This is a genomic window from Flavobacterium pygoscelis (assembly GCF_023162025.1).
GTDB classification, from domain to species: domain Bacteria; phylum Bacteroidota; class Bacteroidia; order Flavobacteriales; family Flavobacteriaceae; genus Flavobacterium; species Flavobacterium pygoscelis.
The window spans coordinates 230,687-288,357 of the sequence record NZ_JALNUB010000001.1 but is presented as its reverse complement, the minus strand read 5'-3'; the positions used below and the strand labels follow the sequence as shown (position 1 = coordinate 288,357).

38 protein-coding genes and 1 tRNA gene (2 of these 39 running past the window's edge) are annotated in these 57,671 nt (G+C 32.3%); 22 read left to right on the top strand and 17 right to left on the bottom strand.

All coding sequences use genetic code 11. The annotated features are described in order from the left end of the window. Positions 1-202 carry the 5' end (the start) of a Tex family protein gene (locus MW871_RS01190; RefSeq protein WP_248427281.1) on the bottom strand. The gene continues 1,922 nt to the left of window position 1, outside the view, so only the first 202 of its 2,124 coding nucleotides appear in the window; its start codon is at positions 200-202; its stop codon lies beyond the left edge, outside the window. Positions 203-209: 7 nt separating this feature from the next. Further along, positions 210-1,334: a Fic family protein gene (locus tag MW871_RS01185; protein ID WP_188049280.1), complete on the bottom strand. Its 1,125-nt coding sequence runs from the start codon at positions 1,332-1,334 to the stop codon at positions 210-212. 209 nt (positions 1,335-1,543) lie between these two features. Between MW871_RS01185 and MW871_RS01180 the strand changes: the two genes are divergently transcribed. Next, positions 1,544-1,819 (top strand): DUF1294 domain-containing protein, encoded by a 276-nt coding sequence (locus MW871_RS01180; protein ID WP_248427280.1) that lies wholly within the window; start codon positions 1,544-1,546, stop codon positions 1,817-1,819. 119 nt (positions 1,820-1,938) lie between these two features. Here the strand turns inward: MW871_RS01180 and rpiB are convergent, their stop codons facing one another. Together rpiB and MW871_RS01170 are read right to left on the bottom strand one after the other, a co-directional pair. Then, a complete protein-coding gene (gene rpiB, locus MW871_RS01175) occupies positions 1,939-2,367 on the bottom strand; it encodes a ribose 5-phosphate isomerase B (protein WP_248427279.1) in 429 nt (142 codons plus the stop codon). Between the two features lie 744 nt (positions 2,368-3,111). After that, on the bottom strand, positions 3,112-3,345 hold the full coding sequence (locus MW871_RS01170) for a DUF2007 domain-containing protein (RefSeq protein WP_188049277.1): 234 nt from the start codon (positions 3,343-3,345) through the stop codon (positions 3,112-3,114). Between the two features lie 119 nt (positions 3,346-3,464). Here MW871_RS01170 and rnr point away from each other — a divergent pair, with 119 nt between their 5' ends. The 3 genes from rnr to MW871_RS01155 are packed head-to-tail and all read left to right on the top strand — an operon-like array spanning position 3,465 to position 7,049. Further along, positions 3,465-5,657 (top strand): ribonuclease R, encoded by a 2,193-nt coding sequence (gene rnr / locus MW871_RS01165; RefSeq protein ID WP_188049276.1) that lies wholly within the window; start codon positions 3,465-3,467, stop codon positions 5,655-5,657. A gap of 4 nt (positions 5,658-5,661) precedes the next feature. Continuing rightward, on the top strand, positions 5,662-6,330 hold the full coding sequence (locus tag MW871_RS01160) for a head GIN domain-containing protein (RefSeq protein ID WP_248427278.1): 669 nt from the start codon (positions 5,662-5,664) through the stop codon (positions 6,328-6,330). A 41-nt stretch (positions 6,331-6,371) separates the two neighbouring features. After that, positions 6,372-7,049: a LysE family translocator gene (locus MW871_RS01155; protein ID WP_188049274.1), complete on the top strand. Its 678-nt coding sequence runs from the start codon at positions 6,372-6,374 to the stop codon at positions 7,047-7,049. A 1,245-nt stretch (positions 7,050-8,294) separates the two neighbouring features. Here MW871_RS01155 and MW871_RS01150 read toward each other — a convergent pair. Then, positions 8,295-8,365 (bottom strand) — tRNA-Cys (locus tag MW871_RS01150). Between the two features lie 127 nt (positions 8,366-8,492). Next, positions 8,493-8,852 (bottom strand): dihydroneopterin aldolase, encoded by a 360-nt coding sequence (folB, locus tag MW871_RS01145; RefSeq protein ID WP_188049273.1) that lies wholly within the window; start codon positions 8,850-8,852, stop codon positions 8,493-8,495. 109 nt (positions 8,853-8,961) lie between these two features. Between folB and MW871_RS01140 the strand changes: the two genes are divergently transcribed. The 4 genes from MW871_RS01140 (at position 8,962) to MW871_RS01125 (ending at position 12,362) form a co-directional block, all read left to right on the top strand. After that, positions 8,962-11,064: a glutamine--tRNA ligase/YqeY domain fusion protein gene (locus tag MW871_RS01140; RefSeq protein ID WP_248427277.1), complete on the top strand. Its 2,103-nt coding sequence runs from the start codon at positions 8,962-8,964 to the stop codon at positions 11,062-11,064. A gap of 303 nt (positions 11,065-11,367) precedes the next feature. Further along, positions 11,368-11,697: a YtxH domain-containing protein gene (locus MW871_RS01135; protein ID WP_248427276.1), complete on the top strand. Its 330-nt coding sequence runs from the start codon at positions 11,368-11,370 to the stop codon at positions 11,695-11,697. 38 nt (positions 11,698-11,735) lie between these two features. After that, positions 11,736-12,086, top strand: coding sequence for a competence protein (locus MW871_RS01130; RefSeq protein WP_248427275.1), 351 nt, complete (start codon positions 11,736-11,738; stop codon positions 12,084-12,086). Between the two features lie 3 nt (positions 12,087-12,089). Continuing rightward, positions 12,090-12,362: a DUF6327 family protein gene (locus tag MW871_RS01125; protein ID WP_210645188.1), complete on the top strand. Its 273-nt coding sequence runs from the start codon at positions 12,090-12,092 to the stop codon at positions 12,360-12,362. A gap of 32 nt (positions 12,363-12,394) precedes the next feature. Here the strand turns inward: MW871_RS01125 and MW871_RS01120 are convergent, their stop codons facing one another. Both MW871_RS01120 and gltX read right to left on the bottom strand, forming a co-directional pair. Next, positions 12,395-13,381, bottom strand: coding sequence for an SPFH domain-containing protein (locus MW871_RS01120; protein ID WP_210645186.1), 987 nt, complete (start codon positions 13,379-13,381; stop codon positions 12,395-12,397). A gap of 143 nt (positions 13,382-13,524) precedes the next feature. Continuing rightward, a complete protein-coding gene (gltX, locus tag MW871_RS01115; protein ID WP_248427274.1) occupies positions 13,525-15,030 on the bottom strand; it encodes a glutamate--tRNA ligase in 1,506 nt (501 codons plus the stop codon). Between the two features lie 171 nt (positions 15,031-15,201). On the opposite strand from gltX, the gene MW871_RS01110 reads away from it, so the two are divergent. The 7 genes from MW871_RS01110 (at position 15,202) to MW871_RS01085 (ending at position 25,474) form a co-directional block, all read left to right on the top strand. Beyond that, complete coding sequence (locus tag MW871_RS01110) at positions 15,202-17,469, top strand: coiled-coil domain-containing protein (protein WP_345799441.1); 2,268 nt, start codon at positions 15,202-15,204, stop codon at positions 17,467-17,469. Positions 17,470-17,472: 3 nt separating this feature from the next. Continuing rightward, positions 17,473-18,480, top strand: a complete 1,008-nt coding sequence (locus MW871_RS16350; RefSeq protein ID WP_345799440.1) for a hypothetical protein — start codon at positions 17,473-17,475, stop codon at positions 18,478-18,480. After that, positions 18,477-18,896 (top strand): rRNA maturation RNase YbeY, encoded by a 420-nt coding sequence (ybeY, locus tag MW871_RS01105; protein ID WP_248427273.1) that lies wholly within the window; start codon positions 18,477-18,479, stop codon positions 18,894-18,896. Before MW871_RS16350 ends, ybeY begins: the two co-directional genes overlap by 4 nt. 185 nt (positions 18,897-19,081) lie before the next feature. Continuing rightward, entirely contained in the window at positions 19,082-20,953 is a 1,872-nt protein-coding gene (mnmG, locus tag MW871_RS01100; RefSeq protein WP_248427272.1) for a tRNA uridine-5-carboxymethylaminomethyl(34) synthesis enzyme MnmG, read from the top strand. Positions 20,954-21,211: 258 nt separating this feature from the next. Continuing rightward, the gene (locus tag MW871_RS01095; protein ID WP_210645176.1) at positions 21,212-22,066 is read left to right on the top strand and encodes a class I SAM-dependent methyltransferase; all 855 of its coding nucleotides are present in this window, start codon (positions 21,212-21,214) and stop codon (positions 22,064-22,066) included. A gap of 241 nt (positions 22,067-22,307) precedes the next feature. Beyond that, positions 22,308-22,913, top strand: coding sequence for an OmpH/Skp family outer membrane protein (locus MW871_RS01090; protein WP_236023883.1), 606 nt, complete (start codon positions 22,308-22,310; stop codon positions 22,911-22,913). 293 nt (positions 22,914-23,206) lie between these two features. Then, positions 23,207-25,474: a helix-turn-helix domain-containing protein gene (locus MW871_RS01085; RefSeq protein ID WP_248427271.1), complete on the top strand. Its 2,268-nt coding sequence runs from the start codon at positions 23,207-23,209 to the stop codon at positions 25,472-25,474. 418 nt (positions 25,475-25,892) lie between these two features. On the opposite strand, the gene MW871_RS01080 is transcribed toward MW871_RS01085, so the two are convergent. Then, on the bottom strand, positions 25,893-26,840 hold the full coding sequence (locus tag MW871_RS01080; RefSeq protein ID WP_248427270.1) for an HU domain-containing protein: 948 nt from the start codon (positions 26,838-26,840) through the stop codon (positions 25,893-25,895). Between the two features lie 102 nt (positions 26,841-26,942). Between MW871_RS01080 and dprA the strand changes: the two genes are divergently transcribed. After that, positions 26,943-28,043 (top strand): DNA-processing protein DprA, encoded by a 1,101-nt coding sequence (gene dprA / locus MW871_RS01075; protein ID WP_248427269.1) that lies wholly within the window; start codon positions 26,943-26,945, stop codon positions 28,041-28,043. Between the two features lie 73 nt (positions 28,044-28,116). Here the strand turns inward: dprA and trpS are convergent, their stop codons facing one another. After that, positions 28,117-29,094, bottom strand: coding sequence for a tryptophan--tRNA ligase (gene trpS, locus MW871_RS01070; RefSeq protein ID WP_248427268.1), 978 nt, complete (start codon positions 29,092-29,094; stop codon positions 28,117-28,119). 227 nt (positions 29,095-29,321) lie between these two features. Between trpS and MW871_RS01065 the strand changes: the two genes are divergently transcribed. Beyond that, positions 29,322-30,080, top strand: coding sequence for a lysophospholipid acyltransferase family protein (locus tag MW871_RS01065; RefSeq protein WP_210645129.1), 759 nt, complete (start codon positions 29,322-29,324; stop codon positions 30,078-30,080). Here MW871_RS01065 and MW871_RS01060 read toward each other — a convergent pair. From MW871_RS01060 to MW871_RS01030, 7 genes are all read right to left on the bottom strand, one after another. Next, positions 30,064-31,485 (bottom strand): PorT family protein, encoded by a 1,422-nt coding sequence (locus tag MW871_RS01060; protein ID WP_248427267.1) that lies wholly within the window; start codon positions 31,483-31,485, stop codon positions 30,064-30,066. The genes MW871_RS01065 and MW871_RS01060 overlap by 17 nt on opposite strands. Further along, the gene (locus tag MW871_RS01055; RefSeq protein WP_248427266.1) at positions 31,482-32,024 is read right to left on the bottom strand and encodes an RNA polymerase sigma factor; all 543 of its coding nucleotides are present in this window, start codon (positions 32,022-32,024) and stop codon (positions 31,482-31,484) included. Before MW871_RS01055 ends, MW871_RS01060 begins: the two co-directional genes overlap by 4 nt. Before the next feature lie 10 nt (positions 32,025-32,034). After that, positions 32,035-32,448 (bottom strand): hypothetical protein, encoded by a 414-nt coding sequence (locus MW871_RS01050; protein WP_248427265.1) that lies wholly within the window; start codon positions 32,446-32,448, stop codon positions 32,035-32,037. 340 nt (positions 32,449-32,788) lie between these two features. Further along, entirely contained in the window at positions 32,789-33,796 is a 1,008-nt protein-coding gene (gene recA / locus MW871_RS01045) for a recombinase RecA (protein ID WP_188049510.1), read from the bottom strand. Positions 33,797-33,992: 196 nt separating this feature from the next. Further along, complete coding sequence (locus tag MW871_RS01040; protein WP_188049254.1) at positions 33,993-34,502, bottom strand: acyl-CoA thioesterase; 510 nt, start codon at positions 34,500-34,502, stop codon at positions 33,993-33,995. A 34-nt stretch (positions 34,503-34,536) separates the two neighbouring features. Further along, on the bottom strand, positions 34,537-34,920 hold the full coding sequence (locus tag MW871_RS01035) for a DoxX family membrane protein (protein WP_188049253.1): 384 nt from the start codon (positions 34,918-34,920) through the stop codon (positions 34,537-34,539). Positions 34,921-34,924: 4 nt separating this feature from the next. Beyond that, complete coding sequence (locus tag MW871_RS01030) at positions 34,925-36,073, bottom strand: DNA polymerase III subunit (protein WP_248427264.1); 1,149 nt, start codon at positions 36,071-36,073, stop codon at positions 34,925-34,927. Positions 36,074-36,919: 846 nt separating this feature from the next. Here MW871_RS01030 and MW871_RS01025 point away from each other — a divergent pair. The 5 genes from MW871_RS01025 to MW871_RS01005 all read left to right on the top strand — a co-directional run. Further along, positions 36,920-37,360, top strand: a complete 441-nt coding sequence (locus MW871_RS01025; RefSeq protein ID WP_188049251.1) for a hypothetical protein — start codon at positions 36,920-36,922, stop codon at positions 37,358-37,360. A gap of 73 nt (positions 37,361-37,433) precedes the next feature. Beyond that, entirely contained in the window at positions 37,434-38,726 is a 1,293-nt protein-coding gene (locus tag MW871_RS01020) for a hypothetical protein (RefSeq protein WP_188049250.1), read from the top strand. Between the two features lie 109 nt (positions 38,727-38,835). After that, complete coding sequence (locus MW871_RS01015) at positions 38,836-40,284, top strand: T9SS type B sorting domain-containing protein (RefSeq protein WP_248427263.1); 1,449 nt, start codon at positions 38,836-38,838, stop codon at positions 40,282-40,284. A gap of 1 nt (position 40,285) precedes the next feature. Further along, a complete protein-coding gene (locus MW871_RS01010) occupies positions 40,286-43,846 on the top strand; it encodes a PorP/SprF family type IX secretion system membrane protein (RefSeq protein WP_248427262.1) in 3,561 nt (1,186 codons plus the stop codon). 226 nt (positions 43,847-44,072) lie between these two features. Further along, positions 44,073-57,671: the 5' portion of a T9SS type B sorting domain-containing protein gene (locus MW871_RS01005; protein ID WP_248427261.1), read on the top strand. The gene runs 3,900 nt beyond the window's last position; only the first 13,599 of its 17,499 coding nucleotides appear in the window; its start codon is at positions 44,073-44,075; its stop codon lies off the right edge, out of view.

Genomic DNA, 57,671 nt, shown 5'->3' with positions numbered 1-57,671 from the left:
CTTTACGTTTTACAATAACTTCATATTCCTTTTGAAACTTAGCTATATTTTCAATTTGAACTTCATCTAGATTTCCTGTTGTATCTTTTCGATAGCGAGAAATAAAGGGAATTGTACAATCTTCTTGTAATAATTGAACCGTATTTTGGATGTTAATAGCTGTGGTAGCTACAAACTTTGCTATAAATTGTATGTTAGTCATTAGAATTTTAATTGAATAATTTTATATAATTTTTAAATACATATACTTTGCCTCTTTTCCCACCAGTTATTTCTTTTAGAATATCCATACTTACTAATTCTTCTAAAATTTTATAAGCTGTAGCTTGTGAAACACCAGTAATATCTACAATTTTAAATACATTAACTGTTGGTTTTTGATAGAGAACTTCCATAATACTCAGTAAGTGATGGCTTCTATTCCCAGTTTTTTTAATTTTATCTTCTATTTCTTTTTTCAATTTTAAAACAGCATCAAAGGTTTCAATTCCACTTTTAGCCGTTTCAATAACACCAACCAAGAAAAATTTAAACCATTGTTTTAAATCATTTTTGGTCCTTACATTCATCAAATTATCATAATAAAACTGTCGGTTTCTTTCAAAAAAATCAGATAAATATAAAATTGGCTTTTTTAGAATAGTTTTATCAACCAAATAAAGTGTTATCAACAATCGTCCAACTCTTCCGTTACCATCTAAAAAAGGATGAATAGTTTCAAATTGATAGTGAATTAAAGCAATTTTAAGTAAATCAGGAAAATAAAAATCTTCATTGTGTGCAAATTTTTCTAAATCACTCATTAGTTCTGACACCGAATTATGAACTGGCGGAATAAAAGTAGCATCATTTATAGAAGCACCACCAATCCAATTTTGACTTGTTCGAAATTCACCAGGTTGTTTATTATGACCTCTAACTCCTTGAAGCAATGTTTTATGAGTTTCCTTAATCAAGCGAGTAGAAAACGGTAAAGTCTCCAGCTGTTTGATCGCAGTATTCATAGCTTCAATATAATTTTGAACTTCTTCCCAGTCGTCTCTTTTATCTAAAACTATATCTTCTATATCTAATAACGCTTCTTCAATATTAGTCTGTGTTCCTTCAATTTTACTACTTTGTGTAGCTTCTTTAAGGACGTGCATACTAATAAACATATCAATGTTTGGAATATATTCTGAATACATATCCAATCTTCCTAATTGTCTATCAGCTTTTGAGAGTAATTGTTGAATTTCCATATCTTCAAGCAACCAAATTTTATCAATAAAGGAGGGTTGAAAACTTTTATAATAGCCTTGATTTTCAAAATTGCCTGATTTGTAATTCTTCATTTCTAAAACTTTTTTAAAACAAATATAGTTCTTAATTTAATTTTTACACTGTTTTTAAATTAAGAGCGTTCCTTAATTTAAAAAATACTTATTATTTAAATTAAGATTCCTGTGTCAATAAATTTTATGGGATATTTAAAATAAATCATTTACTATTCTTAAATAATAGCTATTTTTAAAATATTCTAAACTTTATAAAAAAAACAAAAATGTTTGTATTTATTGTATATCTATTAGTAATTAATACTTTATCATTTATACAAATTGGCTACGATAAAAATTTAGCTAAAAAAAACAAAAGCCGCATTTCTGAAAAAGCACTACTCTCATTTGTTTTTCTTGGAGGAACAATTGGTTCAGGATTAGCAATGCTTATTTTTAGACATAAAACCTCTAAAAAAAGTTACTTACTAAAGTTTTGGTTTATTGTTGTAATGCAGTTGCTTTTAACATATTTTGTTTATAATTATCTATTATCCAAATAATTGTAAACAAAAGGGTTTATTGGTTTTAATTACATTTTTAATTCATTTAAAGAGCATAAAAAAAGCCCAGTTTTATCAACTGAGCTCCTATTTATTTGGTGCGAAGCACCGCAATTTTTTTAGCAAGAAATTTTATCCACTCTATTTTGATGTCTTCCGCCTTCAAAATCAGTATTTAAGAAAGTTTCAACCATTTCTACTGCTTGTGCAACAGAAGTATAACGTGCAGGAATACTAATAATATTGGCATCGTTATGCTGACGCGCTAAAGCTGCAATTTCTTTCATCCAACACAAAGCAGCACGAACTTTTTGATGTTTGTTAGCCGTCATCGCAATTCCGTTACCGCTTCCGCAAATAATAATTCCAAAATCAGCTTTTCCTTCGGCAACATCTGTTGCAACGGGATGACCAAAATCAGGATAATCAACACTTGCTGTAGTATCGGTTCCGTAATTAGTTACCTCATATCCTTTTGCTTGAAGCATATCTACAATTGCTTTTTTGTAATCTGGTCCTGCGTGATCATTTCCTATTGAGATTTTCATACTCTATTTTTTAAGTTGTGTGCTGCAAATTTAAATAAAGTAAGTCTATACTATTCAATAAAAATGAGGGTTATTTTAAGCAAGACTTTAATTATATGTACAATAATATTATTTAGTTATAATAAACAACTTAAGCAGCAGTAAACCATTAGATTATGAGTTATCAACAATTATATCGGTTCTATAAATAGTTGATAATCAATGTTAATTATAAAATAAATATGTTAAAATTTTGCATTGTTAATAGTGAAAGCTAACTACTTGATATTCAGTTAACCTTAAATTAACATTTATTGTTCATAACTTAGGATAGAATATTAGAAGTTTTTTTTGGATATCAATAAAAAATACCTAATCCAAAACCGACATTAGAAATCCTAATTTAGTTAGCTTATTTTTTAGAATAGTTATCAATATTAAAAAGTAGGTTATCAACAAAAAATGATAGTTGAAGTTATTTACAAATTCAATATAAAAAGGGTTATCAACGATTGTTAATTACTATTGAAAAAAGCTTAGAAACGAATACTTTATAAAAATATAAGTATGTTGATAACTCAATATAACCTCTTGAAACTTGATTTCAATGCTTTTTAAAATAAATTTATTGCAACTATTAACAAGCTATAATAACAACCAAGAAAGATTTTAAATTTAAATTTTCTTTTTGTTTATATTAATATATGTTGACAACTTTCAAAAAAAATAAACTTTCAAAAAAATTATTTGAGAATGAGCACTACTTTAAACGATGGTCAAATTGTTATTTAGGTTATCCAATAACTCTTGCACTTTTTCAAAATCGTTTGGATGAATTTTAAGTTTAATTCCGCCCAAAGCATTTGAATACATTGGTGCAAAAGAGGACATAATTTCATTTTCAAAAAAATAATGAATTTCTTCTTGATCTAATAAATGTTTCAGGACAACGATTTCATGTGAATAATTGAAAATTGCCACTGTTTTGAATTCTTCCATATTTATACTTTTTATAAAGATACAACTATTCTGTAAAGTTATATTTTCTTTAAATATGGCTTATCTTTATCGATAACAGTTTACTATTTTGTAATTTTAGACTTTTAAGAAAAGAATTTATGAGTAAAAGATTAAGAAAGCCGATAAAAAAAGGGAAAGATTTCTCCGATAAAATAATAAAAATATTATCGCAAAGTGCTAATAAAGCATTCAATTATAAACAAATAGGAGCAAAGCTAGAGCTTGATGATACCGAAAGTAGAAATCAAATTATAAAAGATTTAAAGATTTTAGCTTCACAAAATAAAATTATTGAATCAGAACCAGGAAAATATTTAATTAAAGCAGTTAGTAAAGATTATTACGAAGGTAAAATTGATATGACTGGTCGTAAAACAGCTTATTTTGTTTGTGCTGATCTTGACGAAGATGTATTTATCCCGACCAATAATCTGAATCACGCTTTAGATAAAGATATTGTCAAAGTTTATGTGTACAATAAAAGACAAGGTAAAAAACCAGAAGGTGAAGTTATTGAGGTTATAGAAAGACACAAAACTGATTTCGTTGGTGTAATTGATATACAAGCCAATTTTGCTTTTGTTTCTACTGCAAATCCAAAAATGTATACTGATATTTTTATTCCAAAAGATAAAATAGGAGAGGCAGAGCAAGGAGATGTAGTTTTAGTTCATATTGAAGATTGGCCAGCCAAAGCAGACAGTCCTTTTGGATCTGTTATAAAAGTGTTAGGAAAACCAGGAGAACATGATACTGAGATTCATGCTATTCTTGCCGAATATGGTTTGCCATCAGAATTTCCTATTGAAGTAGAGACCTTTGCACAAAAAATAGATACCTCTATAACCGAAAGTGAAATTGCCAAACGTCGTGACATGCGCGATACGTTGACTTTTACTATCGATCCAAAAGATGCGAAAGATTTTGATGATGCCTTATCTTTCAAAAAATTAGAAAATGGTAATTATGAAATTGGTATTCACATTGCCGATGTTTCGTATTATCTTCAAGAAGGAACAATCCTAGATGATGAAGCGTATCAAAGAGCAACTTCTGTATATTTAGTAGATAGAGTAGTGCCCATGTTACCCGAAGTATTATCAAACTTTGCTTGTTCATTGCGTCCAAATGAAGAGAAATATACCTTTTCTGCAGTGTTTGAAATCAATGAAGATTCGCAAGTAATGAATCAATGGTTTGGAAGAACAGTTATTTTTTCTGATCAACGTTTTGCTTATGAGGAAGCACAATACATCATAGAGACTAAAGACGATACAATTCCCGAAGAAATTTCTATTACAGGTAGTTCTTATAAAGTTTCTGAAGATATTGTAGCAGCGACGCTAAAATTAGATTCGCTCGCTAAAATTCTTAGAAAAAAGAGAATGGCCGAAGGAGCGATCACTTTTGATAAAGTAGAAGTGAAGTTCAATTTAGATGAAAACGGAGAACCTCAAGGTGTTTATTTTAAAGTTTCTAAAGATGCCAATCATCTAATTGAAGAGTTTATGTTATTGGCCAACAGAAAAGTAGCTGAATATATTGGTAAGCAAAAGAAAACTTTTATTTATAGAATTCACGATGAGCCAAACGAAGATAAGTTAATTGCCATGCAAACTGTAATTGCAAAGTTTGGTTATAAAATAGATTTCCGTAATAAAGGCGATATTTCTAAATCATTGAATAGCTTAATGGAGCAAGTAAATGGTAAAAAAGAGCAAAATCTTATTGATACATTGGCTATTAGAAGTATGAGTAAAGCCAAATATTCTACAGATAATATTGGTCATTATGGTTTAGCATTTGATTTTTATTCTCATTTTACGTCGCCTATTCGTCGTTATCCAGATATTATGGTGCATAGATTGTTACAGCATTATCTTGATGGAGGAAAATCTGTAGATGAAGAAACCTATGAAACCAAATGTTTGCATTCTTCAACCATGGAAGGTTTGGCAACCAATGCAGAACGCGATTCTATCAAATACATGCAGGTTAAATACATGCAAGATCATAAAGATGAAGAATTCCTGGGTGTTATTTCTGGTGTTACCGAATGGGGTATTTATGTCGAAATTATCGAAAATAAATGCGAAGGAATGTGTAGAATTAGAGATATTAAAGATGATTATTACACATTTGATGAAAAACAATATGCGCTAAAAGGAGAAACTTCTGGTAAATTATTACAATTAGGAGACGAAATTTACGTTAAAGTAAAAAATGCCGATTTAGTAAAAAAACAATTGGACTTTAATTTTTTAAGAAGAGTGGAAGAACCATTAAAATAAAAAAATGAAAAAAGTAGTAATTATTGCATTGGTGCTTTTAGCACAATTTACACATGCACAAGTAAGTAGAAACCTAGGTGATTTTGATCAAGTAAAAGTTTTTGATAAAATTTCAGTTCAGTTGATAGCTGCAAACGAAAACAAATTAGAAATTACTGGATCACGTGCTGCAGAAGTTGAAACGGTCAATAAAAATGGAGATTTAAAAATAAGAATGCCTTTTCCAAAGCTATTATCTGGGAATGATATTGTGGTGAAGTTATATTACAAAAATCTAGAAAGTATTGCAGTAAGTGAGGGAAGTTCTATAACTAGTGCGAATGATTTTAAACAAACTAGTTTAGAGTTAAATGCAAAATCGGGTGGTGAATTAAGCTTAAATGTTGATGTTGAAAAGGTAAGTGTAAAAGTAAATTCAGGCGGAATTATTTCTCTTTCTGGTAAATCTACCAATCAAAATGTAGCTATTACTTCTGGAGGTATTCTAAATGCTAAAGATTTAAATACTTCTCAAACTACTATTACAGTTTCTGCAGGAGGACAAGCTGAAATTAATGCTAGTACTTTGGTTGAGGCTAAAGTAAAAGCTGGAGGCTCTATTTTTATCTATGGAAAACCAAAACAAATTAACCAAGAAATTTTTATTGGTGGAATAATTTTGGAAAAAAATTAGTAAATTACATTAGATTTGTTGGTAATAAATGTACATTTTTGATGGTAAACGATATTTTAGCAGGTATTCCTTGGGGAATTTTCTTAAGTTTTATGATAGGTCCTGTATTCTTTATTTTGCTAGAAACTAGTATTTTAAAAGGATTTAGAGCCGCTTTAGTTTTTGATTTAGGTGTAATTTTAGGAGATATTGTTTTTATCGGAATTGCTTATTTAGGTAGTTTCAGATTAATTCAAAACTTAAAAGACAAGCCTGCTCTTTTTATTTTTGGAGGAATATTAATGTTAGTTTATGGTTTGATATCTTTTATTAAATTAAAAAATGAACAGAAAATCAATACCGATTTGATTGATAAAGAGATTATAAAAAAGAACTATGGAAGTTTATTTGTAAAAGGTTTCTTTTTGAATATTATAAACATAGGAGTTCTTGGTTTTTGGTTGGCAGTAATTATCTCGGTAGGACCAAAACTAGAAATGCAAAACTCAAGAATGATAACTTTTTTTGTAACCGTAATTTTGTCTTATTTAATTGTTGATTGTATCAAAATAATCTTGGCAAAACAGTTAAAGAATAAATTGACACCAGTAAATATTTTAAAAATTAAAAAAGGAATCAGTATTGTTTTAATGGTTTTTGGAACAGTTTTAATCACACAAGGTTGGTTTCCAAAAGAAAAAGAAATGGTAAAACATGCCTTAGAAAAAATTGATAAATAAGCTTTTAAAAGTTTTATTAATAACACTATATCCTAATTCTGAATAATTATTCAGAATTAGGATTTTTTTATACCCACTATTTAATAGTTGAATATTAGATACTTAATTAATTATAATCGAAATATTGGAACTTACTAATAATTTATATTCTCTTTTTAATAAGCTTGTAAGGTGACAAATAGTTTAAAAAGTTTTAATTAAAATTATCTAAAAAACAGTCATAGAACCTCCAAGTTTCCTTGAAGGTTTCAGAGGCATCGTCAGGATTCGAACACTATCTTTAATTAATTTTTGTTAAAAATTAGACCTAAAAAAACCTCCAAGTTCCTTGAAGGTTTTAGAGGCATCGTCCGGATTCGAACACTATCTTTAATTAATTTTTCTTAAAAATTAGACCTAAAAAAAACCTCCAAGTTTACTAGAAGATTTCAGAGGCTTTGTCCGGATTCGAACACTATCTTTCATTAATTTTTCTTAAAAATTAGACCTAAAAAAACCTCCAAGTTTCGTTGAAGGTTTCAGAGGCATCGTCAGGATTCGAACACTATCTTTCATTAATTTTTCTTAAAAATTAGACATAAAAAAAACCTCCAAGTTTCGTTGAAGGTTTCAGAGGCATCGTCAGGATTCGAACACTATCTTTCATTAATTTTTATTAAAAATTAGACATAAAAAAAACCTCCAAGTTTCCTTGAAGGTTTTAGAGGCATCGTCCTAATTCGAACATTATCTTTAATTAATTTTTCTTAAAAATTAGACATAAAAAAACTCTAAGTTTTCTTGAACGTTTCAGAGGTATCGTCGGGATTAGAAAACTATCTTTAATTAATTTTTCTTAAAAATTAGACATAAAAAACCTCCAAGTTACCTTGAAGGTTTCAGAGACATCGTCCGGATTCGAACACTATATTTAATTAATTTTCTTAAAAATTAGACATAAAAAAAACCTCCAAGTTTCCTTGAAGGTTTCAGAGGGATCGTTCGGATTCGAACACTATTTTTAATTAATTTTTCTTAAAAATTAGACATAAAAAAAACCTCCAAGTTTCCTTGAAGGTTTTAGAGGGATCGTTCGGATTCGAACACTATTTTTAATTAATTTTTCTTAAAAATTAGACCTAAAAAAAACCTCCAAGTTTCCTTGAAGGTTTTAGAGGCATCGTCCGGATTCGAACACTTTCTTTAATTAATTTTTGTTAAAAATTAGACATAAAAAAAACCTCCAAGTTTCCTTGAAGGTTTCAGAGGCATCGTCCGGATTCGAACCGGAGTAGGAGCTTTTGCAGAGCCCAGCCTAGCCACTCGGCCACGACGCCAATTATTTATTGGTTTGCAAATGTACTATAAAAAAATCAAATTCCAAATTTCAAATTCTAAATAAAACAGATAATTATTTTCCTTTAAAATATGAAATCTTAAATCGCTACTCAACAATAATTAATATTAACTTCTGTATTCTTCCATTTCAATCGTAACCGCTTCAACATCACCACCAATAGGAGGATTCAATTTAGAAACTCCAACAATTATTCTAGAAACTTCTGGAATTTCATTAAAAACACGGTTGATAATTCGATGCGCTACATGTTCTAATAAATCAGAACGAATTGCCATTTCTTCTACCACAATGCTGTTTAAAAGCACATAATCTACGGTATCTTTCAAATCATCTGATATGCTTGATTTTCTTAGATCCGTTTTGACCTCTAGATTGACTATATAATCAGATCCAATTTTTCCTTCTTCGATTAGACAACCGTGGTAGGAGTAGGTTCTAATATTTTTTAGTTTAATAATTCCCATTTTTTATTTAATATATTGTTTGTTGAAAAATTCAGTTCTGAAAGAAAACTGCAAAGTGTAAAGTGATAACTGTAAACTTTTTTATCTTTGCTAAAATTAAGAAAAAAATATGTCAACCGAAGAAAAATCACTCCATTTTATAGAACAAATCATTGAGGATAGTTTGTCCAATGGTTTTCCAAAAGATAAATTACGTTTCCGTTTTCCACCAGAACCTAATGGATATTTACATATTGGTCATGCCAAATCCATTTGTTTGAACTTTGGTTTAGGTTTAAAGTACAATGCTCCAGTTAATTTACGTTTTGATGACACCAATCCAGCCAAAGAGGAGCAGGAGTATGTTGACGCTATTAAGGAAGATTTGAAATGGTTGGGATTTGATTGGACAGAAGAATTATATTCTTCCGATTATTTTCAGCAGTTGTATGAATGGGCTGTTGCTATGATCAAAAATGGTAAAGCGTATGTAGACAGTCAATCTTCTGAAGATATGGCGATTCAAAAAGGAACGCCTACACAACCTGGTGTTGATGGTCCTTATAGAAATCGTACTATAGCAGAAAATCTAGCTTTATTTGAAGCCATGAAAAATGGTGATTATCCAGAAGGAAGTCACGTTTTACGTGCTAAAATTGACATGAAATCAACAAATATGTTGATGCGAGATCCTTTGATGTACAGAATATTACATCGTCATCATCATAGAACTGGTAATGATTGGAATATTTATCCTATGTACGATTATGCGCATGGCGAAAGTGATTATATAGAGCAAATTTCACATTCTATTTGTACATTAGAATTTGTAATGCACAGGGAACTATACAATTGGTTTTTAGACCAAATTTATGATGCAAATAAAGTGCGTCCCCATCAATACGAATTTGCCCGTTTGAACTTGAATTACACGGTAATGAGCAAACGTAAACTTTTGCAGTTAGTTCAAGAAAATATAGTAAATGGTTGGGATGATCCAAGAATGCCAACTATTTCTGGATTAAGAAGAAGAGGGTACACTGCAGCTTCTATTCGTAAATTTTGTGAAATTATAGGCGTGGCCAAAAGAGAAAATGTAATCGATTTTTCCCTATTAGAATTTTGTTTGCGTGAAGATTTAAACAAAACGGCTCCAAGAGTAATGGCTGTTTTAGATCCAATTAAACTTGTAATTACTAATTATCCTGAAGATAAAGAAGAATGGCTTGAAGCAGAAAATAATCAAGAAGATGAAAGTGCTGGTTTTAGAAAAGTTCCTTTTTCAAGAGAATTATATATTGAGAGAGAAGACTTTTTAGAAGAAGCTCCAGCTAAATTTTTCCGTTTGAGTTTGGGTAAAGAAGTCCGTCTTAAAAATGCTTATATTATTAAAGGTGAACATGTTGTAAAAGACGCATCAGGTACTATTACAGAAATTCATGTTACTTACGATGAAGATAGTAGAAGTGGAAGTGGGAGCGAAGCAAGCCAAAGAAAAGTTGCAGGAACCTTGCATTGGGTGACTATAAAACATGCTATTGAAGCTGAAGTTCGTTTGTACGATCGTTTGTTTATTGATGAAGCACCAGACAGTCATAAAGAGAAAAATTTCTTAGAATTTATGAATCCAAATTCTCTGGAAGTTATAAAAGGTTTTGTAGAGCCAAGTTTAGCTACTGTTCAAGCAGGAGAAAAATTCCAGTTTCAACGTTTAGGATATTTTAATGTGGATAAAGATTCGACCGAAGATAAAATTATCTTTAATAAAACGGTTGGCTTAAAGGATGCTTGGGAGGAAAAAGGTAAGAAAGAAGAAAATTTATTGATGAATACCCAAAAAGAAATCAATAAATACGTTAAAGAAAAAGAGGAGAATAATGCACTTTTGATTTTAAATTCTATTATTGCTAACATCAAAAGTATCGATAATTACAGTTTAATTATTCAAACTGTTGTCAAAAATATTAAGAATGATAACAACGCTTTATTATTTTCTAATTTGATTTTACAACATTCTGATAAAGTAAAAGTAAAAGATATTGATGCGGAAACTTTGACTAAGTTATATACAATGTCTTTAAAAAGTCAATTGGCTGCTGTTCGAATTTTAGCGATTGAAAATTTACAAGTTGATCTTACTAATTTTAATCTTTTTGAAAACCAACTTTCTGAATTAAAAAAGATTGAAAAAAATGAAAAAGTGTTACAATTATTAACACATCTTAAAATATAATATTTATTTATTAAATAGATTTTATTTATAAAAAGCTTTCTTTAAGAAAGCTTTTTTTTATTATTGTAATTTTTTATTACTATTTTATTTTTAATAAGTAGTTTTGATTGAAAATGACCTTCATAGATTGAATTTAAAGCATTATTTTAAAATAATTAGCAAAGAATATCGTGTTGTAAATTGCGTTTATTAAACGGTTTGTATTGGCTTTATAGTTTGTATATATATACTTTAACGACTTGTTAACGGGAACTTGTTAATAATTTTGTAACTTTATAGAACAAACTTTCAAAATATATAATTATGTCTAAAAATTCAGGAAATACATTAGCAGCAATTTTAGTAGGAGTAGCCGTTGGAGCAGGCTTAGGAATTTTATATGCTCCAGATAAAGGATCTAAAACTAGAAAAAAAGTTAAAGATGGTTTTGATGATGCTAAAAGTGATTTGCATCACAAATTAGATTCGGTAACGTCAGAGTTTAGTAAAAAATTAAATGCTGCCAAATTTGATCTTGAAGATACATATCAAGATTTAGTTTCAAACATGAGTCATAAAACAGAAGATGTAATTTCTTTTCTTGAAAATAAATTATCGGATTTGAAAAAGCTAAATGCAAAACTTCAAAAATAATTTAATTTAACTATTTTAACATACCCAATACAAACTATATGGCTTTTGAAGAATTAAAAGAAAATACAGAGGAAATTCAGGAAGAAATTCATGCTTATATTAAAACTAATGTTTCCTACTATAAGTTATGGGGTTTTAAAGTAGCGATGAAATCGACTACAATGATTCTTAAATTCTCCTTGATTTTATTGTGTTTGAGTATGGTATTATTATTTTGTTCGATAGCAGGAGCATTGGCAATTGGAAAATCTTTAGAAAATTATCCTCTAGGTTTTTTAATTATTGGTGGTATATATCTTTTAATCACTAGTTTGTTATTTTTAATAAAAGACAAAATTGTTGAAGGACCTATTTTAGAGAAATTTTCAGAAATATTTTTTAACGACTAAATTATGGGAATCAAAAAATATACGTCTTATTCTCAAATAGATAGAGAACTCGAAATTTTAAAGATTGAAAAGGAAATTAGTTATGAAAAATTGGTTTTTGGTGTAAAGAAAACAAAGGAAAACTTAACACCTCAAAATATTGTAAGTGATTTAATTAGTACTTACAGTTCAGCTATTCCTTATGGAGCTCTTGTTTCTGCAAGTGTTCCGTTTGTACTTAATAAAGCAATTCCGTTTATAAAGAATTGGTTTACCAAAAGAAAAAGAGGCTTATAAGCCTCTTTTTTCTTTTTAAATACTATTTTAATTTATTCTTCTGTTTCAGGGTTACTAGGAGCTTCTGGTAACTTGTAATCAGTTCTATTTTGTTTTTTAGGATTAGATTTGTCATTTCTAATTTTCATCATTTCGCCCACTTGATTAGAAGCGCTAAATGACGCGATCATATTATTTAGCATGTCACTACCAGCTTGTGGGGAATTAGGTAGTAAAATCAAGTTAGAATTAGCATCAGCACCAATAGCTTGTAGTGTATCATAATGCTGAGTAACAACAATTAAAGCAGAAGCTTCCTGAGAATTAATTCCTACTCGGTTTAATACATCAACACTTTCTACTAATCCTTTTGCAATCTCTCTTCTCTGATTTGCAATACCTTGACCTTGCAAACGTTTACTTTCTGCTTCTGCTTCCGCTTTAGCCACAATTCTAATTCTCGAAGCTTCTGCTTCAAACTCAGCAACTGTTTTCTCTCTATCGGCTGCATTTATTCTGTTCATCGCATTTTTTACTTGAATATCGGGATCAATATCAGTTACCAAAGTATTGATGATTGTATAACCATAAGTAGTCATTGCTTCATTTAATTCTCTTTTTACTGCTACTGCAATATCATCTTTTCTTTCAAAAACATCATCTAAGATTAATTTTGGAACTTCTGCACGAACAACATCAAATACGTAAGAGGTAATTTGGTCGTGTGGATATTCTAATTTATAAAATGCATCATAAACCGTTTCCTTTACAACCATAAATTGAACGGAAACTTTAAGTTTCACAAAAACGTTGTCTTTAGTTTTAGTTTCGATGATCACATCTAATTGTTGAATTTTAAGATTCACACGTCCTGCAATTCTATCTATTACGGGAATTTTTAATTGTAAACCAGATTGTCGGATACTTAAAAACTTACCAAAACGTTCTATAACAACAGCTGTTTGTTGTCTTACTGTGAAAAAAGAAGATAACAGAATAAACAACCCAAACACAAATAGGATAATTAATGCGACATTCATATTGTTTTTATTTTAGTTAAAAATTAACTGACAATTTACAAAATTAAAACTAGGTTTCTGATGTTAATAATTATTTAAAAAATTAGCTCGATTTTATCCATTTTAAATCCAAAAAAAAGCCCTGAATTTCAGGGCTAATATTGTTATAATGTAGTAATTGCTTTTTCTATTCTTTTAATGGTTTCTTGTCTTCCTATGATTTCTACAATATCAAATAGGTGAGGACCTTTGAGAGCACCTACCAAACTCAATCGGAAAGGTTGCATTATTTTACCCATTCCAATTTCATTTTTTGTCATCCAGTCTTTTACTATCGTTTCAATATTAGTAGATGTAAAATCTGTGATTTCTCCAAGAACTGAAATTAACTCTTGCATTAAAGCTGGAGTTTCTGACTTCCAATTTTTAGTTGCTTTCTCATCATAGTTTGTTGGAGCTTCAAAAAAGAAATCACTCATTTCCCAAAATTCCGATACGAAATGTGCACGTTCTTTTATCAAAGAAACTATTCTAATCAAATTATCATCTGTAACCTGGATATTTTTTTCAGCTAAAATAGGAGCGAAGGCTTTTGCTAGATCAGAATCTTTTTGCTTCATTAAATATTGATGATTGAACCATTTGTTTTTTTCTGGATCAAATTTTGCACCCGCTTTATGAACTCTATTCAAATCAAAACAAGTTACCAATTCTTCTAGACTGTACAATTCTTTTTCGGTTCCGTCGTTCCAACCTAATAATGCTAAAAAGTTAAGTACCGCTTCAGGAAAAAATCCTTTTTCTCTGTAACCAGAAGAAATTCCTTCTTCGGTTTTCCAATCTAATGGAAATACAGGAAAACCTAATTTATCACCATCTCGTTTCGATAATTTTCCGTTACCAATTGGTTTCATTATTAATGGTAAATGAGCGAATATGGGAGCATCCCATCCAAAAGCTCTGTACAATAAAACATGTAAAGGCATTGACGGTAACCATTCTTCTCCACGAATTACATGTGAAGTTTCCATTAAATGATCATCTACAATATTAGCCAAATGGTATGTTGGCATTCCGTCACTTTTAAACAATACTTTATCATCTAAAAGATTCGTTTCAAATTTTATATCTCCACGAATAATGTCATGTAAATGCAATGTTTCATTTACTGGAGTTTTAAAACGAATTACATAATGTTCTCCATTAGCAATTCTTTGAGCTGTTTCCTCTTTAGAAATTATTAATGAAGTATCTAGTTTTTCACGATTATGATGATTGTATATAAAAGTTTTTCCTTGTTCTTCTTCTTCTTTTCTAATAGCATCAAGCGCTTCAGCTGTATCAAAAGCATAATACGCATTACCAGAATTAATTAAATCCTTAGCATATTGTTGGTATAAATCTTTTCTTTCGCTTTGACGGTAGGGACCAAATTTTTCATTTACACCCATGGTTTCGTCTGGAGAAATTCCAAGCCATTTTAAGGCTTCCAATATATATTCTTCTGCTCCTGGAACATAACGGTTTTGATCTGTATCTTCTATTCGCAAGAAGAAAACACCATTGTTTTTTTTGGCAAATAAATAGTTGAATAATGCGGTACGAACTCCGCCAATATGTAAAGGTCCAGTTGGACTAGGTGCAAAACGCACACGAACTTGTTGAGACATCTTTGATAATTTTGGTGTAAAGATACGATTCTAAGTATAAAATTGTAAAATGAATTCATTTCTAATAGAATACTAATTTGTTGTATTTTTTAAATTTTACAGTTTTTCTTATTTGTTCAATATCTAATTAAAATTATTACTTTTATTGGTTATATATAATTATCAACTATTTTGGAACAACAGCATATTATTTATCAAAAATTAGAAGCTTTCATTAGGAAGTTTTATACCAACGAATTAATTCGAGGAACTATTTTGTTTGTTGGTTTAGGATTGTTGTATTTCCTTTTCACTCTTTTTATTGAGTATTTTCTTTGGTTACAACCAGTAGGAAGGACTGTTTTATTTTGGACTTTTGTGTTAGTTGAACTTTATCTTCTTTTTCGTTTTATATTGTTCCCAGTTTTTAAATTATTTAAACTTCAAAAGGGTATAGACTATAAACAAGCTTCTTCTATAATTGGAAATCATTTCTCAGAAGTGAATGATAAGTTGACTAATTTTTTGCAACTTTCAAATGCATCTCCAAAGCAAGAGCAATCTGAATTGTTATTAGCTTCTATAGAACAAAAAGCAAATCTGCTACAACCAATCCCTTTTGGTAACGCTATTAATTTTAATAACAACAAGAAATTTTTTCCTTTAGCTATTCTTCCAATTCTTCTTTTATCCTTTTTCTATTTTTCTGGAAACACGACTATAATTTCTCAAAGTTTAAATAGGGTGGTTCATTTTAATTCTGTGTTTTTGCCACCAGCTCCTTTCCAATTTGTTCTACTTAATTCTAGTTTGGCAACGCAAGAAGGAAAAGACTTTACTATTTGTGTAGAAACCCAAGGAAAGATTGTCCCAGAAAATGTCATGATTTTTATCGATGATGAAAGTTATTTTATGGAATCTAATAAGTCAGGTATTTTTGAATTTAAAATTAACAAACCAATTAAAAACACTTCTTTTCATTTAAAAGCGAATACAGTCGAAAGCCCTGATTATCTTTTGAAAGTAATCACTGTTCCGGCTATTGCTAATTTTGAAATGGTTCTTACTTTTCCCGCTTATTTAAATAAGAAATCGGAAATTATTAAAGGAACTGGTAATGCTATTATTCCCGAGGGAACTCGTGTTACATGGAAAATTAATACTGTTGCTACCCAAAATGCCGATTGGATTAGTAACAATACTAAGATTTCTTTTTCTAATCTAGAGAATCAGTTTGTTTTATCCAAAAACATCATTCAAAATACAGATTATCAAATTATTACATCGAATAGTAATGTAAAAAACTACGAAAAGCTAAATTATCAGCTTTCTATAGTAAAAGATCAATTTCCTATGATCAATGTTAGCAATGCTCCAGACAGTTTAAAGGTTTCTAAGAATTATGTATTGGGAAAAATTTCAGATGATTATGGTTTTTCTAAACTTCAGGTAGTGTATTATCAAAGTGATAAACCGCAAACTATAAAACGAGGAACTTTGCCAACTAAGAATACAAATTTTGATCAATTTGTTTTTTCTTTCCCCAGTAATCTACCAGTGGAACAAGGAGTATCTTATGATTACTATTTTGAAGTTTTTGACAATGATGTTTTACACAATTTCAAAAGTTCTAAATCAATAGTATTTTCGAACCGAATTGCTACAGAAGAAGAAAAAGAAGATCAAGTTTTGCAAAAGCAAAATGATAATATAAACAGTTTAGAAAAGTCTTTAAAAAATCAAGATAAGCAGATTTTAGAAATGGACAAATTGCAAAAATCTGGTAAAGAAAAAGTAAATCTTGATTTTAATGAACAACAAAAAATTAATGATTTCATCAAACGTCAAATGAAACAAGATGAAATGATGAAAGACTTTGCCAAAAAATTAAATGAGAATTTAGATAATTTCAAAACAAATCCTAAAGATGAATTTAAGGAAGAATTGAAATCAAGAATGGATCAAACAGAAAAGGAATTAGAGAAAAATAAAAAACTTCTGGATGAATTAAAAGACTTAAATGATAAAATCCAAAACGAAGATTTTTTATCGAAATTAGATAAGTTCAAACAAAACACCAAAAATCAAAACAAGAATTTAGAGCAATTGGTTGAGTTAACCAAGAAGTTTTATGTCGAAAAGAAAGCCGAACAATTAGCAAAGAAGTTTGATACACTTGCTAAGAAACAGGAGCAAATTATTAATAATGATAAAGAAAACAATCTGGATCAACAAAGAAGAATTAATAGTGATTTTGATAAAATCCTTGAAAATCTTAAAGACTTAACTAAAGACAACAAGGATTTAAAATCGCCAATTGAACTGCCTAATGATACAAATAAAGAAAAGAGTATAGAACAAGAGTTGTCAAAAGCACTTGATCAATTAAAGAATGAGAGGAAAGACAAAGCCAAATCAAACCAAAAAAATGCTGCTCAAAATATGAAAGAAATGGCGTAAAAAATGGCTGAGGGTTTAGCCGATTCTAAACAAGAACAATTACAGGAAGATATTGTAATGTTGCGTCAAGTGTTAGATAATTTATTAGCTTATTCTTTATCGCAGGAAAGTTTAATGAACCAATTTAAAAAATATAAATCGGGATCACCTTCTTTTAACAAAAACATTAAGATTCAACAAGATTTAAAAATGCAGTTTAAACATGTTGATGATAGTTTATTTGCCATGTCTTTGCGTAACCCTAAAATAGCGGATGATATTACCAAGGAAATAGGTAATGTGATTTATAATGTTGACAAGGCGCTAACGAGTTTTACGGATGCGCAACTTCCAAAAGGATTATCACACCAACATTATAGTATTGCTGCAGCCAATAAACTTGCTGATTTTTTAAGTGATTTATTAAGTTCTATGCAAATGCAAATGCCTGGTTCAGGATCTCCAAAACCGGGGCAAGGACAAGGAATGCAATTATCAGATATTATTAAAAAGCAAGAAGGGTTAGGTGATAAAATAAAAGATGGATTAAATAAATCAAATAATCCGTCAGATTCTAATAAAGGTAATAATGGCAATAAAGGAAAAGAGGGAGAAAATGGTGAAGGAGATGCAGAAGCAATCATGCAAATCTATAAAGAGCAAAAGCAATTGCGTGAAGCTTTAGAAAAGGAATTAAACAAACAAGGTTTAAATGGTCCTGGACAAAATAGCATTGACAAGATGAAGCAAATTGAAAAAGAACTTTTAAACAAAGGTTTTAAAAACGAAACCCTTCAAAAAATAATTAATCTAAAGCAAGATTTATTAAAATTAAATACGGCTGTACAACAACAAGGAGAAGAAAACAAAAGGCAATCGGAAACCAATAAAAAAGAGTTTTATAATCAATCTAATGCTTTGCCACCTGCGCTTTTAGAATATTTAAACAGTATAGAGATATTAAACAGACAATCATTACCTTTGCGCTCGAATTTTAATCAAAAGGTTCAAGAATATTTTAATAAAAAATGATCAATTTTAATTACGAAACAGAATTTAGTTTAGACAATGAAGAAGCTATTGCTTTGTGGTTGTCACGTGTTATTGCATCTGAAAGCAAAAAAGAAGGAGAGATAAATTATATTTTTTGTGATGATGAATACCTTCACAAAATCAATGTTGAATATCTAAACCACGATACACTTACAGATGTTATAAGTTTTGACTATTCAGTAGGAAATGAAATAAACGGTGATTGTTTTATTTCTGTAGAAAGAGTTAAAGACAATGCTCTAGATTTTAACGTTACTTTCGACGAAGAAATCAAGAGAGTTTTAGCCCACGGTATTTTACATTATTGCGGATATAAAGACAAAACAGAATCTGACGAAGCAATAATGCGACAAAAGGAAGATGATAAAATCGCGCTGTTCCACGTGGAACAGTAAATAGAAATCAAATCTTTTTTTAATAATGTTTCACGTGGAACATAATTTCATAGATAGTTATTCTTTGTTTCACGTGGAACATTTAATGAATTTCTACCTTTTTAAATGCTTTGTGTTTCACGTGGAACAATGATAATAATTTCAAAATTACAACCTTGGTTTAATAAGGTTAAAATCCATAACAGATGTTTTTAGAGGAATATGACGTGATAGTTGTTGGCGCTGGTCACGCTGGCTCAGAGGCTGCGGCGGCAGCCGCAAATTTAGGTTCAAAGACTTTGTTGGTTACGATGAGTTTGCAAAACATTGCACAGATGTCTTGTAATCCTGCAATGGGTGGTATTGCAAAAGGTCAAATAGTAAGAGAGATCGATGCTTTAGGCGGATATTCTGGAATTGTCTCAGACAGAACGGCTATTCAGTTTAAGATGTTAAACAAGTCAAAAGGTCCAGCAATGTGGTCTCCAAGAGTTCAAAGTGATCGCATGCGTTTTGCTGAAGAATGGAGAATGATGTTAGAAGGAACGCCTAATTTGGATTTTTACCAAGAGATGGTCAAAGGTTTGATTATCGAAAATGGTAAAGTAAAAGGTATAAAAACTTCATTAGGATTGGAAATCCGATCTAAGTCAGTTGTGTTAACTAATGGAACTTTTTTGAACGGATTGATTCATATTGGTGAAAAACAATTTGGTGGTGGTAGAGCAGGGGAAAGTGCTGCTTACGGAATTACTGAAGATTTGGTTGCCGTAGGTTTTGAATCTGGAAGAATGAAAACAGGAACGCCACCACGAGTTGATGGACGATCTTTAGATTATTCTAAAATGAATGAAGAAAAGGGAGATGCTAAGCCAGATAAATTTTCTTATTCGGATGTAACATCACCGTTGATTCATCAAAGATCGTGTCATATGACCTATACGTCACAAGCCGTTCATGATGTTTTAAGAGAAGGTTTTGATCGTTCGCCAATGTTTAATGGTAGAATAAAAAGTCTTGGTCCGAGATATTGCCCTTCTATTGAAGATAAAATTAATCGTTTTGCAGATAAAGAAAGACATCAATTGTTTGTAGAACCAGAAGGATGGAAAACTTGTGAGGTGTATGTAAATGGATTTTCGACTTCACTTCCTGAAGACATTCAATTTAAAGCGCTTCGTACAGTTGTAGGTTTTGAGAATGTAAAATTCTTTCGTCCAGGTTATGCGATCGAATACGATTATTTTCCTCCAACACAATTGAAACATACTTTAGAAACTAAATTGGTTGAGGGTTTGTATTTTGCTGGACAAATTAATGGTACTACGGGATATGAAGAAGCTGCATCTCAAGGTTTGATGGCAGGTATAAATGCGCATTTAAAAGTACATGAAAAAGCACCTTTGATTTTAAAAAGAGATGAAGCTTATATTGGAGTTTTGATTGATGATTTAATTACCAAAGGAACAGAAGAGCCTTATAGAATGTTTACGTCACGTGCAGAATATAGAACGTTACTTCGACAAGATAATGCTGATTTTAGATTAACACCAATGTCTTATGAAATTGGTTTAGCTTCAGAAAAGCGTTTGCGTCGTATGGAGCATAAATTAAAGGAGTCCGAAAAAATGGTTGCCTTTTTTAAAGATACCAGTGTAACGGTTGCCGAAGCCAATCCAATTTTAGAAGCCAAAGAAACCGCATTGATCTCGCAAGGTGATAAGATGTTTAAAGTTTTCTCGCGTCCACAAATTGACATAGACGATATGTTGAAGTTTGATAAAGTAAGAAGTTATATTGCCGAAAATGATTTGGATCAAGAGATAATTGAACAAGCAGAAATTCAAGTGAAATATTCGGGCTATATAGAGAAAGAAAGAAATAATGCCGATAAGCTTCTCCGATTGGAAGATGTAAAAATTCCTGAGAATTTTGATTATGATAAAATCAAATCGATGTCTATAGAGGCCAAACAAAAATTAAGTAAAATTAGACCGGTTACTATTTCACAAGCTTCACGAATAAGTGGAGTGTCGCCTAGTGATGTTTCGGTGCTGTTGATTTATATGGGAAGGTAGGAATTGTAGATTGCAGATTCTTGATTTTGGATTCTTGATTTAGGATTTAATAGCAGATTTAAAATAATCGAATTATTAATTATTTTTTTTTCATTCCGATTTTAATTTTTTTATATCTCTAATCATTTTGTTCCACGTGAAACTATCTTCAAAAACTTTAAAAATAAAAGCATAATAAATAAATAAATTTTTCCCGAAAGCGCTAATATGCTTTCGGGATTTACTTTAAAAAACAAATTTTAAAATCCGTAGCAATTAATGGACATTTCAGGTAAAAAGCATTTCTTATCGGTCAAAGATTATTCAGTATCTCAAGAAGATTTTGATTTATATTACGATGAGAAGTTGGATATGTTAATTACACATCCGCAACCTAGTTTAGAAAATTTAGGTAAGTATTATGAAAGTGTCGACTATATTTCGCACACCGATAGCAAAAGATCTTTATTTGAAAAATGTTATCATTTCATTAAGAGTATTGCTTTAAAAAATAAATTAAATTTGATCAATTCAGTACAACCTGCCAAAGGAAGTATTTTGGATATTGGTGCAGGAACTGGAGATTTTTTATCATTCGTTCAACAAGAGGGTTGGCAAGCAATAGGAGTAGAGCCAAGTGAAAAAGCAAAAGCAATTGCAAAAAAGAAAGGGGTTTCATTTGTTGGTAATACTAGCGAATTAGAAAATAATTCTTTTGATGTAATTTCGATGTGGCATGTTTTAGAACATGTACCAGATTTAGATTCTCAAATCAAAGAATTAAAACGATTATTAAAACCCAATGGGACTTTAATAATTGCTGTACCTAATTTTAAATCTTTCGACGCAAAACATTACGGAAAGTTTTGGGCCGCTTTTGATGTACCAATTCACTTTTGGCATTTCTCTAAAACAGCAATAAAATTATTGTTCGAACAGGAGGAAATGAAATTAGTAAAAACACTTCCAATGAAATTCGATTCCTATTATGTTAGTCTACTTTCGGAAAAGTATAAAAATGGTAAAATGAATTTTATAAAAGCATTTATCATCGGATTACAGTCTAATTGGAAAGCAAAGAAGAATTTTGAATATTCATCGCATATTTATGTCTTAAAAAACGACTTAAAATGATTTTAAGACCATTTAAAGGCTTTTCGGCTGGCTTGTCAGTATTAGATATGTTTTTTTTAAATAAATCGTTTAATTAAGCGCTAAAAAAGCCGTTTTTAATAATAAAAAATTATGTTTTTCTGATTTGCAATAATAAAATCTTATAGTATAAATAAGCACCATTTTAGAAAGTTTTTGTTAATACTATCTATTTTTTTATATTTTTGTCAACGATACATAAAAAACCGGAAATTCATCAAAAATGAAATTGATTAATCACAAATACCAAAATACAAATAATAAAGACATGAATAAAAAAGCATTAATCCTTATCGCATTAGCAATTTCAGTTGTTGCTTGTAACAAACCTGCAGAAGCAGCTAAAGAAGTAAAAACGGCTTACGTAGATACTTCTGAATTAATGAAAGAATATACAGAGGCAAAAGACCTTGAAGCAAAATATAAAACCAAAGCAGAAGAAAAAGGAAGACAGTTAGACGCTGAAATAAAAAGATTCAAACAAGAAGCAGCCAATTTTCAATCACAAGCACAAGCTAACGGTCAAGAATGGGCACAAAAGAAAGGTGCTGAATTACAAAAAAGAGAGCAACAATTAGGATATGCACAACAAGCATTATCTCAAGAGTTGCAACAAGAAAGTGGTAAAGAAATGGATTCTCTAGTAAGTGGCGTGAAGAAATTCATCAAAGCATACGGAAAAGAAAAAGGATATGCTTACATCTATGGTACGGGCGATGCGGCTTCAATTTTATACGCAGAGGATAAATTTAACATTACCAAAGAAGTGATTAAGTCCTTGAATGACAAATACAAGTCAGAAGAAAAAAAGGAAGAAGTTAAAAAATAAGTTTTTATATTAATTCGTAAAAAAGCCTTCATCTATAGTTAGATTGAAGGTTTTTTTTTTAAGCTATTTCCCGCTATTCACTTCAATCTCTCTTTTAGAAACCTTTTTTTCTTAGCCATAAAAGGAGCTTCTATAAGTCGCTCTTTTCTGTCTAGAAAAAATAAATTTCTAAATTTCGAGGATTTACGTTACTATCGGGGCTAAAAAACTCGAATAGAAAACACAAATATTTTACATAGAATGCTAATTTAATTCCTTATTTTCAATACTTTAGCTAATTATATATACGCCTAATGCAAACCATTTCAGAAGCCGCAGCTTACACCTTACAATTTATCAATCAAACCCATCGCTCTGTTTTTCTAACTGGAAAAGCAGGAACTGGTAAAACAACACTTTTACGCGAAATTATCCAGACGACACACAAGAATACTGTTGTGGTAGCGCCAACTGGGATAGCCGCATTAAATGCTGGTGGAGTAACCATTCACTCGATGTTTCAGTTGCCTTTCGGTGGATTTATTCCAGATAATTCGGCACCGCAATTTTCGGATAGCACCAAATTTGAAACCAAAGCCACTTTGCGCAGGCATTTTAAAATGAGTGGCTTAAAGAAATCGGTAATTCGAAACATGGAATTATTGATTATTGATGAAGTAAGTATGTTGCGTTCCGATTTGCTGGATGCCATGGATTTTATGATGCAAACCGTTCGCAAAAAATCGACGCCCTTTGGTGGTGTTCAGGTTTTGTTTATTGGTGATTTGTTACAATTACCGCCTGTAATTCGAGACGAGGAATGGCGCACTCTGAAAACTTATTACCGCGGAAAATTCTTTTTCCATTCCCACGTAATTCAACAAAATCCACCGTTGTATATCGAATTGTCTAAAATTTTCCGTCAGACAGACGATACTTTTATTTCGGTTTTAAACAATTTGCGAAACAATCAAATTTCGCAACAAGATATTCTAACATTAAATAAATATGTAAAACCCGATTTTGATTTAAAAGCTAATAAAGGTTATATTACTTTGACAACCCATAATAATAAAGCTGACACGATGAATGCACAGGCTCTAGCTGATTTAGAGGGAAAGTTAGTCGTTTATAATCCTGATATTGTTGGTGATTTTCCTGAGAAAATTTTCCCCGTGGAACAACAATTACAATTAAAAGTGGGAGCACAAGTAATGTTTGTCAAAAATGATCTTTCAGCAGAAAAAGACTATTTCAACGGAAAGATGGGTGTTATCAAGTCACTTTCTAATGAAGAAATATTAGTTCATTTTCCAGAAGAAAATAAAACAATTGAGGTTGGAAAATACGAGTGGAAAAATATTCGCTACAAAGTAGATGAAGCCACAAAGGAAATCGAAGAAGAAGTTTTGGGTACTTTTGTACATTATCCCATAAAATTAGCTTGGGCCATTACAGTGCATAAAAGTCAAGGCCTAACATTTGACAAAGCTGCACTCGATGTTTCGCAGGTTTTTCTTCCAGGACAGGCATACGTGGCATTATCGCGTTTGCGTTCCTTAGAAGGGCTTATTTTGCTCTCTCCTTTGCAAATGAATGGTATTTCAAACGATCAAGATGTAATGGACTATTCGCTAAACAAAGCTTCTGATGATTTTTTAAAGAATGCACTGCACTTTGAAACCAAAAATTTTATTCATAATTACTTGATTAATAGTTTTAATTGGATCGATTTAGCCCAGGAATGGCGCAATCACAAATTTAGTTATAACGAAAACGGTGAAAGTTCCGTTAAATCTAAACAAGCGTCTTGGGCAGCCAAGCAGTTAGAAGTTATAGAACAACTTTTGGATCCTTCTAGAAAATTTGTTTCTCAATTAAATAAACTTTTTAGTCAAGAAACAGTCGATATGAATCATATTTCAGAACGCATTCAAGCAGCGTTAAGCTATTTTATGAAACCTATGGATGATTTGGTTTTTGAAATTTTATGGAAAATTGAAGAAGTAAAGCGAACTAAAAAAGCAAAAACGTATTACGAGGAACTTATCATTTTGGAAGAATGGCAAACCAAAGCCGTTTTGCAGTTAATGAAAGCTAAATTATTGATAGAAACTGTAGTTGCAGGCGAAACGATTTCTAAAGAGAAATTGACCTCACAAGAAATTAAAAAATACATAAGCCATAAAACAACTGCTATTCAGGAGCAATTCAAAAAATTGAATATTACTTTGATTGATGATGACAAAGATTTAGAGCGTTATACTTCGAAAAAATCTAAAACAAAAGCGCCTAAAAAGTCAACGGTTCAAGAAACCTATGAATTATGGGTAGAGAAGAAATCTATAGATGATATTGCGACAATTAGAGTGCTGACTAAACAAACCATCTATTCTCACTTTGTACAATTGATACAAACTAAAGCGGTATCGATTTCTGAGGTTTTGACTGCAGATAAAATTCAAACTTTAGCCGCCGCTTTCAAAGGTTATAAAGAAGAATCGCTAAATACTTTAATGGAAAATAATAGTGAAAAATTTACCTGGAACGAAGCCAGAATGTACAAAGCGAGTTTGAATTAAATTTTAAAAGGAGATTCAAAAAACAATTAGTTGGTTTTTTTTCAAATAATTTTTTATTGCAACTAATGAATACTAATAAAGTTAATTTACTTTCTTTTTCAATTGAAATAAGAGAGGCTCTTAGCTAAAATTACAAAGTAAATTTCGGTAGTTTTTTTTTAAAATAACTACTGTGTTTAAAAAAGCAGTCCTTTAGGTATGCGATAAGCTTCAAAACAGCTGTTTTAAGGGTAAAATTTATTAAAAGCCACTAAGTAATAAAGATGTTGGTTTTTTGCCTCCTGTGGAATTAAAAAAGCTTTATTTTGAATTTTAAATCATGTTTCTAATTTCATATACGTTTTAAAATAGTTTGAGCAAAAAAAAACACCTTCAAAAGTAAAATATTTTTGAAGGTGTTTTTTTTTAACTTAAATTTTTATAGCGATTCTATCAAAATCCAAGCATCAGGATTATGCTTTTCGTTGATTTCTTTTTTCGCTTTTTCTGCTTCTGCAAATGTTGCGTAACTTCCGTACAAAACAGGATAATAACCATTTTTATTTGCAGCAATACGTTTGGCGTTGTATCCCAAACGAGTTAGATTTCGCAAAGTTTTGTCGGCATTTTTTTCCTCACGGTACACACCAGCCATGATATGATAAGGCATTTTTACTTCTTTATCTGATTTTACAGAAAGAGTAACGGCCGGAACTGGAGTTTCTATAAAGAAAGTAGCTTCTTGAATTTTATTTTGAACCTGTTTTTGTACAGCTGTTTTAACCACTATCGTTTCTAATGCGATTTGGTTTTGATACATAGGATAAGCTACGCTAGCAGCAATGCCTAAACCTAAAACAAAAATAGCAGCATATTTTAAATAAGAAGGCGCTGTTTTAGAATCTACTGTTCTCAAAGAGATTGTTGTAGAGTTGTCTGTTTTTTGTATTTCTTTTTCAAAATTTTCTCTCTTAACAAGTGGAGAAATAAAAGGAGCTAAACCAAAAGAACTCGTTAGATAATTCGCTTGATCGTAGGGAGTGAAAATCATGTTTCTATCGGCATTCAAACGAATTGAGCCTACATTTTTAATTGCAAGGATTTCATTTTTCTCTAATGTCATCTTCCAATTAAAAACTTCGCGCTGAATAGCACTCAACACATAATCATAAGAGGTTTTCTCTGCTAGTGCGATATGACTCGCTAACAAACCATCATTATTTTTTAAATTAGCATTAAAAGCAATTCTCTTTTTAGGCGGAGAAAAAGAATTCGAGTTCTGATTTAATTGAGCCGATTGTATTTCGGTCAAAAAAGCTCCAAAACCAGGAACAGTTACACATTGATAACGGTATAGAAGTTGTGCGATGTATAGTTCAATTTTCATAGATACAAAGTTAGTCAAGCAAAATAGTTATCAAAATTTTATTCACAATTTTTATTAACAATTCGCATAAAAATTTATACATTTCACACTCAAATAATTAGCATGAACGAACAAGATTTATTTTATTTACTGGCTTTGCAAAAAATAGAGGGAGTTGGTGATATAATGGCCAAAAAACTCGTGACTTATCTAGGAAGTGCCGAAGCTATTTTTAAAGCAAAGTCATCACAACTTGCTGGAATTGATGGAGTAGGAGCAGTGCTGTTAAGAAATTTAAAAGACAAATCGGTATTTGAAAAAGCAAATCAAGAAATTGAATTCATCAAAGCAAATAATATTAGTGTTGCCCATTTTCAAGACGAGAATTATCCAGAACGGTTGAAACATTGTATCGATGGACCTCTTTTATTATTTACATCTGGAAATATTGATCTAAAAAACAGAAAAATAATTAGCATTGTAGGAACGCGTCAGATTACTTCATACGGAACCGATTTTTGTAGAAAATTAATTGAAGATTTAGCTCCATTAGATCCTATAATCGTCAGCGGATTTGCTTACGGTGTTGATATTGTTGCGCATCAACTAGCAATGGAGTATAATTTACAAACTATAGGAGTAGTGGCACATGGACTGAACCAAATATATCCCAAAACGCATAAAAAATACGTGGCAAAGATCGAGGAAAATGGTGGTTTTATGACGGAGTTTTGGAGTTCCTCAAATCCTGAGAAAGAGAATTTTGTGAAAAGAAACCGGATTGTAGCGGGAATGAGCGAAGCAACTATTGTAATCGAATCAGCGGATAGAGGAGGTTCCTTGATTACTGCAACTATGGCAAATGATTACAACCGTGACGTATTTGCCGTTCCAGGTCGAGTTACCGATAAGTACAGTCAAGGTTGTAATAATTTAATTAAAACCCAAAAAGCAAATGTGCTCACTAGTGCGGCTGATTTGGTTTATATTTTAAATTGGGATATTGAACAGAAAACAAAACCAGTACAAAAACAATTGTTTGTTACTTTAGAAGACGATGAGCAAAAAGTATATGATTATTTGTTGAAAACAGGGAAAGAACTAATGGATATTATTGCTTTGCGCTGCGATTTTCCAATTTATAAAATCTCGGGAATGCTGTTGAATATGGAATTGAAAGGAGTGATTAGACCATTGCCTGGGAAATTGTTTGAGGCGATATGATTTTTAAAACCCCAGATTCGCAGATTATTTTGTTTGTAAAAATCTGTGAATTTGGGGTTTACTTTTTCTAAAACTAGATAACTTCGTAGCCTAACTTTTCTCTAACTTTTGCTAAAACTCCATTAGCAATACTTGTTGCTTTTTGAGCACCAATTTTTAATAGGGCATCTAATTCAGAGCGGTTATTGATGTAGTAATTGTATTTTTCTCTTTCGGTTTTAAATTTTTCGCAAATTAACTCAAACAAAGCTTGTTTGGCGTGACCATAACCGTAATTTCCACCAAGATAATTAGAAGTCATAATGGCCAATTGTTCCTCAGTGGCTAATAATTTATAAATTCCAAAAGCATTACAAGTTTCAGGATTTTTAGGATCTTCTAGCGGGGTGCTATCCGTTTCTATACTCATCACTTGCTTGCGTAATGCTTTGTCATCCAGAAATATATTGATAATATTATTAGCTGATTTACTCATTTTTCCGCCATTGGTTCCTGGAATTAGTAAACCGTCTTGTTGTACAATAGCTTCAGGAATTACAAATGTTTCACCCATTTGATGATTGAAACGAGAAGCCACATCACGCGTGATTTCAAGGTGTTGCAATTGGTCTTTTCCAACCGGAACAAACTCTGCATCGTAAAGCAAAATATCGGCAGCCATCAACATCGGATAACTAAATAAACCTGCATTTACATCATCCAATCGGTCTGCTTTGTCTTTAAACGAATGTGCTAATGTTAAACGTTGAAACGGAAAAAAACAACTTAAATACCATGACAATTCTGCCGTTTGTGGTACATCAGACTGTCTATAAAAAACTACTTTGTTTACATCAAGACCACAAGCAAGCCAAGCTGCTGCTGTACTGTAGGTGTTTGTGCGCAACGTTTCGCCATTTTTTATTTGAGTAATCGAATGCAAATCAGCGATAAAAAGGAAGGATTCATTTTCCGGTTTATTTGATAATGCTATTGCTGGAATGATTGCGCCAAGTAGGTTTCCTAAATGAGGAGTTCCTGTACTTTGTACGCCTGTAAGTATTTTTGCCATTGTAATTTTTTTCTAATTCGCAAAGTTCGTGAAGTTTTTTATTTTTTACCGCAAATTCGCAAATTTTAAAAATAGTAGTTCCTCATTCTTAATTAAATTGTTTTTAATAATTCCCGCATAAGTGAAAGATTAATTTGTATGAAAAATTTAAATATTCACAGTAATTGTAAAAAAATGTAGTAAATTTTTTTAACAATGATAACTTCTGATTTGTTACTTTTGGCGTTATGAGAGGAGTAAAGATTATTTTTTGGACACTTTGGCGCATTTGGTTTTATGTTTTAATGGCCATTCCTATACTGATTATGTTTCCCTTTTTGGTTTTGTCTATTTTAACAGAAAGTGGTTATCCTTACTTTTTTAAAATGGCTCGAATTTGGGCTAAATTTATTTTATTCGGAATGGGATTCCGTTATAAAGTTGATAAGGAACAAGAGATGGAATATCGAAAAAGCTACATGATTGTTGCTAATCATACCTCAATGGCAGACATTATGCTAATGCTTGCATTAACTAAAAATCCATTTGTTTTTGTTGGAAAAAAAGAGCTTTCTAAAATTCCTTTGTTTGGTTTTTTCTATAAAAGATCCTGTATTCTTGTAGATAGAAATTCTTCTAAAAGTAAAATGGAAGTTTTTGACCTTGCTCAAAAAAGGATCAATCAAGGGTTGAGTATTTGTATTTTCCCTGAAGGTGGAGTTCCTGACGATGAATCTATTTTATTAGACACTTTTAAAGATGGAGCTTTTCGTTTGGCTGTAGATCATGGTATTCCAATTGCACCAATCACTTTTGCTGATAATAAAAAAAGATTTTCTTATACTTTTTTTAGCGGAAGCCCCGGTTTAATGCGTGTCAAAATGCATCATCATGTCGCGACTTCTGGCACAAATGTAGATCGAAAAGTAATTCGTGAGGAAGTACGTGAAATAATTTATTCTCAATTACTACAATTTGAGTCTGATACTATCAAAAATGGTAACTAATTCCGCTATATAATCCAAAAATCAAAGGTTTAGTTCCAGAATTTGTATTAAAAGTATTGAGTTGATATTTAAACATGGGTTCTAGATTCAACTGAAAAGATTTTATAAATTTATATTGAAATCCCAAACCAATATTAGTGCTAAAATTTACTGAATTTAAGTTGTTCGCTTCTCCCAATTGTATGGTATTATCTGATGAGATTAATGAAATTTTATTCTCGTCTAAAAATAACGTACTAACTCCAGCTATTACGCTAATGCCCATTTTTCGATCAAAAATTGCATAAGAAACTTCTAATGGAATTTCATAATATCCCATTTTTTGATTTACAGTTCCGCTGTTTGTTTTCTGTAAATCTTTTTCGAATGACATTAGAGGATTTCCGTCTTTATTATTTCTTATCTCAATCATGGCATTTTCAGTATAACTTATATTTGCTAAGGCAGTAGTATTTAATCCAGAAGAATAAGTGACATTATTGGTGTTAAAACCTAAATCAAATTTATTAATTCCTGTTCTCAAAACCATTTTTTTGCTAACCGCATATTTAATACCAATACCAAAACCAACGCTTTTATCACTACTTTTTGAATTTTGATTAAATTCAGGATCAATGTTTGCCACTTTAGAATTGGGATACATTGCAGATACATTTGGTGCGATTTCCCATCTTTTTACATTATTTGATACGACTTTATCCTTAAGATCTTTTTTTTGCGCTAAAATGACTTCTAATTCGTTCGGAACTATAATTTCATTACTCCTTTTAGATTCAGATTGATCTTGATTAATAGCTAAATTATCGTTTTTATTTATTGCTTCAGTTATTTTTCCTGGGAACTGCAATTCACTTGAATTGGTTTCTTTTTTAAGTAAGTATTGATTTGCAGTCAGTGACTCTGTTCTTGAATTTTTAAGATTTTTTACTATCGATTTTGAATTATTTTGTTGGCTATTCACTATAGCATTTTTTTGTTTACTTGTTGTATTATTCGTTGTTTTGGCAGATGATTCGTGTTGTATTGTGTTTGTTGAGGAATCACCAACAGCGATTGATAAACTTTTTATTTCCTCCATCGTTTTTTTAATTCCTCTTGAAGTACTGTCTATAATAACCGTAGTATTATTGTTTGAATCTAAAGATTCTTTGGGTATAACTATATTATTTTCAAGCCTATATTTAGTACTGTTTTGGGATTTATAAAGCGTGTTAAGACTAAAAAACCCAACAAAAAATGCAACAGCTATTCCTGAATATTTAAACCATAACGGAATAATTTTTCGTTCTTTTTTTTCTTCTTTTAAACCAGTTTGTATTTTTGACCAGGTTTGATCATTAGGAGCACTCTCAAAATCCTTAAAGCGTTCTTGAAACAATCGGTCTATATTTTTTTTATTTTTCATTTTGCCGATGATTCGAATTTAAAAGTGGTTATTTTTTCAATTTTTTCTTTCAAAATTAGTCGTGCTCTATAAAGATTAGATTTTGTTGTTCCAGTCGATATCTTTAGCATTTCACTAATCTCTTTATGAGAATAACCATCAAGAACATATAAACTAAATACAATTCGGTATTGATCCGGTAATTCTTGTATGATTTGCAAAAGATACTCTAGTGAGATATTTTCGTCTTCTATTTCTAGGGCTACTTCAGCTATACTATCGTCAATTATTTCCAGAAACCGAATATCCTTAAAGCGGAGTAAGGCATTATTTATTAGTATTCTTTTGGCCCAGCCTTCAAAAGACCCTTTGCCACTATATTGGTGTATTTTTTTAAAGATAATTATAAAGCCATCTTGTAAATTGTCTTGAGCATCATCATAATTACGCGAATATTTAAGACACACCCCAAAAAACTTTTTAGCAAACAATTGATACAATTGTTCTTGAGCTTTGGGGTGGTTCTTTTTACATTCTGCTATAATTTCTTCTAATGACACAGAATTTATATTATGGAGTTACTTGTACAACTACTTCTTCATACAAGTCTTTATTTTCAGCGTCTTTTCCTTTGTAAAATTTAAAAATATAAGATCCTGTAGACGTTACTTGAAAATTGAAGGATGCCTCTGATAATGGCGGTAATTCAGTGGTGCAGGCTTGATTGTCTTTAACTGCAGCTTGTATCGCAATTGTTCTAGTATTTAAATTTTTATTATAGTAAATACCTTCAAAAAGATAACAAGCTGTAGGTCTTTGGTATTTTAATTTTATAGCATAGGTTTCTCCTAATTTAAAAGTAGGAGGAAGGGTATAACTATCAATTGGTAATATAGAATACGAGTATGTATCTTTATTTTCATTGTCAAGTGTGCATCCTACTAAGGTGCTAATGAGTACTAAAAGCAGTGCAATTTTTTTCATTTTTTTCATTTTTTAGTTAATAATTTATGCATTACTATCTTAAGAGTGTAGATTATAAAAAAGGTTGCTTGAAACATTATTTTTTTATCAAAATTAATGAACCTTATTAAAAATGGAAAGGATAGAATTGTACTTAAAATTTACTAAATTAAATAAAAAAAATAGTGTAAAAATCTGTTATATATTGAATTAGACATACTTTATATTTTTTATTTGGTTAAAATAAAAACAGATTTAATAGCCTTTTATTTCAAAGCATTTTAAAAAATTTTATGGAGTTTTAAAAAAAAAAAAATGCTCGGAAGTTTTCCGAGCATTTTTATGAGTACAATGAATTTAATTATGCTTCTGCAATTTCTTTAATTCTTGCTTTTATTTTAATTTCTAATTCGTCTGCTAATTCTGGATTATCTTTAATTAAAGATTTTACAGCATCACGACCTTGTCCTAATTTAGTTTCTCCATAACTGAACCAAGAACCAGATTTTTTGATAATTTCAAATTCAACCGCTAGATCTAAAATTTCACCAGTTTTAGAAACCCCTTCACCATACATGATGTCAAATTCGGCTACTTTAAATGGTGGAGCCACTTTATTTTTCACAATTTTAACTTTGGTTCTGTTTCCAATTACGTTGTCACCATCTTTTATTTGTGTTGAACGACGAATATCTAAACGTACCGAAGCGTAAAACTTCAATGCATTTCCTCCAGTTGTTGTTTCTGGATTTCCAAACATTACTCCAATTTTCTCTCTCAATTGGTTGATAAAGAAAACTGTACAGTTTGTTTTGCTGATTGTTCCAGTTAACTTTCTTAAAGCTTGAGACATCAAACGAGCGTGAAGACCCATTTTAGAATCTCCCATTTCTCCTTCAATTTCACTTTTCGGAGTCAAAGCAGCAACCGAGTCAATAACTACAATATCAATTGCTCCCGAACGAATTAGGTTTTCAGCAATTTCTAATGCTTGTTCCCCATTGTCTGGTTGCGAAATGATTAAGTTTTCAATATCTACTCCTAATTTTTCAGCATAATTTCTATCAAATGCATGCTCAGCATCAATAAAAGCAGCAATTCCTCCCGCTTTTTGCGCCTCTGCAATCGCATGAAGTGTTAGCGTTGTTTTTCCAGATGATTCTGGACCGTAAATTTCTATAATTCTTCCTCTTGGATAACCACCAACTCCTAATGCTAAATCGATTCCCAAAGATCCTGATGAAATAGTTTCTACTTCCTCAATGGCTTTGTCCCCCATTTTCATTACAGTTCCTTTTCCGTAAGTCTTATCTAGTTTGTCCAGCGTAAGTTGTAACGCTTTTAATTTGTTTTCTTTTTCTGTGCTCATCTTCTCTTTTACCTTTTCTTTCATCTATTTGTATTATTTTATAACTGTAAGAAACTGACAGGATGTGTAATTATCCTGAAAATTCTAATTTTGCAAGAATATATATTTTCGTAAAAATACTTCTTTTTTTAATGTGAATATTCTCTTTATCAAATATTTTAAAACCTTAAGTTTTAATTAAAAATAAGGCTAATATTTAAACAAATAATGCTTTTAACTCTGTAGCATCTTGTGGATTCATTTTTCCTGCCAAAACTAAACTCAGTTGTTTGCGTCGCAGCGCTGCATCAAAACGTTCTTTTTCGAGTTCAGTTTCGGGTATTATCTGGGGAACTTCAACCGGTCTTCCTGTATCATCTACGGCCACAAAAGTGTATATTGCTTCATTAGCTTTTGCACGATTTCCTGATTGTCTGTCTTCTACCCAAACATCAATATAAATTTCCATTGAACTCTTGAAAGATCGGGAAACTTTTGCTTCCACATTTACTACACTTCCCAAAGGAATTGCTCTGTTAAAAGCTACGTGATTTACGGAGGCTGTAACGGTAATTCTGCGAGAATGTCTTCCTGCTGCAATACTTGCTGCACGATCCATACGCGCTAATAATTCACCGCCAAAAAGATTGTTTAAAGGATTTGTTTCACTTGGTAAAACTAAATCTGTTAGTATAGTCAAAGACTCTGAAGGATGTTTTGGTGTCATTTGTATTGTCAATGTAATTTTTTGTAATTTATTTTTAGTTTAACCAATAAACAGCTAATATAGCGGGTATAAAATAGATAACTATTGTTCTTGCTCCATCGTAATCTTTAGCCAAGCGCTGACCAAAAAGCAGCATTAATAAGGTAATACATGAAAAAACGGCTCCATAAAAACCAAAAAGCCTTCCGTTATTCACCACTAGTTGAACGCATCCTACAACGCATAAAATTCCGGCGATGAGTTCTAATACTAAAATGTTCGCTAATGCTAAAGGAACATTATTTTTTAAGGGTGTTTTTGCAAAATGACCTTTTAGCCAATCTACGTTGTCTTTCCAGTTAAAAAGTTTATCGTAGCCTGACTGTAGAAATGTTATAGCTAAAAAGATTAAAATTAAAATAGAAGTAATGTTGTTCATTTTTTTATTTTTTGTGAATTAAACGGGTTAGTTTGATTGATAAATCGGTTAAAATAATTTTTGCGTTTCCATTACGCTCGATATGATACATAGCATCAGAAAGTTCTTTAAAAATGTCATTAATGTTGTTGCCATTTACAAAAGGTGCAAAATTTTCTAATTTGAACTTTTCGACTTGAGGTTCTATATATACTAATTTAGGTGTTTGATAATTTAGTAACAAAGCTTGGCGAAACATATCAATACAAAAATGAAGAAATTTTTTCTGTGTTTCTCTTCCTAAAGCAGCGATTTGTTCACTCCATTGAATAAGATCTTGTATTGCAGCAGCATTTCCTTTGGCTCTAAAAGCTGCACGGACCCAATCTACAAACCATTTTTCAAAAAAAGTGGTCTCGCTATCGGGTTGTAATAACTGAATCGCTTTGTTATAGTTTCCTTGTGCTTGATGAGCTATTTTTAAAGCAGTTTTGGAATCAGCATTTTCATTAGAAATTAAAGCTTCTGAAATTATGTTTTCGGGTAAGCCATTAAAATGTAATACTTGACATCGGGAGCGAATGGTTTGTATAATATCTTCTTCATTTTCGGATATCAATATAAAAACAGTCTTATCTGTTGGCTCTTCAAGTAGTTTTAATAATTTATTAGATGCAGCAATGTTTAGCTTATCGGCCATCCAAATAATAACGATTTTGTGTCCACCTTCAAAAGATTTTAGCGCCAATAATTTAAGAATTTCTTGCGCATCATCGACTCTAATTTCTCCTTGCTTATTTTTTACCCCTAAAACTTGGTACCAATCAAAAAGACTTCCATATATGTTTTGTTCTAAAAACAGTCTCCATTCCGCTATAAAGTCAATACTTTTTGGCTTAGTTTTTACATCTTCTGTGCTGACTGTTGGATAGATAAAATGTAAATCAGGATGTGAAATTTTTTGGAATTTTAGATTACAAGCCAAGTTTTCTCCCTCATTTTGGCTATTGATATTGTTGCAGATAATGTACTGAGCATAAGCAATTGCCATAGCTAATGTTCCACTTCCTTCTGGACCAACAAATAATTGTGCGTGCGGAATTCGGCCTAAATCGGCACTTTTTGTTAAATGGTTTTTAATATGATCTTGCCCTAAAATTTCTGAAAATTGCATAAAGCAAAGATAATAGAAAATGGTATAGGCTAAAATTATATAAGGCAAAGTTTACAGCTTCAAAATTCTTGCTGTAAATCTTTTTTTGACTGCTTTAAAGTATTTTCTCTTTTGTTATCAAAAAAGTATTGAATTTTTATTACTACGCTAGTTTTTATAGTTTTAATTGTGATGTTTTTAAAAACTTCAATCTATTAAGAGTTAATATTTTAATTTGATTGTTTTTTTAGCAAATTGGATTATTTGTCCTGCTTTTATTCAAATTAATTTTGTTTCATCCAACAATTAATAGATGTTTTGTCGTCAAAATTTTAATGCATTTACCTATCATAAATTAAAATACTAATGATGTTTTTGGAATGTCGTATTTAATTTATTTACCTTTTTTTGCTTAAATTTAATTAATTAACAATAAAAAAAATTGCATCATTCTATATAAAACCTTAGTATTGCAATATTAAGTAATGAAATTGAATGTGTAGAGTTAGCGTTCTTAATTTGGTTGTTAAAAATCAGTTAGTTTTTAAGCATGTAAATGCTTGTTTAAGTTTAAACTATCTTTTTTTTGCAATTAAATAATACTCTTTTTATAACCAGAAATCAATTTGGTTTTGAGATTATTATAAGGTAACTAATCCTCTTTTCTGTTTTTTTGTGTTTATTATTCTTACATTTTTTAATTGTTAAAAATTTTAACATACTGTAAGTTTCGTTTGTTTAATACGTATGGCTTGTGATACGAGCGTTTTGATAATACTTTTTTAACCAACGATTGTTAATAAATGTTGTAAATTAATTTTAATTTGTTACTTTTGTTTTGATAATATTAACTATTTTATATTAAGTATGAAGACTAAAATTATTTTTTTAAGTGTTTTTTTATTCACTGCCAGTTTGGGTTTTTCACAAAATAAAAATGCTCCAAGAAGTATTATTAGTTCAAGCGCATCCATTAAAAAATATCACGGTTTGGATGAATTGAGAGGTATGCAAAAAGGAGAGCTTTTGGAATTATATGTAGAACGAATACAAGTTCTTGTTAAAATATTACCTTATATTGCATTAGCTACTAAACCAGGAGTTACTATTACAGACATTGGTATACCTAATAATGCAGAAAACAAAAAATCGATGGAAGCGCAAGTAGAAGGTACTACTGCATTTCTAGCATTGACTGTAGATTTTCAAAGACGAATGTTGCCTTATTCGGATAAGGATAATTTAATTGCGGCTATTTTGTTCTATGAAAATACAATGAAATCGCTTCATGAATTTAACGAGTTGTAGTTCATATAATCCGTGTTAGATTAAGATTAAAATTAAAATCAGTAAAAAAAAATAACCCTTTATTAATAATATTATGAAAAACATTACTAAACTTATTGGCGTGTTTCTTTTGATAGCTGGAAGTGTTACTGCACAACAGGAAAAAGGAATAATAGGATCTAATAATTGGTTAAACAATTGGACAGATTTTAAGCCTAATAAACAAGAATACGGAGAAGCCAACAGAATTTTAGCTGGTAATATTTCTGTAAATACAAAATTAGAAAAGAAAAATATTTACTTATTACAAGGGAATGTATACGTAACAAATAATGCTACGCTTACAATTGATCCGGGAACAGTAATTATTTGTGATTCTGAATCAAAAGCATCTTTAGTAATTACTAAAGGAGCTACTTTAATAGCAGATGGTTTAGATACAGATCCTATTGTTTTTACTTCTAACAAAAGCTTAAAAAAAGCTGGAGATTGGGGAGGAATAATTTTATTAGGAGATGCACCTATAAATAGATTTGGTGGTGTTTCAGCAGCCAATTTTGAACTTAATCCTGCGTTAACTGCTTTCGGTGGAACTAACGCTGCAAGTAATTCAGGAATTTTAAGATTTGTAAGAATAGAATTTGCAGGTGCAAAATTAAAAGGTACAGAGAATTTTAATTCTTTATTGTTATGTGGAGTAGGAAATAAAACTGTAGTTGAAAATGTTATGGTTAGTTTTTCAGGAGGTGATTCTTTTGAAGTTTTAGGAGGAGAAGTGAAATTGAATAAACTAGTTTCTTTTAAATCTAGCAGTAATGACTACAAATTTAATTATGGTACGCAATGCCAAATTGATAATTCATTAGCGATTCGTTCTTCGTTTTTATCTAATCAAAATGGTTCAAGATGTTTAGATGTTGCTTCTTACACTACTAAAGATGAAGTCGATTTTGCCAAAAAACAAACATTAGTTGTAGCTACAAACCTTACTTTAGTAAATGGTAGCGAAAACATTGCTGTTGATATCGCTTCAGGTTTGATTAAAGAGGCTATTTATGTTTCGGAAAATTCATCTTTAGAATGTAGAAAAACAGTAATATCAGGTTTTAATCCAGCTGTTTTGTTAGATAGTAAAATTGAAATCAATGACAAAAATCTAAAAAGAATTAAATTTGAACACATGTATTTTAATTTCTGTAACGGAAATATATTTACAGAGTTTAATACTAATAACGAAGATTTAGAAGGTTGGTATGGTAATAGTTCATTCGCTAATTTTTATTCTAAAAGCGATAACAACGAAACCTTTATTGACTTCTTAAATAACAAAAGACCAGACTTCAGATTGAAAATTGGAAAAATTGTTGCTTCTAATGTAGATAAATAGTTTTCAATTGAAAATAGTGTGAATTTTAACTTATGTAGGGATTCCTTTTTTTTCACTAAGTTATATTTGTTAGTTATACTATATTAAGAAGAGTTCAGCTATTGCTCCCATGGTAAAAAAATATTTTTCGTGTTTATTACTTTTAGTGCTGTTTTTATCAATTAGCACTACATATTCTCAAATATCTATAGGCTCACCTGTACTTAACTTTACACAAGTTTGTGCAGATGAGTCTTATAATTCAACTGCTCCATTTAAAGTTGAATTTAGCTTTTCGCCACAATCGGCATTAAATCTCAGTAATCAATTTATTGTAGAATTGTCGGATGCTAATGGCTCATTCTCTAGTGCTGTTATACTTGTTAGCAGTAATCCAGGTGCAATAACTACTTCTAAAGGAAGTTTAAACTTTTCTTTTCCTCAAAATACGGGTGGAGAAAATTATAAAATCAGAGTAAGAAGTACTAACCCTGCAAAAACAAGCGCAGAATCTGTTTCTTTCTCAGCCTACTATCAAATTCAAAACAGTCCTTTTTCAATCAATAATTTTGTGGCTACAGCTAGTTATTGTTCAGGTGGTAGTTATGTTTTAAAAATTGATAATCCAGGTACTGGTACAAATGATTCTCCTCTTAAATATCCCTCTTTAACTTATAAGTGGTACAAGGAAGCTTTACCTAATCCTATTTTAGTGGGAACTACAACCAGTCTGTCGGTAAATCAACCGGGTACTTATTATGTAGAAACCAATTATGGTTCTTGTACTTCTAATTCTTATTCCAATCGTGTAAGAGTTGACTCTGCATCTGTTCAAATTTCAAATATTACCTCAAGTAAAGGAAATCCTTTTTGTGCTTCACAAGGAGCAACAACTTTAACAAGTCAAGTAGCAAATAGTTATCAGTGGTATCTTGATGATGTGGCAATTAATGGTGCAACTTCAATCACTTATGACGCCAATAAAGCGGGTTCCTATTCTGTTAAAGTTGATTTGGGTGGCTGTGTTAATACTTCAATAATAAATTTACAAGAAATCCAATTTAACAGCAGTATAAATATCCCAGATGTAGTTACATTACAAGAGGGAGAGTCAAAAACTGTTATTGCCACTACTACAGCTATAAATCCTACTTTTCAATGGTTTAAAAATGGAATAATAGTGCCTGCAGCCACATCAAATAGTTATGATATTACTACTGCAGGAGATTATAGTCTGGTAATAAATCAAGCTACGGGTTGTGCATCTACTAAAACATTTAATTTTACATTTAAGTATCCTATTATAGACGCAAGTGTAACTTCAATACCAAATCTTATTAGTCCTAATGGAGATGATATAAATGATACTTGGGTTATTCCGCAAGAATATTTAGGAGGAACTAATACTGAAGTTCAGATAATAAGCGCTTCAGGGAAACAAGTTTTAAAAACTGATAATTATCAAAATAATTGGCCCGAAAGTTCTATGGATTTCAAAAATATAAACCCAGTCTTTTATTACATTATTACAACAAAAGATAAAAAAGTAAAAAAAGGTTCTATAACTTTGATTAAATAATATGAAGAAACTTTTACTATTCATTATCTTTTTTTACGTTTCAAATCAAATACTCTATTCTCAAGACATAGTCAAAGAGGATGGAGTTGTTTCGTTTACATTACCAATCAGAAATTCATTAAAATTTAATCGCTTTTTAATCAATCCAACTTTTAGTTTTGTTCGGGAACAAGGGAGTACTATTAGCTTTTACAACAAAAGACAATGGGTTCAATTCGATAATGCTCCTCAAACTTATATGTTTGGTTATTCAGGTCGTTTTAGAGAAAATCAAGGGGTTTCTGTGGGTGTATTTCAACAAAATTATGGAGTTTTAACCACCTTTGGAGGTGTCCTAAATTTTGCTCAAAACGTAGAATTAGATCAAGATAGTAATTTAACTTTTGGATTAAATTTAGCCTTTTATAAAAGTGGTTTGAATACTGCGAAAGTTATTACGAATTATCCAGATCCTTCATTAGATAATATTCCTTCTAATTTTTTATTATCTATTAATCCAGGAATTAATTATGGTACTGCCTTCCTAGATTTTGGAGCCTCTATTAATAATGTATTCTTGTACAATATTAAGACTTCAAAAATGGTTCAGGATGATCCTGAGAAAAGTATTGAGTTACATGCAATGCATACAGGATATTTAGAAACCAATGGTTTTTTTGATAGAAGTAAGTTTTCTGCTTTGGTAAGAACAGAGCTTAAAAAAGAAAAAACAGTTATCTCAGGATTGGTCATGTTTGCTATTCCTAGTGGTGTTTGGGCACAAGGTGGATACAATACTTTGTACGGAATGTCTGGAGGTTTGGGTTTAAACTTAACTCCAAAAATTTCTATCGAATATAATTATGAAAAGGCTACTGGTAGTCTTTCTAATTTTGGTTCTTCACATGAAATTTCCCTTGCTTATAAATTTAAAAGTAACAAATACTATCAAGATGATGATGAGATTGAAGGCGCTATTATCAACACGACTCAAGCACCAAAAAACATTGCTAGTAAACCAAAACCTGCTGTAGCACCAAAAAACAATGCAGTAGCTGATGCTAAAGCTAAGTTAGAAGCGGAGAATAGAGCCAAAGCAGCTGTACTAGCTCAAGCTAGAGCAGATGCAGCCGCTAAACTTAAAGCAAATGAAGATGCAAAAGCTAAATTAGCAGCAGAGGCTCAAGCAAAACTGGCGGCAGTAGCACAAGCTAAAGCAGACGCAGATGCCAAAATTAAAGCAGACGCAGCAGCAAGAGCAGCGGCATTAGCACAGCCAAAACAAACGGAAAACGATAGAATCAAAGAAGCGCAGGCAAAAGCAGCAGCACTAGCTCAAGCTAAATTGGATGCTGAAGCAAAAGTAAAAGCAGATGCAGACGCAAGAGCAAAGGCTCTAGCTCAAGCCAAAGCAGCAACACTAGCCAAAGAAAAATTGGATGCTGCAACTAGGATTAAAGCCGAATCAGATGCCAAACTATCAGCTGAAGCGCAAGCCAAAGCAGCGGCATTAGCTAAAGAAAAACAAGAATCAGATGCTCAAGCGAAAGCAGCGGCAGCTTTAGCCAAAGAAAAATTAGATGCAGCAGCTAAAGTTAAAGCGGATGCCGATGCTAAACTAGCAGCTGAAGCGCAAGCCAAAGCAGCAGCACTAGCTAAAGAGAAACAAGAATCAGATGCAAAACTATCAGCTGAAGCGCAAGCCAAAGCTGCAGCATTAGCTAAAGAGAAACAAGAAGCAGATGCTCAAGCGAAAGCAGCGGCAGCCTTAGCCAAAGAAAAATTAGATGCAGCAGCTAAAATTAAAGCGGAATCTGATGCTAAACTAACTGCGGAAGCACAACTAAAAGCAGCAGCACTAGCAAAAGAGAAACAAGAAACCGATGCTAAACTATCAGCTGAAGCGCAAGCCAAAGCTGCAGCATTAGCTAAAGAGAAACAAGATGCAGATGCGCAAGCAAAAGCAGCGGCAATCCTTGCAAAAGAAAAATTAGATGCAGCAGCTAAAATTAAAGCGGAAGCCGATGCTAAACTAGCTGCGGAAGCCCAACTTAAAGCAGCAGCATTAGCTAAAGAGAAACAAGAAGCAGATGCTCAAGCGAAAGCAGCAGCAGCCTTAGCTAAAGAAAAATTAGCTGCAGAAGCGAAAATTAAAGCCGAAGCCGATGCAAAATTAGCGGCAGAAGCACAAGCTAAAGCTGCAGCACTAGCTAAAGAGAAACAAGAAGCTGCCGCTAAGATTAAAGCGGAGACTGATGCTAAATTAGCGACAGAAGCTCAAGCGAAAGCTGCAGCATTAGCGCAACAAAAATTAGAAGCAGAAGCTAAAGCCAAAGCAATAGCAGACGCTAAATTGGTTGCAGACGCTCAAGCAAAAGCAGCAGCACAAGCGAAAGAAAAATTAGAAGCAGAAGCTAAAGCTAAAGCAATAGTAGATGCTAAATTGGCTGCAGAGGCTCAAGCCAGAGCTACAGCATTAGCAAAAGAAAAAGTCGAAGCAGAAGCCAAAGCAAAATTAGCAGCGGAAGCGAATGCTAAACTAGCTGCAGAGGCTCAAGCAAAAGCAGATATAGAGAATAAAGCAAGATTAGCACTTGAAGCTCAGGCCAAAGCAGCTGCTTTAGTTCAGGAAAAATTAGATGCGGAAGCAAGATTGGCTGCCGATGCCAAAGCGAAAGCAATAGCATTAGCTCAAGAAAAAAATATTTTAGAAGGCAAGGACGATAATGCCAGAGCCATGAAAGATTTGAGTCAATTTATAACGGAATCTGAAAGTGGTCAAAAAGATTTGTTAAGTAAATTAGATGCAACAGTTGCTGAAAGAGATAAAGAACTTAATGACTTAAAAGAGGAAAACGATTTAAGTGATAAAGGAATCTTTAAAGAGCCTAAACCTTTCAAAAGTATTTCTGCACAAAACAATGCTCTAGCTGCTTTACAAGCTAGTATTGCTGAGTTAAACAAAAGTCAAAATAATAAAATTGTTTCATTAGAAAATTTATATAATGAGAGACTTAAAAAAGGAAATAAAAATGATCCAACTACGCTGTATTATTTAAAAACTATTGAAGCCTTAAAAGCAGATCAAGCTAAAGTTTTACAGACGAATAGTAATTTATTAGCATCATTAGAAAAAATTAAAGTGGAAACTGAAATCGAAAAGAAAAGAAGAATCAAACGTGCTTCTTTTGAAAATGATCAAGGTCGCTACGCTAATGACATGGCAACCCTAAAACGTATTAAAGAAACAACGCCACTCAGTAAAGAAGTATTTAAACCGCAGGATTTTAATTATGGTGAAGAACAATCTAATATGCAGATCATTAAGAGTATTAAGAATGTTGAAGGTGGATATTATTTAGTACTAGCAGTACACAGTGATGTTGCCAAAAGAGATGAATTCTTACGAAAAGTGGTTGCTGCAGGAGAGAAAAATATTAATTTCTTTTACGATGTAAATACAAGTAAATATTTTATTTACTTTACTAAGTTCGACTCTATTGAAGAAGCAAAACAAGTACAAGATTCAAAAGGAAATAAACCTTATAACGGAAAAATGGTAATGGTAAGAGTCGAAAATTAGTATCATGAGCAGTAAAGTTTAATACAATACAATAGTTCTAGAATTGTTGTAAAAATCAATTCTAGAATTTTATATATACATTTTTATTAAATTAAAAGTGAAAAAAAATCTAACTTTTGTTAGAACAAAAAAAAGTTTAAGTACAACCACAATCAAATTATTTTGATTGAAAAAAACCAAGTTTTGGGCTCCCAAATCCTCCCAAATCTTTAATACAATAAATACCATGCATAAAACTACTTTTTTTAAAATAAGTTTGTTTACTATTATTTTTTTACAAAGTTTTCTTTCCTATTCGCAAAACTATGTGCCTTTTACTCCTAGATATAATAAGGATATAAAAGGTGATATGTTATTAATTGGTAATAGTATTCTTAATAGGAATGATGGTAATAAAAAAAGACCAAATGATGCCTATAATGGTAATGATCTGAATTCCGACTATGAAATGGAATACATCAATATTGATAATGGAAAAACAAAGGATGTTTTTAATTCCAGTAGTGCTAATTTAGTTATACCTAATCCAAATTCTCCAAGTGATCCTTGTTATAAAATAGTCTATGCAGGATTGTATTGGGGTGCTGTGACTAAAGGATCAACAGAGATAAAAAATGTTAAGTTTAAAATGCCTACTGGAGGCTATAATGATATTGTTGGTACAGTAATTCATGATTCTGGCAATAATGTAGTAGGAACCAGCTTTCCATATGCATGTTATGCTGATGTAACAAATTTAGTAACTGGAGTTGGTAATCCTAATCCCCAAGGGACTTATACATTAGCAAATGTATCTACTAAACAAGGAACAAATAGACCTGCAAATGCAAATTCTGGTGGTACTGGTTTATCAGCAGGTTGGTCATTATTTATTGTTTATGAAGATCCTAAACTGCCAGCAAAATCAATTACTTCATTTGATGGTTTTAGTGCAATAAGTTCTACAGTAAATCTAGATATTCCTGTATCAGGTTTTAGAACAATACCAACTGGGCCAGTTAAAGTAAAATTTGCTTTTTCAGCTTTAGAGGGTGATCAAAGCATTAAGGGTGATTATTTAATGATTAACAATTCTGTTATAACGGCAGTGAATGGAGCTAAGAACGCAATTAGAAGTTCGGATAACTTTTTCAATAGTTCTGTTACTTACATTGATCCAATAACTAAAATAACAGAAAATTTTTTAGATCGAAACCCCAATAGTTCAAATACTTTAGGTTACGATGCCGGAATTCTCGAAATTAACAACAATGGTAATGCGATTATAAAGAATAATGATACTAAAGCAACTATAGGATTAAGGAGTAATCAGGATGTTTATTTCTATTATTTTAATGCTATTGCTTTAGATATTATTGAGCCAAGAATAATATTAACTAAAGAAGTTTTTGATAATGCAAGTCCTCCAAAAAATATAGGTAATACTAATGTTACATTAGGTCAAGAATTATATTATAACATTGGTTTTCAAAATGTAGGAAACGATAGTGCAGAGAATTTCACTATAAAAGATATATTGCCAATTAATATTACTTTTGACCCTGCAAGTATTATAGTTCCTAATGGATCTGGTATAATTCCAAATTACGATCCTATAACAAGAACAATTATGTTCACGGTTCCAAAAAACTTGGTTGAAAAAGGGGATCCTAGATATGTAATTAAATTTAAGGTACGAGTTGTTCCTAATTGTAATGATCTAAGTGATGCTTGTTCGGACAAAATACAAAATCAAGCTTATGCAACTTATAGTGGTATTGAAAGTAAAATTAAAGTGGATGACCAAAAAAGTTTGGCCACTTTTGGAGCTTGTTATTTAGGTACACCAGCACCTACAAATTTTTTGGTTGGAGTTGATAATTGTAAGTATACAAAAACTTATGAACTATGTGGAGCAGATGTAATTTTGACTGCTGCAAATGGATATAATTCTTATTCATGGTCTAAAAGTCCAACCGGTATGCCTGTTATTGGAACTTCACAATCCATTACAGTTACTCAAATTGGTACTTATTATGTGCGTAATACAGCAGTTGCACCTTGTTTATCTATAGATCAAGTAGTTACGGTTACGCCAGTAGGTTCTGTGACAGATAATCCTGTTACTCCCTTTGCCGATCAAGTCGTAAAATGTTCAAATAACAATAAAGATTTACCAAAAATATTTTTATGTGGTCTTAATGCATCAAAATTAATACAGACTGGTATAACGGATGCTCTCTCTATTGAATGGCAAAAATTAAGGGAAGGTAGTTGTCCTCCAATAGGTATTGATGATTGTGCCAATGAAAATGCTTCTTGTGTTTGGGATAAAGTAGCTACTGGGCCAAATTATACTGCAAATAATTCAGGTCAATTCAGATTGGTAATTAATTATAGAAATGGTTGTTTCAATCGTTATTATTTTAATGTTTATAAAAATGAATTAAATCCTAAAGCCGTCTCTAGAGATATAATTTGTGATACAAAGGGTGAAATTGTTGTAAGTGGAGTGCCAGCTGGTTATGAATACAGTTTAATTCCTACAGGACCATTTCAAGATAGTAATATCTTTTCTATATCTACAGTAGGAACTTATACGGTTTACATTAAACAAAAAGGCGCTATTACAAATCCTTGTCTTTTTGAAGTTCCTAGTATTGATATTTTAGCAAGACAGTTTTCAGTGTCTGAGTTTGTAACACAACCTGCTTGTAATGGTCAAAAGGGATCTATTAAATTAGCTGCAAATGACGTTCGACCAGGTTATTATTATAAACTTTCACAAGGAGCAACAATTATTAATAGTGTTGGTCCGATTGCACAAGCTGATTTTATTTTCGAAAATTTAAATACGGGTTTTTATACTTATGAGGTACGAACCGATGATAAATGTTTAAAAACTGGTAATATTGAAATAAAAGAACCAGCTGTTTTAAGTGCTACTATCATTCAAACAAAAGCTTTAACTTGTATAGAAGGTGAGATACAGGTTAATGTGGTTGGTGGTACTGCTCCATATTCATTTTATGTTAATGGTTCTACTTCTGGTCAGTATATTCCAGAAATTATAGTTTCAACAGCAGGTAAATATGATGTTCAAATAATTGATTATAATGGTTGTACGGCTACTGCAACATTTACAGTAAAAGCCATTCCTCCTCCGGTTTATACGGTAGTTCCCTCAAGCATCAAATGTTATGGTGATAAAGGAAGCATAACTTTTAATGTAACTAATGCAAATGGGTATACTTTAAGTTATAGCATAGACAATGGGTTAAATTTTCAAAGCGGTCCTGTTTTTTCTAATCTAGCAGCTGGTACCTATACTCCTGTTTTACAATATACGCTTAGTGGATCGGTTTGTACCATCACTGAGCCTGTAATTACTTTTACAGGACCTGCCTCTGCCGTTACAGCTTCTGGAGGAGTAGGAGAATTAGCTGGTTGCGGAGCTGGCGGTGAAGGACTTCTTCGTATTACCAATGCGCAAGGAGGAAATCCTTTTCCTGCTCCAAATTATTATGAATATAGTTTTGATGGTGGAGCAACTTGGCAAACTTCAAAAGAAAAGTATGTAATGCCAGGGAACTACATTTTGGTAATTAGGGATGCATCAGGATGTACTTTTACTATACCAGGAATTATCTTAGACCCTAAACCAACAGATCCTACAATAGCAGTAAATCCTCCAACTTTTAGCTGCAACGGAAGTGCTACAACTACGGTTAAAGTTACTAATCCTGCAAATGCAAATTATAGTTATGAATACTATTTAGATGGAGTACTTAATACTAATGTACCTGCAAATGTTTTTACAAATGTTCCTACTGGAAATCGTACGGTAAGTGTGAAGTATAAATTAGTGTCCGTTCCTACCTACAGTAATTTATTGAATGAGGATTTTGGAATTGGTGCAAACACTACTACTTCTGGTATAGCTTCTGCATATTGTTTCCATAATTTAGATATCGTTCCATCCACTTGTCCAAATAGTGCTTTAACCCTTGAAGATAATCAATATGTAGTAACAAGAGGTTTGGTTCCAAACAATCCTGCTTGGTTTCCTTTTAAAGACCATACTTCAAACGGCACCGTTGCAAATGGACGTTTTTTAGCGGTTAATATAGGATCTGCAGCTGGGCCTTATGGCGTTTTATACAGTAAACCTATTGTTGATGTAATTCCAAATCAAGATGTGAAAGTTGACTTATATCTTGCTAACTTAATTCTTTCTTCCTTTACTGCAGCGATACCCGATTTTATAATAGAATTGGTTACTCCTGGAGGAGTAGTGGTGGCTTCACAAGCTACTGGTGATATACCAAATAATCAAATTTGGAATTTAAAATCCTTATCTTTAAACCCTGGAAATAATACAAGCCTAACTTTTAAAATCCGTTCAGGTAGCGTTAGATATGATGGAAACGATGCCCTTATTGATGATATAAAAGTATATCAATTACCAAAATCGTGTATTACTCAAAAAGACTTTCCTATTACTGTTGATAGTAATAAAGCGTTCACCGCTTCGGTTACTGGTTTTAAAGATTTAACGTGTGCAGGAGCTAATAATGGTGAAATTACTATTGTAGCTCAAAATTTTGCACCAGCTGGTTTTTATTATTCATTGGATGGAGCTGCTTTTGTATTACAAGCAACTTCTCCATTAGTAATTTCAAATTTATCTGCAGGTTCTCATAGTGTACGTGTTCAATATGATTTAACGGCAAGCCCATGTTTATTCACCTTACCGCAAACCATTAAAACACCAACAGCTGTTACACTTACTGCAAGTGTAACTAAAACAGCTACTTGTACTACAGGAGCTACAATTACCGCTGTAGGGGGAGGAGGAACACCAGCTTATCAATATGAACTGCGTGCTGCTGATGGAATTAATGTAATCAAACCATTCAGTACTAGTGCAGTATTTACAAATCTAACTTCTGCTACTTATACTATATTTATACGAGATGCCAATTTATGTGTAGCTACAACTGCGGGTGTTTCTGTAATTGTTACGGCACCACCAACTTTAACTGCTACTTTAGATGCTAGCTCCGATTTGTGTTATGATACTGTAAATAAAGTTAAGTTTGTAGTGAATGTAACAGGAGGAGCTGCTCCATTTTCTTATAGCCTAGATGGGCAAGCAGGACAAACTTCGAATATTTTTTCTGATGTTGTTCCAGGAACACATTCTATTTTAGTAACGGATAGCAATAATTGCACATCTACTATTGCTAATATCGAAATAGCTCCCGAATTAAAAGCGGTTACCACTGCAACAAAAGCATTAGACTGTTCTGCTTCATCTGCGGCAATTATCACAGGTACAATGACAGGAGGAAAAGCTCCTTTTACTGTAACTGTACTTTCGGGAACTGGACCAGGAACAATTGCATACCCTACAGCAACTACTTTTACCTATACAACAGCCGTTGCAAGTACGTATCAATTTAAAATTCTCGATGCAAACGGTTGTAGCACAACTACAACTGCGACTATCGATCCCATAACGAACCCAACCGCTACTGCAGTTGGTACCGATCCAAGCTGTAATAATGGTACAGATGGTCAAATAACGATAACTGGTGCAGGTGGTTCAGGAGGATTTACTTATAGTTTTAATGGAGGGTCATTTACCGCACCTGATATTAATCCAGGTTTAAATGCTTTCGTAGGTGCTGTAAACACTAAGGATTACACCTATCAAGTAAAAGATAGTAAAGGGTGTCTTTCTCCAGTTTATACGATTACTCTAAACAACCCAACTCCTGTTGTGGCGGCAGCTAGTTTTGTAGCTAATACAACGTGTAGTACGACTACGGTTATTACACTTTCAGGTTCTGGAGGATCAGGTTCTTATACTTATAATTTTGACGGAAGTGCAACGTATTCAAACGCAATAACTAAGACTTTTACTAATACAACTTCAGCTCAGACTATTACTTATTCGGTAAAAGATTCTAAGGGTTGTATTAATAATAAAACAATTGACATTCCAGCGTATAATCCACCAACGGATATTACTTTTTCAACACCAGCAGCGATAAGTTGTAAAGTTGGTTTTACAACAACTAGTATTACTTTAACATCAGTTGCAGGAATTGCACCGTTTACTTATACTGTAATTTCGGGCCCAGCACTAGTTGGAACATCTTCAACGGGAACATTTTCAGGCTTGACAGCAGGAAATTATGTTTTTGAAGTTAAAGATGCTAACGGTTGTACTAAACAAGCGTCTAAAACTATTGATGCTGTACCTACAATTGCAGTAGCAGGAGCAAAAACGGATATAAAATGTTTTGGGACTACTGATGGAACAGCAACTTTTACAGTTACAGGAGCAAGTAGCTCAGGTAATTATAATTATACTTTAAGTCCAGTTTCAGGGACGGTTACTAAAACAGGAAATGTAGTAACTGTAACAGGATTGCCTGCTAACACTTATACACTTACGGTTACAGATATAACAACGGGTTGTATTTCTAATACAGCTTCGGTAACAATTGCTGCACCAAGTCAAATAACATTTACATTAGGTGCAACTAAGATTAGTTGTAATAATAAAATTTCAACCATTAGCTTCCTAACTTTATCTGGAGGGACTCCTGGTTATACTTATGCTTATGTAGTGGGAGGAGCTGCAGCACCAGCTGCTGGAGCTTATTCAACAGTAACTACTGTAGATACAGCAGTTCTAACCAATACTATTGATGTATATGTAAAAGACATTAATGGTTGTATTGAGAAGAAAAGCATCGTTATTGGTTCAGAAGCTGTACCAACTATCGATCCACAGACACCTCCTTGTTATGCAGGAACTCCTATCACAGTTACTATCACAGGTACTGCAACTGGAACTCAAACCTACAGTAAAGATGGTATCAACTTTCAAGCAAGCCCAACTTTTACTTTATCACCAGGAAGTTATACGTTAACTATTAAAGATGGTTTTGGTTGTACTGCTTATATTCCTTATGTAATTGCTACACAATTAACAATAACAGCTACACCAGTAGTTGATGTTACTTGTACTGCAGATACAACTATTAATTTTGCAGCAAATGGAGGAACTGGCGCATATACGTATGCAGTTTCATTCAACGGAGGTGCTTATTCGCCAACTACAAGTCCTTACGTAACTGCAATAGCAGGAACGTATACTTTTAGAGTGACTGATTCTGCTACACCAGCATGTCAAGCAGTTTCTACAGATATTATTGTTGTAACTAAAGCGACTGTTTTAACACTTACTACTACTAAAGTCGATGTAAAATGTAAAGGAGATAACACAGGAAGTATTACGGTTACGGCTACTTCTGGTAAAGCACCTTTTACATATAGTAAAGATGGAGGAACTACTTACGTTGTCTCTAATATTTTTGCAAATTTAATTGCAGGTACTTACAACATAATGATTAAAGATGCATTAGGTTGTACTTCCGTATCTACTCCAGTTACTATTTCTGAGCCATTGATTGCATTATCAGCTACAGCAGCTGCGCCAGCTACTACGACTTGTAGTACTGCAACTACGGTAACAGTGACCGCTTCAAATGGAACGCCAGGATATACCTATAGCTTTAATGGAGGTGCGTTTACAACTACCAATACGTATGTAGTAAATGACAATGGAACTTCAGATCAAACTGTAGCATACCAAGTAAAAGATGCTAATGGTTGTCTTACCGTTTCTCAAAACATCGTTGTTAAAAAATTAAATCCACCAACTGGAATTACCTTCTCAGGTCTTACTCCAATTACGTGTAATGCTACAACAACAAACATTACTTTGACAACTGTTAATGGGGTAGCACCATTTACTTACATTATTGTTTCAGGAACTACCATCAATACTACTGGTGCTGCAACTGGAATATTTACAGGTTTATTACCAGGTGATTATGTTTTTGAAGTAACCGATGTAAATGGTTGCTCTAAACAAGAAGCCAAAAAAATTGCTCCAGTTGCTCCAATTGTAGCTACAGCTACGAAGTTAGCAGATGTAAAATGTTTTGGAGATGCAACAGGTTCGATCAGTTATAACGTTAGTGGTTTTACTACTTATAGTTATACTTTAAATGGTGTAGCAACTGCTGTAGGTCAAACTGCTACTACATTTACATTGTCTGGCTTAGCTCAAGGTGTTTATTCAGTTGTTTTTACTGATGAAACTACGCTTTGTACAGCGACTACATCAATAACTATTACCCAGCCAACTGCTGCTTTAACAGCTAGTCTAACTGGTAATGTCAATGCGAATTGTAAAACGCCTTATGCGGTAGTCACTATTACTGCAACAGGAGGTACACCTAATTATAAATATGCTTTTGTGCAAAATGGTGTTCCACCAGTTGCATCTGATTATGTTATTTCGAATATCGCCAATTTAGATCCAACGGTTAATACACAATGGGATGTTTGGGTACAAGATGCTAATGGATGTACTACTGCTGCGCCTATAGATGTTACTATCGTGTTAGATCCAAAACCTACTGTTACTACTTCTGTAGTGGGTCAGTGTACAGCTACTGGAAGTACTTTCCAGATTGTAGCTGTTGGCGCTGGCGGTGTTGCTCCTTATATTTATAGCATAAATACAGGTGTTTCTCCTAGTCCAGCAGACACGTTTACAGTTGCTCCAGGAACGTATACCGTTACAGTAACTGACGCGAATGGTTGTACTGGAATATCTACAGTTACCGTTAATGAAGTATTGACTGCTACGGCTATTTTGACAAAAGAATTAGACTGTACAGCATCTGCAGACGGAACTATTGCTGTTACTGTTCTTGGTGGTAAAGGACCATTTTCTTATCAAGTAAAAATTGGAGCGGGTGCTTATGGTGCTCTTGTACCTTTTGCAGGTACTACATTTACATATACCGCAACTACTGCAGATACGTATCAATTTCAAATTACTGATTCTAATGTACCAGCTTGTACTAAAGAGACTAATGTAATAACTGTAAAACCAATTGTGTATCCTCTAGTTACTTTAGTAGCAGAAACACAAAAGGTCAAATGTAATGGTGACGATACAGGTATTATTACTGTTACTATTGATGCAACTCAAGGAGTAGGTCCTTTTGAATATAGTATTAATGGTGGTGCATACCAATCTTCAAATATTTTTACAGGACTTACAGCAGGTACTTATAATATTACTGTAAGAGATAGTAAAGGGTGTATAAATACAGTTCCTGCAAGTATTACTATAACTGAGCCTGCTAAAATCACTTTTACAAAAGCGGTGACACCAATTACTTGTATTTCTACGACAGGAGTTTCATTGGGTTCGATAACAATAAATTCAGTAACTGGAGGCACTCCAAACTATACATATCATGTGACAGGCGTAAATGGTTATGATGTTAAATTCACGAATCAGACAGGAGCGATAGCTGTTTTTGACGTTGTTGATTTTGGATTATACCAAATAATCATTACAGATGCGAATGGTTGTACCGCTTTTGAAAATAATATTGTAATTGCTTCTCCACCAGATGCTTTAGACATAACTGTTACAGCACCTCCAGCGGATTGTTCCGCTTTAGGGTCCGCTTTAATCGCAGTTGGTACCTCACCAACAAGTCCAACGGGTGTTGGGCCTTATCATTTCGCTGTTTATTCGCCTGGATTGCTTTACACTTCTCCAACGACTTTGCCTTGGTACAATGAAGATGCTACAGGTAGTAAAAAAACCACTATTCCTAATTTGTTACCAGGTGTAACTTATACTTTTATTGTTCATGATAACGCAACTGGATGTTATTATTTTGAAACAGCAGCAATTGCTATTCCTACAAATTCTACTATAACTGTTGCGCCATTAGTTGCTAATAATATTACTTGTAAAGGTGCTGCTGATGGAAGTGTGACTTTCACAATGAATCAAAGTTATGGAGTTCCAACTCCTGTAAAATATCAAATTTATAATGCACTATCAGTAACTCCAGTTGGTGCTGCTGTTTCTGCAACAATTCCAGCGACAGGTTCTTTAGTTGTAACTAAATTTGGAGTTCTACCATTTGGTAATTATTTTGTTTTAGTTACTGAAGCAGCGGGTGCAACTCATGCTGGCTGTAGTGTAGCTTCTGTAAATTTCAACATTACCGAATCTGCAGTTGCTCTTACCTTAACAGCTTCTGTTATTAAAAATGAAAATTGTAATAATTTAGGAATAATAAATGCACTAGCGAAAGACGGAACGGCACCTTATTTATATATGGTTACCACTTCTGCAACTGCGCCATTGGCGACAGATCCTTTATGGGCTGCGACAAGTACATTTAATTTGGCTGCCGGTAATTATTATGTGCATGCAAAAGATGCCTATGGTTGTATTCAACCAAGTGCAATGGTTCCTTTAGTTAAAGATCCTACACCATTAATTGACCTAACCGTTACTGATAATTGTGTTGTAGAAGGGACGTTTGAACTAAATGTTGCTTTGACTACAGCAGGAATTGCGCCATACACGATAGTTGTTAACGGAAGCGCTGCTCAAAATGTAGCTGCTTTCCCTTTTGTAGTTTCAGGATTAAATTCAGGACTACAATCAGTTACTGTGACTGACTCTAATGGTTGTTCAGTAACACAAACTCTTACTATCGATAAACCGCTAGTAGCCACTCCAGCAATCACAGCATTGTCAACATGTCTTAATAATGATGGTGTTATTACGATGTCAGGAACTGGAGGTACAGGAGTTTACTCGTATACTATTAGTCCAGTTGCAGGAACGATTACTGGAAACATGATTTCAGGCTTACCAGCAGGAACGTATACGGTAACGATGACCGATACGGCTACACCTACTAATTGTAGTACAACTGCTATTGTTACTTTAAGCGTGCCAACACCAGTAACTTTTACAACTGCAACTACTCCTGCTTTATGTGTGGGTAATGCAAATGGTAGTATTACAGTTACTTTAGGACCTGGAATTAATGATAATCCAGCTTATACATATGAAATAATTGCACCAATAACTCGTGCAGCTCAGTCATCAAATGTATTTAATGGCTTACTTGCAGATACTTATACCGTAAGAGTAAATTCAGGAAGAGGTTGTTTTACAGATGATAGTACAGTTGTAGTTGCTCCGGCTGTTGCAATTGTAGCTACAACTACCGTAACCACCAAATTAACTTGTGATTCAGGAAACAATCCGCAACAAGCGATTGTAACTGTTACAGGTGCTGGTGGTACAGGAACTTATGAATACAGTTTTGATGGAATTAATTATTCTAATAAAAACACTTACGAAACTTTCTCTCCAGAAACTGTTACAGGTTACGTAAGAGATGCAAATAAATGTGTAGCGAGTGATTCAAAAACAGTTAATACTTTGAATCCTCCTACAGAGATGGATATTGCTGGTACTCCAGTGTATTGTGCGCCAATTGCAAATACAACTAGTACCGTTACTATTACTAACATAGTAAATGGTGTTGGTCCATACACATATCAAAATATTACGTCAGGTACTTCAAACGCAACTGGTAGTTTCCCTGGGTTAGCTCCTGGAGACTATACTTTCCAAGTGACTGATGATAATGGTTGTACCTATCAGGAAATTTATAAAGTAAATGATGTTACACCTATTGTTGTACTAGGAGCCATTGATACAAACATTTCTTGTAATGGTTCAAACGGTAACAATGGTAATGGTTCAGCTAAATATACTGTTACAGGATTTAGTGCAACTGGTAATTATAGCATTGTAGTAACAAGTGTTCCAGCAGCACTACCTTATGTACAAACAGCAACAGGAGATGTTATAAGCTTAACTGGTCTTTCTGCAGGAACGTATACAGTTACAGTTACAGATGTTACAACAGGATGTCAAAATGCAAGTTCTGTTACACTAGTTGAACCTCTAGCGATTACTTTCACAGCAACACCATCAAACGTGTTCTGTACACAAACCGTTTCGCAAATTACGGTTAGTGGAGTAACGGGAGGAACAGGAGTTTATACTTATGCAGCTGTAAAAGCTGGAAATCCTGCACCAACCGTATTTGATACTAATCCGGTAATTTCAGTTGAAACTAATTTGACTGATTTAGTTTGGGATGTGTATGTACAAGATGCTAATGGTTGCGTTTCTGTAAAAGTTATTACAACAGTAATAAGAGATGCAGCACCAACAATTACAGTACCAGCAGGAAAATGTTTTACAGGAAGTCCTTTAACAACAGATTTAAGTATTGTAACCACTACTTACAACGGAAATAAATCTTATACTATAAACGGTTTCCCTATTGCAAGTGCTATTGCAACATTTAATGGTGCGGGTACTTATAAATTGGGTATTAAAGACGATCACGGTTGTGAAGCTTTCGTAGATTTTATAATTGAAAAACAATTACTAGCTACAGCTACGTTGACGAAAGATCTGTATTGTGCTGCGCCTATTGATGCCACAATTAAAGTGGATATTCAAGATGGAGTTGCCCCTTATTCATATCAAATGTATTTGGGTGCTGCTACCGTAGGAGGATTAACTCCAGTAGTAGGAACAAGTTTCACAGCAACTACATTAGTGGCTGGTACATATCATTTTGTTATTACAGATAGCAACGGAGCTAGTTGTTCTGTTACTACTAATGATGTAGTAGTTACAACTCCAGCAACACCAACATTTACTTATTCTCAAATTAACGTAAGTTGTACGGGTGGTAATAATGGAAGTTTTACAGTAATTGCAGCTGGCGGACTTGTTCCTTATACTTATAAAATCACTGTAGGTGCTGCTAATACGACTGGAGACATTTCTGGAATTTATACTGGTTTAGCTGCAGGTGTTTATACGGTACAAGTGACGGATGCTAAAGGTTGTGTTTCTGCTACTCAAAATATAACAATTACTGAGCCTATTCAATTAACTGCTACTGCAACCCCTTCAATTAATACTACTTGTAGTGTGGAAACAATTATTACTGTTGTAGGTCAAGACGGTACGCCAACAGGAACGGGTACAGGTTATTACTACAGTTTTGATAATGGTGTTACTTATGATACATCAAATACATTTACAGTAAATGATAATGGAGCAATTCAAACAATTAAGTATTCTGTAAAAGATGCTAATGGTTGTACAACAGCTCCACAAGATATTGTTGTAAACCCGTTAAACAAACCTACTGATTTAGCTTTCGCTCTTACAGTAGCACCAACTTGTCCAGCACAGACTGCAACTGTAACACTTACTGCAACTAATGGAGTAGGAGTTTTAACATACACAATTTTACCTTCGGTGCCAGGGACTGTTACACAAACAGGCAATGTTTTTGCAGGTCTAACCCCTGGAGATTATACTTTCCAAGTGACAGATGCTAATGGATGTTCTTACCAAGAATTACATAAAGTGGATGCTGTTGTTAATATTGAAGTTTTAGGTCAATTAATTACAGACATGACTTGTAATACTGGTGATGATGGTGCAGTTACTTTTGATGTTTCTAAATTCTCTGGTAATTATAATTATACAATTACGAAAGATGGTGCAGCATTTATAGCTATTGTTTCTAACATTACACTTCCTTCAATTTCAGTACCTGGATTAGGTTTTGGAGTTTATGAAATTACAGTACATGATAACATTACACTATGTGATAAAACGGCAAGTGTTACAGTTGGACAGCCTTCGATTGTTACAATTTCTGAAGTATCGAATGTAAATGCTAATTGTAAAAGCAACGCTTTAGTGCAAGTATTAGGCGCTGGTGGAACTCCTGATTATACGTATGCTTATGTTATTTCAGGTGCAGGTTTGGGTAGCGCTATTTTCAGTAATTCTGATTCAGCTTCACTTGATCCAGCGATAAGT

What these genes read in the sequence shown, in the direction of transcription:
- MW871_RS01185 (WP_188049280.1), bottom strand. Translation starts at nt 1,334, where the DNA reads ATGAAGAATTACAAATCAGGCAATTTTGAAAATCAAGGCTATTATAAA.
- MW871_RS01180 (WP_248427280.1), top strand. Translation starts at nt 1,544, where the DNA reads ATGTTTGTATTTATTGTATATCTATTAGTAATTAATACTTTATCATTT.
- rpiB (WP_248427279.1), bottom strand. Translation starts at nt 2,367, where the DNA reads ATGAAAATCTCAATAGGAAATGATCACGCAGGACCAGATTACAAAAAA.
- MW871_RS01170 (WP_188049277.1), bottom strand. Translation starts at nt 3,345, where the DNA reads ATGGAAGAATTCAAAACAGTGGCAATTTTCAATTATTCACATGAAATC.
- rnr (WP_188049276.1), top strand. Translation starts at nt 3,465, where the DNA reads ATGAGTAAAAGATTAAGAAAGCCGATAAAAAAAGGGAAAGATTTCTCC.
- MW871_RS01160 (WP_248427278.1), top strand. Translation starts at nt 5,662, where the DNA reads ATGAAAAAAGTAGTAATTATTGCATTGGTGCTTTTAGCACAATTTACA.
- MW871_RS01155 (WP_188049274.1), top strand. Translation starts at nt 6,372, where the DNA reads ATGGTAAACGATATTTTAGCAGGTATTCCTTGGGGAATTTTCTTAAGT.
- folB (WP_188049273.1), bottom strand. Translation starts at nt 8,852, where the DNA reads ATGGGAATTATTAAACTAAAAAATATTAGAACCTACTCCTACCACGGT.
- MW871_RS01140 (WP_248427277.1), top strand. Translation starts at nt 8,962, where the DNA reads ATGTCAACCGAAGAAAAATCACTCCATTTTATAGAACAAATCATTGAG.
- MW871_RS01135 (WP_248427276.1), top strand. Translation starts at nt 11,368, where the DNA reads ATGTCTAAAAATTCAGGAAATACATTAGCAGCAATTTTAGTAGGAGTA.
- MW871_RS01130 (WP_248427275.1), top strand. Translation starts at nt 11,736, where the DNA reads ATGGCTTTTGAAGAATTAAAAGAAAATACAGAGGAAATTCAGGAAGAA.
- MW871_RS01125 (WP_210645188.1), top strand. Translation starts at nt 12,090, where the DNA reads ATGGGAATCAAAAAATATACGTCTTATTCTCAAATAGATAGAGAACTC.
- MW871_RS01120 (WP_210645186.1), bottom strand. Translation starts at nt 13,381, where the DNA reads ATGAATGTCGCATTAATTATCCTATTTGTGTTTGGGTTGTTTATTCTG.
- gltX (WP_248427274.1), bottom strand. Translation starts at nt 15,030, where the DNA reads ATGTCTCAACAAGTTCGTGTGCGTTTTGCACCTAGTCCAACTGGACCT.
- MW871_RS16350 (WP_345799440.1), top strand. Translation starts at nt 17,473, where the DNA reads ATGGCTGAGGGTTTAGCCGATTCTAAACAAGAACAATTACAGGAAGAT.
- ybeY (WP_248427273.1), top strand. Translation starts at nt 18,477, where the DNA reads ATGATCAATTTTAATTACGAAACAGAATTTAGTTTAGACAATGAAGAA.
- mnmG (WP_248427272.1), top strand. Translation starts at nt 19,082, where the DNA reads ATGTTTTTAGAGGAATATGACGTGATAGTTGTTGGCGCTGGTCACGCT.
- MW871_RS01095 (WP_210645176.1), top strand. Translation starts at nt 21,212, where the DNA reads ATGGACATTTCAGGTAAAAAGCATTTCTTATCGGTCAAAGATTATTCA.
- MW871_RS01090 (WP_236023883.1), top strand. Translation starts at nt 22,308, where the DNA reads ATGAAATTGATTAATCACAAATACCAAAATACAAATAATAAAGACATG.
- MW871_RS01085 (WP_248427271.1), top strand. Translation starts at nt 23,207, where the DNA reads ATGCAAACCATTTCAGAAGCCGCAGCTTACACCTTACAATTTATCAAT.
- MW871_RS01080 (WP_248427270.1), bottom strand. Translation starts at nt 26,840, where the DNA reads ATGAAAATTGAACTATACATCGCACAACTTCTATACCGTTATCAATGT.
- dprA (WP_248427269.1), top strand. Translation starts at nt 26,943, where the DNA reads ATGAACGAACAAGATTTATTTTATTTACTGGCTTTGCAAAAAATAGAG.
- trpS (WP_248427268.1), bottom strand. Translation starts at nt 29,094, where the DNA reads ATGGCAAAAATACTTACAGGCGTACAAAGTACAGGAACTCCTCATTTA.
- MW871_RS01065 (WP_210645129.1), top strand. Translation starts at nt 29,322, where the DNA reads ATGAGAGGAGTAAAGATTATTTTTTGGACACTTTGGCGCATTTGGTTT.
- MW871_RS01060 (WP_248427267.1), bottom strand. Translation starts at nt 31,485, where the DNA reads ATGAAAAATAAAAAAAATATAGACCGATTGTTTCAAGAACGCTTTAAG.
- MW871_RS01050 (WP_248427265.1), bottom strand. Translation starts at nt 32,448, where the DNA reads ATGAAAAAAATTGCACTGCTTTTAGTACTCATTAGCACCTTAGTAGGA.
- recA (WP_188049510.1), bottom strand. Translation starts at nt 33,796, where the DNA reads ATGAGCACAGAAAAAGAAAACAAATTAAAAGCGTTACAACTTACGCTG.
- MW871_RS01040 (WP_188049254.1), bottom strand. Translation starts at nt 34,502, where the DNA reads ATGACACCAAAACATCCTTCAGAGTCTTTGACTATACTAACAGATTTA.
- MW871_RS01035 (WP_188049253.1), bottom strand. Translation starts at nt 34,920, where the DNA reads ATGAACAACATTACTTCTATTTTAATTTTAATCTTTTTAGCTATAACA.
- MW871_RS01030 (WP_248427264.1), bottom strand. Translation starts at nt 36,073, where the DNA reads ATGCAATTTTCAGAAATTTTAGGGCAAGATCATATTAAAAACCATTTA.
- MW871_RS01025 (WP_188049251.1), top strand. Translation starts at nt 36,920, where the DNA reads ATGAAGACTAAAATTATTTTTTTAAGTGTTTTTTTATTCACTGCCAGT.
- MW871_RS01020 (WP_188049250.1), top strand. Translation starts at nt 37,434, where the DNA reads ATGAAAAACATTACTAAACTTATTGGCGTGTTTCTTTTGATAGCTGGA.
- MW871_RS01015 (WP_248427263.1), top strand. Translation starts at nt 38,836, where the DNA reads ATGGTAAAAAAATATTTTTCGTGTTTATTACTTTTAGTGCTGTTTTTA.
- MW871_RS01010 (WP_248427262.1), top strand. Translation starts at nt 40,286, where the DNA reads ATGAAGAAACTTTTACTATTCATTATCTTTTTTTACGTTTCAAATCAA.